Source organism: Paenibacillus cucumis (ex Kampfer et al. 2016) (assembly GCF_019748695.1).
Classification (GTDB): Bacteria; Bacillota; Bacilli; order Paenibacillales; family Paenibacillaceae; genus Paenibacillus; species Paenibacillus polysaccharolyticus.
This window is the reverse complement of record NZ_JACLIC010000049.1, coordinates 1-57,671: the sequence shown is the minus strand read 5'-3', so window position 1 is coordinate 57,671 and position 57,671 is coordinate 1. Positions and strand designations below refer to the sequence as shown.

The following is a 57,671-nucleotide window of genomic DNA, read 5'->3' as shown; positions in this document are numbered from 1 at the left end:
GATACCGTTCTGGGTATGAACCTGGCACATGGCGGTCACTTGACCCATGGTAGCCCGGTTAATGCTTCTGGTTTGCTTTACAACTTCGTTGCGTATGGTGTTCAAGAAGATACATTCCTCATTGATTATGATGAAGTTCGCAAAGCAGCATTCAAACATCGTCCTCGTCTGATCGTAGCAGGTGCAAGTGCATACCCACGTACGATTGATTTTGAGAAGCTGGCTTCCATCGCCAATGATGTTGGCGCGCTGTTCATGGTTGATATGGCACACATCGCAGGACTTGTTGCAGCTGGACTGCATCCTAACCCGGTGCCACATGCACACTTCGTTACAACAACAACACACAAAACATTGCGCGGACCACGTGGCGGTATGATCCTGTGCCGCAAGTCCTGGGCAGCTGCCATTGATAAAGCGGTATTCCCAGGTTCCCAAGGTGGACCTTTGATGCACGTGATCGCTTCAAAAGCTGTAGCGTTCGGTGAAGCATTGCAACCTTCGTTCAAAACGTATGCTCAGAACGTGGTGAAAAACGCACAGGTGCTGGCTGAAACATTGATCGCTGAAGGATTGAACATTGTATCCGGCGGTACAGACAATCACTTGATGCTGATTGATACTCGTAGCGTAAACATCACGGGTAAAGAAGCGGAACATGTGCTTGATTCCATCGGTATTACAGTGAACAAAAACGCGATTCCATTCGATCCAACAAGCCCGTTCATTACAAGCGGTATCCGTATTGGTACACCTGCTGCGACTTCCCGTGGTATGGACGAGAAAGCAATGGTAGCGATCGGTAAGATCATTGCGAAAACTCTTAAAAATCCAAAAGATACAGCGACACTTGATCAGGCACGCGCAGAAGTGACTGCACTGACGGATCAATACCCGCTGTACACTGACCTTAAATACTAATATTACTTATAAATATTGCTCGTGCTGTTTGTATTTGAGATGTTCAGGATGTGAACACGCAGACGGAGCAAACCGAAAGAACCTGAAGAAGCGAAGCGCTCGCCTTTATCACCGGAATTCCACCAACTAATTAATGGATCAGAGAATTCTGGGGATAACAGCGATCGAAAGGTCATTCGGTTTGCGGAGCATCTTTAGTGTTCACAGGTATTGAGAGCATTCAAGTGACATAACAGCACGAGCAAACAGGACTGGATGAATCATTTTCCGGTCCTGTTTTTGTAGGATTTGCTTTTCTGTAATGATTAGGTGCCCTTTGATGGTGTAATTCAGTGTGGGTGATGATATAATATACAGGATTTATCGAGCCTGTGAATGACGGCTAGGTATATTTGGAAATGCTTAACTCATGAAGAACTTACCGGAGGGACAATTTAATGGGAAAATTAGTAATATGTGATCACCCCCTGATTCAACACAAACTGACGTTTATACGCGACATGCGTACGAATACGAAAGATTTTCGTGAATTGGTTGATGAAGTAGCAACATTAATGGCTTACGAGATTACAAGAGATGTTGAGCTGGAATCCATTGATGTACAAACGCCTGTAGCTGCGACACAAGGAAAAGTAATTTCTGGACGTATGCTTGGACTGGTACCGATTCTGCGTGCGGGACTAGGGATGCTGGATGGCGTTGTGAAGTTGTTGCCAGCGGCAAAAGTAGGACATGTTGGTTTGTTCCGTGACCCGGAAACACTGCAACCGGTTGAATACTACACCAAGCTGCCTACAGATGTGACTGAACGTCAACTTATTGTGATTGACCCGATGCTTGCAACAGGCGGATCGGCAATCGCAGCGATTGACGTGCTCAAAAAGCGCGGATGCACTCAGATCAAAATGATGAACCTGGTCGCAGCGCCAGAGGGCGTAAAAGCAGTACAAGATGCACATCCAGATGTAGACATCTATGTAGCTGCGCTTGACGACCGTCTGGATGATCACGGATATATCGTGCCAGGACTTGGCGATGCGGGAGACCGTTTGTACGGAACGAAATAAGCATATTTTCATGCGGATTAGAAAAGGAGCTTTGCTCAAATGTCCAAAAAAATTAAAGTGATGACTATTTTCGGGGTGCGTCCAGAAGCGATCAAGATGGCTCCGCTGATTCTGGAATTGCAAAAACATCCTGAGTCTATTGAGTCGATTGTTTGCGTAACTGCGCAACATCGCCAGATGCTGGATCAGGTTCTTGAAGTTTTCGACATTCATCCCGATTATGATCTGGATGTCATGAAAGATCGTCAGACCCTGAACGAAATCACCATTCGTGTTCTTGGCGGTCTGGAGCCGGTTTTGCGTGAAGCTAAACCTGATATCGTGCTCGTTCACGGTGATACGTTGACTACATTTGTAGCCAGCTATGCAGCCTTCCTGCAACAGATTCAGGTCGGACACGTGGAAGCCGGTCTGCGGACGTGGAATAAGCTGTCACCTTACCCGGAAGAGATGAACCGCCAGTTGACGGGTGTTTTGGCCGATCTGCATTTTGCGCCAACGGACTGGTCTTCTTCCAATCTTGCCAAGGAAAATAAACCGGAGTCTAGTACCTACGTCACAGGCAACACGGTAACAGATGTGTTTCAATATACAGTACGGGAGGATTACAAACACCCGGTACTTGATTGGGCCCAAGGCAAACGCCTGGTGCTGATGACTGCTCATCGCCGCGAATCTCAAGGCGAGCCTCACCGCAACATTTTCCAGGCCGTCAAACGTATTGCTGACGAATTTGAAGATATTGCCATCGTGTACCCGGTGCACCCTAGTCCTGCTGTGAAGGAGCCGGCTCACGCGATTTTGGGGAATCATCCCCGTATTCAGTTAATTGATCCGCTAGACGTAGTGGATTTGCATAACTTTTACCCGCACACTCACTTGATCCTGACTGATTCAGGCGGTTTGCAGGAAGAAGCGCCTTCGTTTGGTGTGCCTGTTCTTGTATTGCGCGATACTACAGAGCGCCCGGAAGGCATCGAAGCAGGTACGCTGGAATTGGTAGGGACAGAAGAGGAACGTGTATATGAACGGACCAAGGCTCTGCTTACGGATGAAGCACTGTATGCAAGCATGAGCCAAGCTGCTAATCCATACGGTGATGGACATGCTTCGGAAAGAATTGTCAATGCGATTTTGCACCATTTTGGCGTAAAAAGTGAGCGTCCGGAATCATTTCACAGAAAGTTCAAAAAATAATTCACATTTTCTGTTGGATTTATAGAGGGGATAGCATACAGTTAAACTGTACGGTTTACGCGGGTTTATGGGCTTTCTTAAGCTGTAGACCCGTCGTTTCTCCCTTTAAAACGCTAAAATCAATCAATTGACAAAGGCTCTCATCATTCAGTAAAATTAACTGGGATTGCAAGGGTGGCGTGGAAAATGGCCGATTCGAACAAACCAAATTCATCCCGTAACCATGATGATAAGGTCTGGAAAGCAATGGGGCTCGTGACAGCTTTTGGGATCGAGATTGCCTTGCTCGCTGTTGCCGGGTATTACGCTGGCTCGTGGTTGGACAGGACCATTGGAGGCAACGGAATATGGATCGCCGTAAGCGTTCTCTTTTTTCTTGCGGCAGGCGGGGTAAGCATTTACTTTATTGCTAAAAAATTCATGGGGGAAAGTGATGAGTGAACTAGCCAGATATCGCAGATGGATGACCGTTTCCGTCATGTACATTCTCATGATTTGTTTTCTGACGGCTGCATTTGCACCTCGTTTGGAAACGATTGCTTTGGGACTGGCCCTGGGTGTTAGCATCAGTTTGATTAATGCATTTTACCTGGGCTACAAGGTGAGGAAGATGTCCGATGATGCGGCAGAAGGTAATCTGAAGCGTGTGAACCTGGGATTTTTGACAAGAGCGGCGCTCGCAGTGCTTGGTATTTACATATCGATGCGCTTTCCGCAGTACTTCAATACATATGCGGTTGCAGGCGGTCTGGCCATTGCGCAATTTTCCCTATTAATTATAGGGATCATCATGTCCCGCAAAGCAGAGTGATTTTGAGTGTGGCAACTTTCAGGTAGAGAAAGGGGTGAGAAAAAAATATGCATGAAGCTCCAGTGATTATGCTTGGTGGATTTCATCTGGACTTGTCCGTACTATTGATGTTGATTGTAACCAGCGCCATTGTCTTCATATTTGCCATCATCGCTACACGGAACCTGTCGGTGGATAATCCGGGAAAGCTGCAAAACTTTATGGAGTGGGCTGTTGAGTTCGTTCGTAATCTGATATCCAGTACGATGGACATGAAGAAAGGCAAACACTTTATTTCTCTCGCACTTACGATGATTTTGTTCATCTTCGTAGGAAATATGCTTGGGCTTCCATTCCAGGCAGTTACCGATGTTAAGGATGTTAATGCAGCTACCGTTTTCGGGAAACCAATCGTTACAGCGGTTGAGGCTTATGAAAAGGCTCACGCGAAGGACCCAGAAGCGCATCCACATATCGAGCTGGCTTGGTTCAAATCACCAACAGCTGACTTGTCCGTAACGATGGGACTAGCTCTTGTAGCCTTCCTCGTAGCACATGGACTTGGACTGTTCAAGAACACTAGAGGTTATCTGAAGCACTATGTGCAACCGTACGCGTTGTTCCTTCCGATTAATATTATCGAGACCGCGTCCAAGTTGCTCACGCACGGCATGCGTTTGTTCGCGAATATTTTTGCGGGTGAGGTGCTGATTGCAACCATCCTCAAACTGACCAGCTTTAAAGTGCTGGGCGCTATTTTCGCAATACCGCTACTTGCAGTGTGGCAAGGTTTCAGTATCTTTATCGGCGGGATTCAAGCTTTCGTTTTCGTCATTCTAATGATGGTGTACATTTCACAGACCATCGAAACGCACGAAGAACATTAAGTTTTAGACCTGCGGGGATCTCTCCATCAGGCTGAACAATAAAATTGATTTATAATTTTAAGGAGGATATACAAATGGGAGCAATGGCATTAATCGCAGCAGCAATTGTTGCAGGATTGGGCGCTTTCGGCGCAGGTATCGGTAACGGTATGGTAATCAGCAAAACAGTGGAAGGGATCGCGCGTCAACCAGAAGCGAAATCCACACTGCAAACAACAATGTTCATCGGGGTAGGTTTGATCGAGGTATTGCCGATCATCGGTGTGGTACTCGCATTCATGTTCTACGGTGCTGCTTAAGACATAACACAGTACGGCGGGGAAGGCTGTAGCCCTCCGCGCCTTCTTTTTAGCTAGGAACTTATCCTGTAAGGGATAACGGTTTAGGATACCTCCAGGAAGGAGTGAACAGATTGAGTTTCTTATGGGAAAATACGCTTCTTGCGATTATCGCATTTTTGGTTTTATACTGGCTGCTTAGCCGTTATGCTTTCGGTCCGTTGTTCTCCATCATGGAAAAGCGTCGTGAACTCGTAATGAGCCAGATGAATGAGGCTGCTCAGACTCGGGAACAGGCGATTGCTTATGTGGAGGAGCAAAAACAGGCTCTGGAACAAGCGCGCAAAGAAGCTCACGACATTATTGAACAATCCAGACAAACGGGTGGCAAGCAGGCTGAATCCATTCTGGCTGATGCCAAAGCTGAAGCAACTCGTCTCAAAGACGATGCTGTACGTGAAATTGAGAGCGAGAAGAACAAAGCGGTTGCCGCTCTTCGCAGCGAACTGGGTACTGCTTCCGTTCAGATTGCTTCCAGATTGATCAAAAAAGAAGTTGAGAACGGTCCAGCACAAGAGGAACTTGTGAACCAATACCTCAATGAGGTAGGGGGCCGACAATGAGCCGCGATACGATTGTTGCCAAGCGTTATGCAAAAGCATTGTTCGAAGTTGCTCTTCAGCAGCAGCAAGTGCTTGAAGTTGAACAGGAACTGCGTGCCGTTGTCAGTGGATTAACCGGAGATCAAGAGATTATCAAATTTATTGTTTCTCCAAACATCTCTGATGAAGCCAAGCGAAATGTGCTTCATGCAAGCCTTGATGGCAAAGTGTCCGAACCTGTCCTTCGCACGGTTTTGCTTCTGATTGAGCGTGGCCGCGTGGAATTGTTGCAAGACCTGTTGGATGATTATGTGAGAATTGAAGGGGATTCCCTTGGAATCGCCGATGCTCGCGTATACTCGACCTATGCATTGAAGGAAGAAGAGAAAGAAGCGGTAGCCCGTGAGTTCGGTGGCCGTGTGAATAAAAAGATCCGTATCGAGAACATTGTTGATCCTGCACTGCTGGGCGGATTGAAAGTCGCCATTGGCGATACGATCTATGACGGCAGCTTGGCTGGCAAGCTCGAACGTCTTGAGCAGTCTTTTAACAGACGAGTACAGTAGATTGGGGTGAGGACACTTGAGTATCAAACCAGAAGAAATCAGTACATTAATTAAGAGTCAGATTGAACAATATAAGACTGATATCGATGTAGTCGAAGTTGGTACAGTTATTGAGGTTGGTGACGGGATCGCCCGTGTATACGGACTCGAGAATGTCATGTCCAACGAGTTGGTTGAGTTCCCAAGCGGTGTAATGGGTCTCGCCATGAACGTAGAAGAAAGCAATGTCGGTGTCGTTATCCTGGGACCTTACTATGATATTCGTGAGGGCGACCAAGTGAAACGGACTGGTCAAATCATGCAGGTGCCTGTAGGCGAAGCATTGATTGGACGTGTCGTGAACCCGCTTGGTATTCCAGTGGATGGCAAAGGACCAATCGCTACAACGGAATTCCGTCCGGTTGAAGGTAAAGCACCAGGCGTAATGGATCGTAAATCCGTTCATGAGCCGATGCAAACAGGAATTAAAGCCATCGATGCAATGGTACCAATCGGTCGCGGACAACGTGAGTTGATCATCGGTGACCGTCAAACAGGAAAAACATCGATTGCCATTGATGCGATCCTGAACCAAAAAGGTAGCGGCATGAAGTGTATCTATGTGGCTATTGGTCAGAAGCAGTCTACGGTTGCACAAGTTGTGGAAACTCTTCGTCGTAAAGGCGCAATGGAGTACACCATTGTTGTAACAGCAGCAGCTTCCGATCCATCACCACTCTTGTACATCGCACCGTACTCCGGTTGTTCGATGGGTGAGTATTTCATGTATAAAGGCGAGCACGTCCTGGTCATCTATGATGACTTGACTAAACAAGCTTCTGCTTATCGTGAGTTGTCCTTGTTGCTCCGTCGTCCACCGGGCCGTGAGGCTTATCCGGGTGACGTCTTCTACCTGCACTCCCGTTTGCTGGAGCGTGCTGCGAAGCTGAACGATGAACTGGGTGGTGGTTCTTTAACCGCACTGCCGTTCATTGAAACACAAGCTTCCGATGTATCTGCTTATATTCCAACGAACGTAATCTCCATCACGGATGGACAGATCTTCTTGGAAGCTGACTTGTTCAATGCTGGACAACGTCCGGCGATCAACGTTGGTATCTCTGTATCCCGTGTCGGTGGTTCTGCTCAGATCAAAGCGATGAAAAAGGTTGCAGGTTCCCTGCGTCTTGACCTCGCTCAATATCGTGAGCTTCAAGCGTTCTCCCAGTTCGGTTCCGATCTGGATAAAGCGACTCAGGCTCGTCTGAATCGTGGTGCACGTATGATGGAAATTCTGAAGCAAGGTGTTAACCAGCCGTTGCCTGTAGAACAACAGGTTGTCAGCTTGTACACTGCAGTTAAAGGATTCCTTGATGAGATTCCAACAGGTGATGTTACTCGTTTTGAGCATGAGTTCCTTGCGTTCATGGAGAGCAACCACCCGGAAATTCTGGGATCGATTCGTGAAACGAAAGAATTGACAGTAGACAATGAAAATGCACTCAAAGGTGCAATCGAGAAGTTCAGAAAGAGCTTCGCAGTCTCTGTCTAAATAGATGATTGTAGCTGCGGAGTTGTCTAACCGATTCCGCATGTCTGCATGCAAAACTTTGACTCAGTCAAAGCAGGAATATGCTTACGAAGTAGTTTTGACTATGTCAAAACTTTAAGGTGGTGAAATCATGGCAAAAGGCATGCGCGAAATTAAGCGGCAAATTAAAAGCGTACAAAGCACAAAGCAGATCACCAAAGCAATGGAGATGGTTGCAGCTGCAAAACTGCGTAAAGCGCAGGAAAAAGCAGAGGCCGCACGTCCTTATTCAGAGAAGTTGAAAGAAGTTGTGGCGAGTATTGCCTCCAGTACCCAAGGTATCCAGCACCCAATGCTGGAAAGCCGTCCGGTCAAAAAGACAGCGTATCTGATCATTACGTCAGATCGGGGTCTTGCAGGTGGATACAATGCGAACGTTCTGCGTCAGGTGAGTCAGACTCTGAAAGAGCGTCACAACTCCCAGGACGAGTACGAATTATTCGTTATTGGTCGTAAAGGGCGTGACTATTTCAGAAGACGCGAAATAGCTATGGCTTCCACAACTACAGATCTGTCGGACTCACCTTCATTCGCAGATATCAAATCCATCGCTCATGAGGCAGTTCATGGATTTGAACTGGCTGATTTTGATGAATTGTACATTTGTTATAACCGCTTTGTAAATGCGTTGACCCAGATTCCGACAATGGAGAAACTTCTCCCTATGGAAACACCTGAGTTAACTCCTGCGGATGGACCGACTGCGAGCTACGAGTATGAACCGTCAGCTGAGGCTGTGCTGGAAGTTTTGCTTCCGCGTTATGCGGAAACATTGATCTACGGTGCACTGTTGAATGGTAAAGCGAGTGAACTGGGTGCGAAGATGACAGCAATGGGTAATGCAACCAAAAATGCATCGAAACTCATTAATGATCTGTCATTGACTTATAACCGTGCCCGTCAAGCAGCGATTACGCAGGAGATTACGGAAATTGTGGCAGGTGCCAACGCAGCACAAGGCTAACCGTTTTTTATTTAATGAAGGCTTGCACTGCAAAAATGAACGAACGGAATTTTATTTTTGCCAAAGTAGCAGGCTTGTAGGAGGGGAACGTTAAGATGAACAAAGGACGCGTTGTGAGCATCATGGGTCCGGTTGTTGACGTCGAGTTTGATCGCGGCGGTCTGCCGGAAATCCTCAATGCCATTACGATCACTACAGTAAACGAGAGCGGTGTGAGTGTAAATCTTACACTCGAAGCTTCGAAACATCTGGGTGACAACCGTGTACGTTGTATCGCGATGTCCTCCACGGACGGTCTCGTACGTGGCATGGAAGCCGTAGATACTGGAGCTCCAATCTCTGTACCTGTCGGTGAAGCGACACTGGGCCGTGTATTTAACGTACTCGGCGAAGCGATTGATACTGGCGGTACAGTTGTATCTGAACATAAAAACCCGATTCACCGCTCTGCTCCTGCATTCGATGAATTGACTACCCAAGCGGAAATGCTTGAAACAGGTATCAAAGTTATCGACTTGCTGGCTCCTTACGCAAAAGGTGGTAAAATCGGTCTGTTTGGTGGTGCCGGTGTAGGTAAAACGGTAACCATTCAGGAATTGATCAACAACATTGCGCAAGAACACGGCGGTATCTCCGTATTTGCCGGTGTTGGTGAGCGTACCCGTGAAGGTAATGACTTGTATCACGAGATGAGTGATTCCGGCGTTATCAACAAAACAGCAATGGTCTTCGGACAAATGAACGAGCCACCAGGCGCACGTCTTCGTGTAGCCCTCACAGGTTTGACCATGGCGGAATATTTCCGTGATGAAGAAGGCCGTGACGTGTTGCTCTTTATCGATAACATCTTCCGTTTCACCCAAGCGGGTTCAGAAGTATCTGCCTTGCTTGGACGTATGCCATCCGCGGTAGGTTACCAGCCTACGCTTGCAACAGAAATGGGTCAATTGCAAGAGCGTATCACTTCAACGAAAAAAGGATCGGTTACATCCATCCAGGCGATCTACGTACCTGCGGATGACTATACTGACCCGGCTCCTGCAACAACGTTTGCTCACTTGGATGCAACAACAAACCTGGAGCGTAAAATCTCCGAGATGGGTATCTACCCAGCCGTAGATCCACTCGCATCCAGCTCCCGGATCTTGTCTCCTGAAGTTGTTGGCGAAGAGCACTATAGTGTCGCACAAGGCGTTAAACGTATCTTGGCACGTTATAACGAACTTCAAGATATCATCGCAATCCTGGGTATGGACGAGCTCAGCGAAGAAGACAGAGCGCTCGTATATCGTGCGCGTAAAATTCAACGTTTCTTGTCCCAGCCTTTCCACGTTGCTGAAGCATTTAACGGTATTCCGGGTAAATACGTTCCGGTTAAAGAAACAGTGCGCAGCTTTAAAGAGATTCTCGAAGGCAAGCATGACGATCTGCCGGAAGCAGCATTCCTCTTCGTGGGTACGATTGAAGAGGCAGTGGAGAAAGCTAAAACACTGGTATAATCTGAGTCCAGGATTGTCCTTATGAAGCGAGCTATCCTTCGGATAGTTTCAGGAGGGATGGAATTGAGCACCTTTTTGTTGGAGATCGTAACGCCTGAGCGTCTCGTCTATTCACAGCAAGTGGATAGCGTCATCGCTCGCGGTATTGAAGGGGAACTGGGGATTCTCCCTGGTCATATCCCGATGGTCACACCTTTACAGATTGCACCGATCACGATCAAAAACGGAAAAGAGAATAAGCAAGTCGCCATCGGCGGCGGCTTTATCGAAGTCCGCAAAGATAAGGTTGTTGTACTCGCAGAGAGTGCCGAATTCCCGGAAAGCATCGATGTGGATCGTGCGCGTGCGGCCAAAGAGCGGGCAGAACGCCGGCTTGCCAGCCAAAGCAACCAGGATCACTTTGATCACCGTCGTGCAGAGATTGCTTTGCAAAAAGCGGTTAACCGGATCAACGTATTCGGCAAATAAAGTAACTTATGGAGCCCGGCGGCATTGTCTGCCGGGTTCTTTTACTCTTTTATGAAGAAATAATGATAGAAATAAAAAAAGTGGAATACGATGATGAATTGCCACTACGCTATTTATGGATTTGAACGTTAGAGAGTTTTCTCTTTATATAGTATGAATAGCTTCAAATAATTAGATTCACATTTCAATGATCAGGTGAATAAGATGTAGGACTTAAGTAGTATGGGCATATCACCCTGATAGAACTAATTTTACGAGATTCAGTAGAATTATTTCCGAGGAAATGACAGAATCGATATCGTTATAACGCTATTTTATGTCGTTTTAGTCACCCATTACTGGCGGATAAAAATTAAAATATTTTTTGAAGTGGAAATCAATGTAGTTGACAAGTAATAGTGAAACAGCCTATATTCCTTAGAGTCAGCAGATGCAGAAAGTAGGGCGCTAGATGTCCATCATCTTGCAGAGTTGAATTGTTGTTGCTTGATCAGGTAGGCATCAGAGATCTTGTCAATTCGAGGGGGACCTGACAGTAGAACAGAGATGTTTTTCTGGTTTTCGCTCATTCCTGTGTACTAACAAGTTATGGGGGTTAGGCATATGATATGCCGATCGCTGCAACAATCAAGGTGGAGGTAAGAAGATATGGGTAATGATCTGGCGAATCAGGTGAACCAGACATTGAGCACAAACAGCCTGATCTCAATTGTCGTTTCTCTTATATGTATAGCGATTACATGGTGGTCATTGCAAAATCTGAAATTGGATTTAGTGATCAGACAGCCAAAAGGTCCTCAGGGGAGACTGTTACATTTGTTGCTGGCCATTATTCTAGGGCATGCCGTTGCTGGCTTTGTTATTGATTATTTGTCCTGGACTCAAATGTTAAGAAATTTGTTTTAATGTTGAGATGGTTGGTTAATCATCTGTTAGGTTCTTCAAGCGGCTCATTGTCGAATAACATCGATTAATTGTGTTAACAATTAGAGTATGAGCTGTCGGCCAAAATATAAGAAAGAAATGTGAACGTTTGACTGACCAAATTTGAATTGTTTATGTAAAAAATGCTTGTATCGAACAATTCAACAATGTTATGATGGAAGTTAGGGAATTCACAATTTTTCACTAATTATGTAGGTTATAAAGGGGATATCCGGTAGTTACCGGCTAAAAACCATCCCAATTGGTCTGTTCTGATGCTAAGATGGCCTTTTTAATGACTTTTCAAGCCATAAAGCAGGATGTACAGTACACATGGTATCATCGATATGAATTATACAAACCAATTCTTTTCTGATCAGACATCTGTGCTTACATGCCAGAATATGTCGAAATTCCACACACAGCAACAGTCCTTTCTATCACAGTGGGGCTTACGTATTCCGGAATGAGGAAAAGGGAATAAAAGCGCGGAGGGAACCATGATGAGCAAATTTATCGTCCGCGGTGGCAAAAGGTTGACCGGAAGTGTCAAAGTTAGCGGCGCTAAAAATTCTGTTCTTCCGATCATCGCTGCCTCTCTCTTAGGGGAAGAAGGACAAAGCGTTATTATTGACGCACCTCCTCTAGACGATGTGATGACGATTAACAAAGTGTTGGAATCGCTAGGAGCGGGAGTTACATACCGGGACGAAGTGATTACCGTAAATGCGGAGAACCTTACTTCCTGTGAAGCCCCGTATGAATGGGTTAGTAAAATGCGGGCGTCTTTTCTGGTCATGGGGCCTTTGCTGACGCGTTTGGGTAAAACAAGAATCTCATTGCCTGGTGGATGTGCCATCGGTACACGACCGATTGATCAGCATCTCAAAGGGTTTGAAGCCATGGGAGCCGAGATTAGCTTGGGCCAAGGTTATATCGAAGCACGTAGCCAAGGACGGTTGCGCGGGGCGAAAATTTATCTGGATGTGGCTTCTGTAGGTGCCACTCAAAATATTATGATGGCTGCAACTTTGGCCGAAGGTGTTACGGTTCTGGAGAATGCGGCGAAAGAACCTGAGATTGTCGATCTGGCTAACTTCCTGAACGGGATGGGTGCAAAGGTTCGCGGAGCCGGTACGGGCGTTATTCGTATCGAAGGCGTTGAGAAACTGTCTGGTGTTAAGCATACGGTAATTCCAGATCGTATTGAAGCAGGAACGTATATGGCTGCCGCAGCAATCTCTGGTGGTGACGTATACGTTGAAGGTGCGATCTCTGATCACTTGGGTTCCGTTATTGCTAAACTTGAAGAAATGGGTGTAACAGTACAGCCTGACGAGAATGGCGTGCGTGTTATTGCAGACCGTCCACTCAAAGCAGTGGATGTCAAAACGTTACCATACCCAGGATTCCCGACAGATATGCAATCCCAAATGATGGCTTTGTTGCTGGCATCCGAAGGAACGAGCGTTGTGACTGAAACGGTTTTTGAGAACCGCTTTATGCATGTTGATGAGTTCCAACTGATGAACGCAGAAATCAAAGTTGAAGGAAGATCCTCCATCATTACAGGCAATGCTAAGCTGAAAGGTGCTAAAGTGACAGCTACAGACCTGCGTGCAGGGGCTGCTCTGATCATTGCTGGCTTGGTCGCTGAAGGCACAACTGAGGTAGGTGGTGTACATCACATCGACCGTGGTTATGTACATTTGGCAGAAAAGTTAAATGGCCTCGGGGCAGATATCTACCGAATTTCGGTGGAAGAGCCTAAGCTGGATGCAGTTAAGGCGCCTAGCGAAAAGGTTGAGGAAGAAGTTCCTATGTTTAAAGTACAACCAACTTGGGTGTAAACCCTCGTTTATATCACATAGCGTTATTTCTGTATAGCTACCCTACTGTGGAGAATACAGGAACAAGATCAAACGTATCGTATCCGTTTGATGAAGCTGAGCCTCCGGGCTTGGCTTTTTTTGTTCTTTTTACAAGTTCAAACGATATATGAGGATGGTCTGTTAAGGACCTGATTCTATTAATACCTGATCCTAACTTTGTATAACATAACATCTAGGCTTATATCTATTTTGACCATATGAAAGAGCGGGTGTTCCATACCCATTGATCGGGATGCACTGTGTAAACCGCGTAGTAGCAATGCTTTCAGGTATCTACTCATACAAAGGAAAAGGTGCTCATTAAATAGCAACGGTTCGCGTTTCTCTTAAATCCGGTTCTATCAGATCGAGTGAACTCATATCTTAAACTATGGATTTGAGAAAAAACCAGCCATGACCTGGTCATCGACAACGGAGGGGTATCACGGATGAAAGAAGCTCGTGTACAACTAAAAGTACCTCTTGCCCCGCGGCCCGGAATGCAGGGATCAGAGGAGAATTTAATTCAGGATGCAGAGAAAGACAGGTTGAATCCTGAGAAGAAGAGAGGTACCCCGTTACAGATAGCGAAGGTGCAAATCGTAATGGGGAGCAAGCAAGAAACGGCACATGCTAAACGTGGGGGATTGTCTACGGAGGAACTGAAACAGGAAGCTACAGAGCATATAAATATCCCGCTTATTGAGTTGGATGCGTTTCGTAAGGTCAAACGTCGTCGTATGCGTGCATTCGGTCACCGTCACCGCTGGGGACGCCACCCAGGGCGTTGGCAGCCCGCAGTAGCGGTATCAGCACTGCTTGTTCTGGCGATATGCATTCCGGTCATCCTGGTGTGGCCGCGAGCAGGAGAACAGGTGAAATCTACGCCTGCTTCTACAGGTGTGAACGCTGGTACCGGTCTACAGTCTCCTAATCCTGTACCCGCTGTGCCTGTAAGCTATCCTGAGCCGAAGGTGCGTGTTTACTTGTCTGCTACCGGGACAACGTTGGAATTACCACTTGAGACATATGTGACGGGAGTAGTTGCTGCTGAGATGCCAGCTGAATTCGAGTTAGAAGCGTTAAAAGCACAAGCGATAGCTGCTCGCACATTTATCGTGAGAAGACTTGCTGCAAATGATACAAGTGGCGTACCTTCAGGTACAGCAGATGTCACGGATACGATTAGTCATCAGGTCTTCATTCCACCCGATCAGGTCAAGGCGGATTGGACAAGGTTAGGTAAAGCGAAGGAATGGGAAAAACTTCAGCAGGCCGTTCGTAAAAGTCGTGACGCAGTTATGACGTATCAGGGTCGTGCGATCACAGCATCCTTTTTCTCAACCAGCAATGGATATACGGAAAATGCAGAGGATGTGTGGGGCAATGTTGTTCCCTATTTGAAAAGTGTAGCTAGCCCCTGGGATAAACAGCTTGCACCAGGTTTTGAAGAAACAATTACGATGAAGCGCAGTGAAATTTTGCAGAAGATGAACCTGGATGCAATTCCGGTGTCAGCAGATAAGAACGGTTCCTGGATCAAAGTGTTATCTACGACCAAGGGGCATCGTATTAAAGAAATGCAGATTGCAGGTGAAACGTTCAGTGGGCCGGAAGTCCGCAAACGTCTCGGACTCAGATCCAGTCAGTTCAACTGGAGAACAACAGGCGATGAAGTGCAGATTACAACGTATGGTTATGGCCATGGAGTGGGTATGAGTCAATGGGGAGCAAATGGTATGGCGCAGGAGGGGCACACGGCTACCGAGATTCTGAAACATTATTATACGGGAATCTCTTTCGGACAGGCATCCAAGATGCTAGCCTCAAAGCAGGGGAAGTGAGTATAGTGAGTGGTTCTCTACCAACCTCCCGTTCCGGAGCTTTTAAGATTTGGCTATATATGAGTAAAGTGAGAGCATACGGAGAGCTCAGGGGACAGAAAAGACCTGTAGAAGTGAAGCGGAAAGCTTTTTGAAAAAAAAGCTGCATCGGAAGCATAAACTTGCCTTTACTACCGGATTTCACCTTTGAAAAAGGAGATAGAAGAAATCTGGTAGTAACCTGCGGTCGAAAGGTTTTCTGGCCCCGAAGCGGTGCACGGATGAACACTGATCTCAAACATATATAGCATTCTTTGAAAGCTGCGTGAAAATTTTTAGAGTCGCGCGTGTATAAAAGAGTTGCACCCGGTAACACTTGTTACTGAGGTGATCAAGATGAATGAAAACAACAAAAAATCAATCCAAGAAGAAACTCCTAAAACAACTCAAGGAGTACCGGCAGCTCAGCCCTCTTCATGGAGAAAAGCAATGTCCAAACGTTGGGTTTTCCCGGCAGTCTACATCGCAGCAGCAGGCATTATACTAACTCTAGTGTGGGTCTATCAGGGAACAGGCGGCAAAGCGCTGAACCCGGACTCTCCTAAAGAATCAGTAGAAACAGGCGCAGCGAGCAACGAGGGAGCCGTTACAGGTGGGGATCAGGAAAGTGTGGAAGTTGTTGCAAAGTCGGAAAATTTTGTTTGGCCAGTAGCATCTCCTTCCGAGATCTCGGTTGTTAAACCATTCTATGACAACGAGGCTTCAAGTGAAGAGCATGAAGCAGCGATGGTGCAGTACAATGACACATTTATTCCGAATACGGGTGTCGATCTGGCACGCGGTGATAACAAATCATTTGAAGTCAAAGCAGCACTCAGCGGTAAAGTTACACGTGTTGAGCAAAATCCGCTTACAGGTCAAGTGGTGGAGATTACTCACAGCGATAACCTGAAAACCGTATACCAAAGCCTTGCGGACGTCAAAGTAAAACAGGACGATGAAGTGAAGCAAGGAGATGCGATTGCATCTGCCGGTGTGAGTGAGCTTGGAAAAAACCTGGGAAATCACCTTCACTTTGAAGTTTATGAAGATGGTCAGCCTGTAAACCCGCAAGGATATCTTCCGGAAAAATAAATGATTTTTACCGCACTAACATGATGGGCAGGGGTGAATAACCTCTGCTTTTTTTATGCTTTTCAGAAAATAATGGGACCTTCGAAGCTTGTCACACCTCTAAACCGCGAATATATAGGCATGCTCCTCATATAATGTACCAAACTATCCACACAGTAGGGAGGCGGGAGCGTGCACGATTACATCAAGGAACGGACCATCAAAATTGGTCGCTGCATTGTTGAGACGAGAAATACGGTCCGTACCATTGCCAAAGAATTCGGCGTGTCAAAGAGTACTGTGCATAAGGATCTGACGGAGCGTCTGCCGGAAATTAACCCTGATCTTGCTGACCAGGTGAAACACATTTTGGAATACCATAAGTCGATCCGTCATTTGCGGGGCGGTGAAGCGACCAAAATCAAGTACAAAAAAACGAGTGGAAAAAAACGTGAGGTGCTGGCTTCCGCCAAATCATAAGCAAGTTCTTTGAGAACTAGGCCAAAAAGCTCACAGCATGGATTGAATCCCTCCCCTGAAGTATGATATGTTAAAAGCTGGTACAGGATCGAATTATGACATCTTATCAGCCCGATTTTTACATATATATGTTGCACTTTGTCGAACGAGCGGTGACGTGATAAGAGACACTTTTTCACAGGATACGCTGACCAAATAATATCACTTTGGGGGCTCTTTTATGTTTAGCAAGGATATCGGTATTGATCTTGGCACGGCAAACGTGCTTATTCACGTGAAAGGAAGCGGAGTTGTTCTCAATGAACCTTCCGTCGTGACCATTGAAAGCGATACGAAGCGGGTCCTTGCTGTCGGGGAAGAGGCGCGTCGTATGGTGGGGCGTACGCCGGGTAACATTGTTGCCATTAGACCGCTGCGCGATGGCGTTATTGCGGACTTCGAAATTACGGAAGCCATGCTTAGACATTTCATTAGTCGTGTAGGGGCAAGAAGCTGGTACAGCCACCCGCGAATTTTGATCTGTGCACCAACGAATATCACTTCTGTAGAGCAGAAGGCCATCCGCGAAGCAGCGGAGCGCAGCGGTGCCAAAGAAGTATTTCTGGAAGAAGAGCCGAAAGCGGCTGCGATCGGGGCAGGTATGGATATTTTCCAACCGAGCGGCAATATGGTCGTGGATATCGGCGGCGGAACGACTGACGTTGCAGTCCTGTCTATGGGCGACGTAGTCACCGCCTCTTCTATTAAAGTTGCGGGGGACAAGTTCGACGAAGCGATTATCAAGTTTATTAAAGCAAAATACAAACTCATGATCGGAGAACGTACAGCCGAAGATATCAAAATCGCAATTGGTACCGTTAACCCTGCGGGTCTTCAAGCTGAGATGGATGTTCGCGGCCGTGATATGGTAACCGGTCTGCCGGTTACAGTTACTGTGTCAGGTAGTGAAGTGCAGGAAGCGCTATGGGATTCCGTGCAATCCATTATCGTTGCAGCCAAGTCGGTACTGGAGCGCACACCACCTGAACTGTCTGCGGACATTATTGACCGTGGTGTCGTTTTGACTGGTGGAGGTGCATTGCTGAACGGACTGGATGAACTGTTGTCCAATGAATTGCATGTTCCGGTATGGGTTGCAGAGGATCCGATGCACTGCGTTGTAAAAGGAACAGGCATTATGCTGAATAATTTGGATCAAGTAGTTAAGAAAAAATTCTAGTTTGCCGATATAAAAAGCAGGTAGGTTCACCGAAAAGGTGAACAGAACGGACAAACAGCTACCTGCGTTGTAGGGACAAGCGTTTAAGGAGAGGGGTTCATTCATGTTAAGAGGTCTGTACACCGCTGCTGCGGGAATGATTACAGAGCAACGCCGCCACGACACTGCTACACAGAATATTGTAAATATGAACACAACGGGATACAAACAGGTGAATAGCGTAAACCGCTCCTTCCCGGAAATGCTCATTACTTTAACGGGCGGGGATGCCAATCTTCCAACAAAGCGGCTGGGCAAACTCAACTCCGGCGTATTCGCTGAGGAAAGCTTATCCATGAATGTTCAAGGCGCTCTTATGGAAACGAAACGTACAAGTGATTTTGCAATCTCATCGAATTTGAGTGTGAATGATCCGCAGACCAATCAACCCATTCGGTTTGATGCTTCCGGCAAGTTTGTACGAGCAGATGGAACGGTCACGTACCAGCCGCAAGCATACTTTACCGTTCGAGATGCACAAGGAAACACGCGTTATACACGTGATGGTCATCTGGATGTTAATGGAACAGGGCAACTTCTCAGCTCTACCGGTTCTCAGGTGCTGGACAGTAATGGGCAACCGGTTGTATTGACAGGTCCTGTGGATCAATTTAAAGTGGATGAGCAAGGCCGCCTTGTTAATGCGGTTACAGGTGTTCCAACAGGCGTTACGCTTGGAATCAGTATTATTGACCAGCCGAATCAGCTTGTTCGTCAAGGTGACGGTAATTTTAGTCTGAATGAAGATAATGGTGCAACGGCTCGGACGATGAATGCTACTGATATTGTGCAGATTCATCAAGGTTATCTGGAAAGGTCGAATGTAGACGCCTCTCAGGCTACCGTTGACATGAATGCGGCATTTCGTGCCTACGAAGCGAACCAGAAGGTCGTTCAGTTCTATGACCGCAGTTTGGAAAAGGCTGTTAACGAAGTTGGTCGTGTCTAACGCCAATTGTAACCATATTACCGCGTAGTGATGGGCGATAAGCCCTTTGCGGAGCAAAGCAGGGGAGGTAAAATCACCGCATGAATAATTCCATGATTAGTGCCAAGGTGTCGATGACTGCGATTCAGCAACGGCTGGATGTCATTTCCGATAATATTGCCAACGTGAATACGGCAGGCTATAAAAGTAAACAGGCAAACTTTGAAGATGTACTGACTCGTATACAGCAACAAGATGACAAGTATAAGCAGGATGGGCGTTCGACACCGATGGGGTATAACCTTGGTTTTGGAGCACGTCTGGTCAACCTCACCAGAGATATGTCCCAAGGTAGCATGCAGGAGACAGGTAACCCGACAGACCTAGCTATTGAGGGCAATGCGATGTTTGCTGTTCAGGCAGATGGTCAGAAAGTATGGACACGTCAAGGTGCATTCCACTTTGTGCCCGATATGCGTCCAAAAGTGAATCCGAACGATCCTGACCTGATGGTGCTTGTCAATGGGGATGGGAATTTAGCTCTGAATCGTCAGGGAGAGCCCGTTACTGCTCCGAAAGACAGCACAGTTGCTTTTGATGAGAAAGGTAATCTGCTCGTGCGTCAGGGCAACGGCAACGCCGTAATTAGGGGACAGCTACAGATGGTGGATATTGAGCGTCCTGAAGGACTTGTGCAATTAGCGGACAACCTCTTTGGTTTGGGTGCTGGGTTAACCGAGAATGACGTATTCGGGGCTAATGCAGCAACACGTGTACCTCAGGCATCGATCCGCACTGGTTTCCTTGAGCAATCCAACGTAGATATGACACAGGAGATGGCGTTGCTCATGCAAGGTCAGCGGACTTATCAACTGGCGGCACGGGCGCTCACGTCTAGTGATTCCATGGCGGGTCTTGCCAATAATATGAGAGCATAAAGGTGAATGGGATGACAGAAACACAGCAGCAGAACAGCAAGCCGGAGCAGAAGGAAGTCAAGAAAAAAAAGAAGAGTTGGTGGCGCATCGCAAGATGGTTTCTGATTCCGATTTTGCTTGTTCTTGCCCTCGCTGGCGGAATGGTCGCTGGGTATGTGGTACTGGGCAAACAGGATATCGGTTCCGTATGGCAATGGAGTACCTGGAAACATGTCTATGATCTGGTATTTGCTCCATAAGATAACGAGTTCAGCGAAAACTCCTGCGCAGGCAGGAGTTTTCTTTTTGGTGTTGAAAACAGTATAATGATGGATGACGTTTAACGTCAGAAGAGGCCTCCCCTGCGAAAGACATTGCTTGTCATCGCGAAGAGAGACCCCTTATCTCAACCTTCACTACTGCAGTCATGAAGGATATTACTAGTGTTAACCCTAAAACAACATTTCATACAACATTAAAAATGAAACTCATTTTATATGAGGATCGACTTGATCATGCTCGTTTAATGTTTTCCGCACTACAGTAAGTGGAGGGAAGAGAATTGTTCAAAAGAAGTAAAGCGCTCGCGTTTGTCACAGAATTTTACCCATTATAATGGGATCAAAAAAATTCAGGGACAATGGCGATCATAGAACAATCTCTTTCCGAAACGACGCTGTTGCGCCGGCATTATTGCATGTTGGAGAGCCTCGTATAAATACCCCGAGAGGAGATTAAATTGTGTTAGATATCAAACAAATTCAATCCATTATCCCACATCGCCCGCCGTTTCTGTTGGTGGACAGAATTTTAGAGATGGAGGATGGCAAACGTGCTGTTGGTTTGAAAAACGTAACGATTAATGAACCGTTCTTCATTGGACATTTCCCTGAGTATCCAGTAATGCCAGGCGTATTGATCACAGAAGCGTTGGCTCAGGTTGGCGCGGCAGCTATGCTGAATTTAGAAGCAAACAAAGGCAAAATCGGTTTCTTGGCGGGACTCGACAATTTCCGGTTCCGTGGCCAAGTTGTGCCTGGGGATACGTTGATTCTGGAAGTGGAAATTACACGTCTTAAAGGCTCGATTGGTAAAGGTCAAGCTACTGCCCGCGTGGATGACAAAATTGTCGCTGAAGGCGAAATCATGTTTGCACTGTCAGACCCAAGCTGATTACATAGGCATGTATATATCATGCAGATAAGTTGTACTAATTCTTTACACTTAAACGGAGAGGACAGAGAAAACCTGAAAAAGCGAAGCGTTCGCCTTTATCACCGGATTTTTGCCTTTTAGAAAAGGGAATACAAAAAATCTGGGGATAACAGCGATTGGAAGGTTGCTCTGTCATTGGAGTGGACGTGTAAATATCTTTAGTCCAACTTATGACTACGCTGAACAGCTACGTGCATAAATAGAATTTTTATATAGACGGAAGGGGCTTATTGGATATGGAACAGTTAAGCGCAGCAGCAGCCGAGACGTTACAACAATGGTTGGAGGATGCTTCTATTGATGAAGCAACGAAACAGGAGCTTCGTGATCTGAAGGATCAACCCAAAGAGCTGGAGGAGCGTTTCTACAGAAATCTGGAGTTTGGTACAGGTGGATTGCGCGGTGTTATTGGTGCCGGTAGCAACCGGATGAACAAATATACAGTCGGTCGTGCTACACAAGGCTTTGCCCGTTATTTGCTGGAGCAGCATGGGGACAAGGAAGGCAAACCTTCGGTTGTCATCGCACATGACTCCCGTTACTTCTCACCTGAATTCTCGCTGGATGCGGCGCTGGTACTGGCGGCTAATGGTATCGTAGCCAAGCTGTATCCATCCCTGCGCTCTACACCACAGTTGTCTTTCAGTGTGCGTCACCTGCAAGCCACAGGTGGTATCGTTGTAACAGCAAGCCATAACCCGCCAGAATACAACGGATACAAAGTGTACAACCATGAAGGCGGACAATTGGTGCCGCATGAAGCAGAGCAAGTCATTCAATACATTCAAGAGGTGCCTTCTCTTGCAGATGTGAAAAAAATGACACGCGAAGAAGCCGAAGCACAAGGTTTGCTGGTTTGGCTTGGTGAAGAAGACGATCAGGCATTCGTAGACACCGTGGCAAGCCGCAGTCTAAGCCGTGAGCTGATTCAATCCGGCATCGGCCGTGATTTCAAAATCGTATATACACCGTTACACGGTACAGGCAATCTTCCGGTTCGCCGCGTACTGGAGCAGATCGGATTCGAACAGTTGTATATTGTCGCTGAACAAGAGCAGCCGGATGCTGAATTTTCCACAGTGAAGTCCCCTAACCCGGAAGAGCGCGAAGCGTTCACACTGGCAATGAAGCTGGGCGAATCCGTAGGCGCAGACATTCTGATCGGTACAGATCCGGATGCAGACCGTATGGGTGCTGTCGTAAAAGACAAGGATGGCAAATATTTCGTCTTGTCCGGTAACCAATCGGGTGCCATTATGGTACACTATCTGCTCAGTCGTCTCCAAGAGACAGGCGCGCTGCCAAGCAACGGTGCAGTAATCAAAACGATTGTAACGAGTGAGATGGGGGCAGTTATCGCTCAGCATTACGGTGCAGAAGTGATGAACACCCTGACAGGCTTTAAATATATAGGTGAAAAAATGAACCAGTTCGAAGCAACCGGAACTCATACTTTCCTCTTCGGATATGAAGAGAGTTATGGCTACCTCTCCGGCAACTATGCCCGTGACAAGGATGCTGTCCTTGCCTCGATGTTGATTGCCGAAGCGGCTGCTTACTACAAGAGCCAAGGCAAGACACTCTACGATGTGTTGCAGGAGCTGTACAACCAGTTCGGATTCTTCCTCGAAAAACTGGAGTCCCGCACGCTGAAAGGCAAAGACGGAGTCGCACAGATTCAGGCGAAAATGACTGACTGGCGTTCTAATCCGCCGAAGGAAGTTGCGGGCATCGCTGTGCAGGATGTGCTGGACTACTCTCTGGGTCTGGACGGTCTGCCGAAGGAAAACGTGCTGAAATTTATTTTGGCAGACGGATCATGGTTCTGCCTGCGTCCTTCCGGTACAGAGCCGAAGATCAAAGTGTACTTCGCTGTGCGCGGTGAGAGCTTGCAAGATGCAGAGAGCCAGATCGAACGTCTGGTTTCGGAAGTTATGTCGCGTGTAGACGCGCAATAAAACAAATGGTACTGTAAGAAAAAGATGCAGAAGGCCTCTCCGCACCGTAAGGTTGGTTGGCGGAGGGGTTTTTCTTTGAAATAAAATGGATCGTGTGCTGGCATATTAGAGAGTGTGTTAACACATGCTGAACGTAAGAATTATAAGAGCAGAACGGGCATTTGGTTCCAACAACTGAGGAGGTACACGTAGTGCGTCAAAAATGGCTTTATTGGAATAACGCTTCCCGGAAGTGGTTGTGGCTCATCGTTATTATTGGTTTGGTGGCGTCCATTCCGGTCATCCGTGACCGGGTCCAGACAGAATCTTCCACGAACAAAGTAGAACTGGTCTTCAACTACCGAGGACTCTTGGATATTTCCGCGTATCAGGCTCACCCGCAAGATTTCATTGATCAACAAATGACACGTCTGAAAGACGCTGGTGTGACAACGATGGCTGTGTTTGAGAGTACACTGGACGAACTCAAAAAAACACGCCGATTGATGGTTTACTCAGGTCAGGATCTTGCGAATATGACCAAAGAAGTGATTCCTTCCAATGCGAACTATACCTATGTATTGTTCACATCTGAAGAGAATGCGCAGACTTATACCCCTATTATTGAACAAACGTTCGCTGAGCGTCAGATCCCGGTTCAACCTTGGGAGTATGAAGGTCGCAGCGGCTTAATATTGCAGACACCGCCGGAGAATGCCAACATGCAGCCGATGCAGCCTGACCCGGTTGCGGTGAAAATGCTGCGTGATAAAGGTTTTCATATTTTACCCCGTATCTCCGACACGGTACCTTACAACCAACAATCGATGGAACGTTTGCTAACCTTCTTCGAAGAGAATGGCGTAACACGTATCCTGTTTGATGGGGATGCAGTGAAAGGGTACAATGATAATGCAGAGATGAAAAGTCTGGATCAGTTTGCCCAGCTCCTGAACAAACATCATATTGGTCTGGCGGCGATTGAAAATCTGAAGAAGCCACAGGCAGGATTCCAGACGCTGGCTTACAAAATTGATTACAACGTGACTCGTCTCTACTCACTAAGCGATTCCGATGCGAATCTGAAAGAAGATACCATTGCCGACCGTTTTGTACTGGCAACCAAGGACCGTAATATTCGCATGATTTATATGAACGCTTCACCGAGCCGGAATACGGCCAAAGCTGAGATCACCGACCCGATCGAAAATCTGATCAAAAGTCTGGGTGAGCCAGGACATGCCGTTGAACGTATGGCCAAACACGGCTTTGAGCTTGGACAAGCTGAAGCATTTACTGTGAAAGATTCGTCTATTCAACGGTATGCGAAGCTGATCGCTCTTATCGGAGCAATCGCTTTGATCACACTGATGGTTTCATATTTTGCACCTGTATTCACCATTGCCGTGTTCCTGCTTGGACTAGTAGGAAGCGCGGGTCTGTTCCTGTTGAAACCTACATTGCTGGAGCAAGGAATCGCCTTGCTGGCTGCCATTTCTGCACCAACGATTGCGATGGTACTAGCGGTTCGTACAGTGAATGCAACACAACTGCGTCAACCGGATGCCCCTGCGGGTCGTCGTTTGGCACAGACCCTTGTTTTATATGTAAGAACATCGATCATTTCGTTCATAGCTGTACCATTTGTGATCGCATTATTGAATAGCATTACGTACAGCCTGGTTATTAACCAGTTCCGTGGAGTCAGTTTGTTGCACTTTGCTCCGATTGGTCTGGTTGCGATCTATATTATATTCTATCGTGGTTCCGGTTCAATCTCTGTGAAACAAGTGAAAGATATGCTTCGTATGCCAATCAACATTTTGATGGTTGTACTGGCGCTTGTTGCTGCTGCTGTTGGATATTATTATTTGAGCCGTACAGGGAACGCTGGTTCCGTTACACCATTTGAGATGTTCCTGCGTACCACGCTGGAAGATACGTTTGGCGTGCGGCCTAGATTCAAAGAATTTGTACTGGGACACCCGCTGTTTATCGTAGGCGTGTTCGCCGCTTTAAAATACCGTAAAGTGATTTTTGCGCTAATCATCGCCACGATGGGTCAATTGTCTATGGTCGATACGTTTGCGCATATTCATACACCAGCTGTACTGTCACTGATTCGTGGGGTGATGGGACTCGGACTTGGCTTGATCTTTGGTATCATTGCTGTGGGTGTGTGGCAAGTCGCGGAAGGATGTTGGAAAAAATGGTCACCACTTCTAAAAAGTTAGTCATCTCAGGATACTATGGATTTAACAACAGCGGAGATGAAGCTGTACTGAAATCCATTCTGACTGCCCTCCAAGAAGAGAGCCAGCGGTCCAATGTTACCATTGAACCGATTGTGCTCTCCATTAATCCGGAGTGGACAACCTCGATGTATGGCGTTCGTGCTGTACATCGCATGAAGCTGAAGGACGTTCGTGAGGCACTGAAGGAAAGTGACGGACTTATCAGTGGCGGCGGAAGTCTGCTGCAGGATGCAACTGGATTGAAGTCCATTCCTTATTATCTGGGTGTGATCAAACTCGCTCAGTGGTTGAAAAAACCTACATTTATCTATGCGCAGGGTATTGGCCCTGTTCACCGTAAAATCTTTAACCCGATGATCAAATCGGTATTTAAATCCTGTACCTATGTATCGGTTCGAGACGAGCAATCCGCAGATTATCTGCGTCGTCTTGGACTAAAGTGGAATCAGATTCATGTCGTGCCTGACCCAGTGATGGGTTTACCTTTGCCGGATACAGCATCACCAGTCCGGGATGAAGCGGACCCTTCCACTGCTGAGGAACAACCAACTCATGCCAAACTACCGGTGATCGGAGTGTCTGTTCGGTTCTGGGAATCGGATCGTAAGGAATTGACGGCTATTGCGGCTGGATTGAAGAAGCTGGCTACGAAAAAGGCTGTCCATCTGCGCTTTATGCCATTTCATCTGCCCGATGATGTGCAGGCATCCCGTTTCATTATGGAAATGATTGATGATGTGACAAGCAAAGGTAGTGAAATTAGTATTACGGACGATCTTACTGATCCTCAACAAATGCTGGAGGAAGTCAGTCGCTGTGATCTGATGATCGGTATGCGTCTGCATAGTTTGATCTACGCAGCTTCACAGTATGTTCCACCTGTTGGTATCTCGTATGATCCCAAAATCGATCAGTTCCTGCTTCGACTGGAAAGTGAGCCTGCAGGCAATACCAGTTCACTGGATGGGGATAAATTTGCAGAAACGGTTGCTGGATTGTTGGAACATCGTTCACAATGGTTGAAGCAACATGAAGATCGTATTACTGCATTGAAGCAGGAGGCCGTAGAGCCTGCCAAGCAAATTATTACCTATTTAGGCCGCAAAGGATGAGATAACAATGAGTCAGACCGGATCTATTCCTACCGTTTCCATCTATGGTATCCCCTTTTCCAAACTAACGATGAAAGAAACGGTACAGGTGCTTGAAGAAGCCGTGTTGTCGAAACAGCCGCATCAGGTTATCACTGCCAATCCAATTATGGTTATGGCTGCGCTAGAAAATCCCGCAATTATGAAGGTGATGAAGGATGCGGAGATGATTGTTCCGGACGGAACCGGCGTGGTATGGGCTGCCGGCTACTGCGGTGATCCTGTAGCAGAACGAGTGCCCGGCTTTGAACTTTTACATGAATTGTTGCGGGTTGGAGAAAACTATCGGTGGGGCGTGTATTTGCTTGGTTCGACTCCTGAAGTGATTCAAGAAACGGCAGTTCGGTTACAACAGCAGTATCCGGCTATTCGTATTGTGGGTTATCGCGACGGTTTCTTCGGTTCGGCTGAGGATGAGCAGGTTGTAGCTGCGATACAGCAAGCTGCACCTGATCTGTTATTTGTCGCTCGCGGTGCGGATACCCAAGAACCCTGGATTCACAAACATAAGCATGCGTTGCAAGTTCCTGTGATGATGGGGGTTGGCGGTAGCTTTGATGTGATCTCTGGCAAGAGCAGACGGGCACCTAAACTGTTCCAAAAGTTAAGACTGGAATGGTTCTATCGTCTGCTTCGTGAACCTAGCCGGGCTGGACGGATGCTTGCGCTCCCGAAATTCGCATTGAAAGTGATGCGTGACAAAGAAAACGTGACAAAAGTCCGATAAAAGCAGGTAATTACGAGATAAATGCTTATTTTTGCTAGAAATTGAGGATAGCTTTTCAGAAATGATCAGCGTATAATTCATTCCGGCACATACGTGTGTCACTCGAATGAAAACATTCTTTGATTGCACTAGGCACTCCCGCTAAAGGAGCTGTTACACTTCATTACTACGATTGCAAAAGAACCTTCGATCGCCCTTATCCCCAAATTTCTATTTATCCTTGTTCAAGGATGAAATTCGGTGATAAAAGCGAACGCTTCGCTTTTACAGGTTTTCCCTTGCACTCTTCGTACCGTGTAACTGTTGCCTCAGAATCAACAATAAATTTTCATCAAAAGTGAAAAACAATGTTTCTTTATATATAGAAAAAGAGAACAGGGGATTTATAATTTTTCTGAAGGTATTATAATTGGGGGTCGAATGTTCAAATGGTAGCGATCTTTATCATTGGATTTCTGGTGTCAATGGGACTTGCTTTAGCTCTTACACCACTTGTTAAAAAGTTCGCAGTCCGCATCGGTGCAATGGATACACCGAATGCACGTAAAGTGCATACACGTATTATGCCGCGTCTTGGCGGATTGGGTATTTTTCTGGCATTTATTATTACGGTTGCTGCGCTGCTTCCGTTTGTCTCCGCTTGGTTTACAACTCGCGATATGAGTTTTGTCAGTGCATTTCTGGTCGGAGGCTCCATCATTGTATTGATTGGTGCGCTGGATGACCGTTTTGAATTGTCTGCCAAAGTGAAACTGCTTGGACAGATCGTGGCTGCGTCCGTCGTTGTATTTGGATTTAACATCCGCGTAGACTTCGTGAACATTCCGTTTCAGGATGCGTATTCTTCACTCGAAACGTGGGTGTCTATTCCGCTGACGATTCTGTGGATCGTTGGTGTAACCAACGCGATTAATCTGATTGACGGACTGGATGGTTTGGCTGCCGGTGTATCAGGGATTGCCATTGGTACCATTGCAGTGATGTCTTTCCTGATGGGTAATACGATGATTGCTCTGATGTGTCTGGTATTGCTCGGTAGCATTATCGGGTTCTTGTTCTTTAACTTCCACCCAGCGAAAATATTCATGGGAGATACCGGTTCACTATTCCTTGGTTTCTCCCTGGCGATGCTTTCGATGCTCGGATTTAAACAGATTGCAGTCGTGTCCTTCATTACACCGCTGATTATTATCGGTGTACCGCTCTCGGATACTTTGTTCGCGATTATTCGCCGTGCGGTGCAACGGAAACCGATCTTCTCACCGGATAAAGGTCACCTGCATCATTGCTTGCGTGAACTTGGATTCAGCCATCGTCAGACCGTACTGATTATCTATGGTATTGCTGCGTTCTTCGGTGTGCTGGCTATTATCCAGTCTTCGGCTGCGATGTTTGAAGCCAACTGGGTAACCTTTGTTGTGATCTGTATCATGATGTTCTTCCTGCAAGTTGGGGCAGAAGTCATTGGACTTGTAAGTAAAACGAGAAAACCAGTGATTAACTTCCTGATGCGTATGCGCGTGAAGCTTAATCCACAGACCCGTTCGAAATCCTAAAAAATTATTTCGTTTCCTGCTATCGTTCAATATTCTAATATTAGACCCTTGCCTTATCCCGATTGGGATAAGGTTTTTTGTTTTTTTTGAGATTTTTACTAAATAATTGGAACCTTTTTGCCGATAAATACTGGTAACTGACTTAAAAAGAGGAGAGATGATACGTAATGCAACAAAAGAAACGGCCGTTGATTTGGATCATGTTGGTCACCATGGTGCTCTCGTTGTTCCCACAAGGTCTATTCGGTGGGTCCGTTGCTTCGGCTGCCAACGCACTGACTACCTACTTTACACCAGATAATACCGCGATTAGTCAAACGGCGGATTTGAACATTGAAGACTCAGCAAATGCTAGATTTTTGACTCGGGATCGAGCTTATCAGACGACTCAGGGGACAATTACAATAACAGGTGCATACGCTTTTGTATCCAAAGATACGATGCGTGTCAAAGTCGAACAGCTTAACTCGGTTAGTGCACCGAGCAACAAAACGAAATGGGAGCCTGATGCTACCCGTTCCAATACCACTGCAGTAACTGCGAGTACGAGCGGTAATAACAACTTTACGGCAAACAACATCACCTTGTTTCCGGGTTTTAACCGGATTACCTTCACAGGAACTCAAGGATCAGTAGAGCGTTCAGATACGTTTTATGTGCTGTATGATCAGGTTCCATTTATCCAGGATTTTAAAATTTTTACGGACCCAAGTACAGGTTCCAATACATCCTATGGTTTGAATGAAGGTGCGCAGACAGTTGTCAATACACAGTTTGTGTCTGTTCAAGGTAAAGTGCAAAATGCAATTAAAGTAACTGTTTCATTGAATGGTGGAGAAGAACTCGATTCGTCTTTGCTTCAAAACGGAACATTTTTCACGCCACAGTTAAAACTGACTGCTGGTTTGAATAATCTGAAATTTAGAATTGCCAACGGTTCGGATTCTATCCTTACCGAACGTGCAGTTTATTACTACGACAAGGATCAGCCATTCTCTACGCTCAACGTTTCATTAACGAGCGGTGGAACTACAGATACGAAATCGCTACTGAACAATATCCCGACATTCTCGAATGCAGCTACCGAAGCCAAGCTTGAAGTTCAGATGGTGCTTCCTTATATCGCAAGCAATAGCTCATTTAAGGATTCAGGATCGTTCACAGTCAATGGAACAACGATGACGTTCAGCAACGCAACGGAAACCATTATTCCCGGTCCGGATGGGTCAACGCCTGAATACCGAATCGTTACATTCACAACCGATAATGCGTATCCGTTACAAACATCAACCACAACACCAGCTGAAATTTTGAAGAATCAAACGGTTAACGCCGTTGTAGGGCATGGAACATTTAGCTCTGGATATCAAGGGAAGTTTACTTATGCTCCAGGTGTTAAAGCTATTACCAATATGTACTATCTTCCAGATTATAGTGGTGGTGCAGTAACCAATAAAGTACCACTGGACAATGCACAGATTGCTACAGCAGATTTTTATATTATGGTGGATTCTAGCCAAGCTATTGCAGGCGAAATGGTAAAAGGTGAATACCTCCCAACCGGAACAACCAAGTTGACGATTGAGGGAGCACCAACGGGAACGAATGCGCCTACCGGTCTTTCAAACAATCAAGCGGTCTACTTGGTAAAAAATGTGGCCAATGGCACGCAGAAAATTCGTTTTTATTATGGAAATCCTGATCCACATTATGATGTTACCGTATCGTATGCTGCCAAAAGCTATATTTACGTAGCCAACTTGTATGATGGACAGAACTATACATTCAATTCAAAAACGACCCAGTCCTTAACGGTCAATGGTGAGTTCGTTGGATTCAGTACACTTGTATCTCCTCCATTCACAAGTCAATTATTTGTGAATGGTGTAGCCAGAACTCCTGCTGGTTTCCCGGGCACTAACGGTAAGTTTTCCTTCCCGTTGACTATTGGGGGGACGGGAGAACTTGTATATGGAGAGAATACCATCACCATTACAGGCACGGATAAAGACGGTGCAGGTAAGACTAAGGTCATTGAGAAAAAAATCAGAATTTACATTTCAGACAGCAATGTGTCCAATATTGATAAATTCATGCCGGTCCCTGTTCCAACGGATGGTCGTGTGGAATTCAGCAAGGCAGATGTTAGTGTATACACCCCTGAAGAGATGGTCAATATCTTCAAAGTAACGCCGGACTTCATTATTCGTGATGGAAAGTATGTAACGAGTAAGGATAGATATGACCTGGTGTTTAAGGGTGGCGGTGCCACTATTGCAAATCTGTACTCTGGTTCCAAGCTGATCTACAGCTATCCGATTCCAGCAACGGATACAGGAGATCCAAACAAGGCAACTCAAGATGGTCATATTGCTGACTTTGCGGGGAATCAGGATGAATTCATGATTCGGATCAGGAACTATATCTTTGATGCACCAGGTAGCCATGTGTACACATTAGAGCTGATCAACAGCACGGGAGCCAGAACGACACAACGGTTGGAGATCTTAAGAGAACCATCTTCTTATCGTATCCTGTCTCCTGTAGCGACAGTAGGACAACAGATTGTCGTTAACAAAAACTATGTACATTTTGATATTGAAGCTGAAGGTGCAACACAAGTATTGATTGGTAAGGAAGCGGCTGTTAAACGTCCGGATATGGATAACCGTTTTGTCCTGGATTATGTAGGATTGTCTCCGGATAAAAACAATGCGATCAAAATCCAGATTACGCGAGAAGGCGGCAAGATTAACGATACGGTTAACGTGTTCTATACAAGCACCGTTGGAGTAGATGCACAGTATATGGCTCCGAAAGTGGCTAACAAATATTCTGCATTTAATAAGAAGCTGGAATTGTCGTTCCCGAAAGGAACCATTCTGCAATCAGCTTCCAAATCAAGCAGTGGTGTAATCAAGTTCTACCCGGACAACAAAATTTTGTTTGGTATTGCTGATCCGAAGGACGGCGTTCTGGAACGGAAAAATGACTACGGCTTTAATATTGGACAAGCAGATCCACGTAGTACGGGAGGGTTATCACCAATTACAGTCCCGACTATTTTAACAGAGATGTTTAACTCCAACCTGACGACAAGCAACTTCGTTCCAGTATCCGATACGTATTGGATTAATGGAGGAATTGGTGAGCTTGGGGATAAAGGGGCAAGCGGATATAAGCCAGGAACGAACGGAGTAACACCATACTCCCTGGAAGGAAGTTTTACACAATTCCCTACAGAACGGATTTTGGTACCTTCTAACCGTGGTACATTGACTCTTGCTTACGATCCATCGATTGTAGATGAAGTAGGTTCAACCATTAGCGTATTCCGCTACTCCGATAAGAGCAATATCGGACAGTGGGAACCCATTGGTGGAGCTGTGGATACCAAGAAACATACCGTTACCGTTTCTTTCGACGAGTTTGGTTATTACAAAGTTATGAAGCAAAGTAAGAGCTACCCGGATATTACGAATCACCCATGGGCAAGAAATATCCTGAATGCTCTGTATTCCAAAGGAATCATGAATAATTTGCGATTCAATGCATTTGGTGCAGATGATCAGACGACGCGTGGGGAGTTTGCTACCCTGCTGGTCAAAGGTTTGGATATTCCATTGAATTATTCGAATACACAGACCTTCTCAGACGTTTCTCCAACAACAAGAAGTGATACGTGGGATTATGCTTCCATTGAGACAGCAGCCAAAGCAGGTATCATAACAGGACTTAGTGATGGATTCTTTGGTGTGGAAGATCCGATTACACGTGAGCAAGCAGCAGTAATGATCGCTAGAGCAATGAGTATGAAACTTGCTGCCAATGATAGTAAGCTTGCAGGAACGTTGTCTAAATCTTTCCAAGACTCTAATCAGATTGAGTACTATGCCCGTCCTTCAGTGCAGGCTATATCCAAGGCAAAAATCATGGAAGGTAGTCCCGTGCAGGGCAATGCCAAATCATTCCTTTTCAATCCAAAAGGTAACCTGACTCGTGCTGAAGCAGGCAAAATTGCTGTGGAATTGTTCAAGAAAGGTACCAAACTTTTCCCTAAAACACTAAGCTAATTTATCAGATATGGAAATGTTTTAGGAAGAACCTGTCCCTTTAACAAGAAGGGGCAGGTTCTTTTTATGGGTAAATATGAGATTGTATAGAACGCATTTATAATAGAAGGAAACAGTTTTTTACCAATAACTATTTTTGTAATTTGCTAGAGATTAAGATACAATAGCGTTAAATACACAATGATCTAGAGGGTGAAGTTAGCTTATGAAACCGATTTATTCTAAGGCCCAACTGGGCTACATGAAGGCAAAGACACAGTTTGAGAAGCAGGCAGTCTTTCTTGAGAAAAAACTAGAAGATACACGTAAGACACAGGAGATTTCTCAGGAAGTGATGGAAGGGCTTGTTCAGACGACCGGCTTCCATGATGCGTATAATAATCTGGTTCTGGCGGAAAACGAACTGATCGAATGGTCTCATACCACAATGAAACATGAGAAGACGTATCGTGAGAACCGTATCGCGATTGATGACATGTATTTGAAACTTAATAGTGATCCTAAAATGCGTGCACAGATTATTGATTTAGCAATGAAAATTCGATAATCTACAAAATTGACACATGAAAGAGGGCCAATGGGCTCTCTTTTTTTATTTTGAATATTGTGGAATTTGTCGCTTCATTGTCAAAAATATGGGGTATAAATAAACGTCCAATGCGTTTCTGACTCCTTCATGTTGCAGGCAAAAAATCACCAAAGTGGCGCTACGACTGGTTTTTAGCACGCTAGAAACCCGCACTGCATCAATAAATAAATAAATTCAAAACTTTTTTTGAAGAATGCGCAACTTTTTGAAATCTACTGCGTTTAAGATGTAGAGTCAAAAACATTGGGGAACTTACCAAGAATGACCTCGTGAAGAATCTTGTCTATTTATTAGAAAAAATTGCTTTACGGCACGAGAGACCCATTGTATAATACGTAAGGTAGGATTAGGAAACTACTCTATTTACGTGTGATTCTATTATTATTCTAGGTAACAAGTTTCTGTGATATGCTCACAGACATCATTTATATTAACTTGCTCAAAACTCTGGAAAGGGGGTGCAACAATATATGAGGAACACGAGCGACCCTATTAAAGAAAATTCAAATGTTATGAACACCCAAGGAGGAGAAAAAAAGGTTATGAAGAAAATTTTATCCGTAGCATTGTCTACAGCAATGGCATTCTCAATGTTTGCTTCTGTAGCATTCGGTGATACAGCAGTTTCCCCGCAACAACAGTTTGACGCATTGAAAGCAAAAGGTATCTTCGAAGGCTTCCCTAACGGTACAGCTGGATTGGATCAAGAGATGACTCGCGGTCAATTCGCAAAAGTTATCACTAAATTGCTCGGTTTGAAAGAAGTAACTGGTCAATTGTCTTACAAAGACAAAAACTACACAGCTAAAAACTGGGCTGTACCTTACATCGAAGCAGTAACTGCTGCGGGTATCATGCAAGGTAAAGACACAACTAAAAAAATCTTTGACTTCAACGGTAAAGTGACAATCGCTGAAATGGCGACGATCCTTACTCGTGCGCTTGACCTGGAAGTTCCAGCTGAAACAAACAACAGTGCTCCAGAATGGGCTAAAAAAGACGTTCAAGCAGCAATCAACGCTGGTCTGGTAGATGCTAACGCTAACTTCACAGCTAACGCTTCCCGCCAATTGCTGGTAGGTGCAGCTTATGCAGTGGATCAAGCTCAAAGCTTGAAAGTTTCTTCTTACGAAGTAAGCGAAGCTGGTAAAGTTGTTACTTTCAAAATCAGCGATGGTGAATCCGTTAAAGTAACTTTGGATAAAGCTCTCGAAGCTAACAAAGAAACTGAAGTGAAATTCACTTACAAAGAAAAGCAATTCACTGAAAAAGTTACTTACAAAACAACTGTAGCTCAAGCTGTAGCTTCTGTAACTGCTACAAACTTGAAAGAAATCACAGTTAAATTTGATGGTACTGTAGATCAAAATTCTGCTGAAAGCAAAAACAACTATGTTGTTAACGGTTTGACTTTCAAAAGCGCTACATTGTCCGATGACAAAACTACTGTAACTTTGTTGGTATCTGAAGGTAACACTTCTTTGACTAACCAAAGATCCACTAGTCTTCAAGTCAACAATGTGAAAAATGCTGACGCTTCTAAAACTATTACACAAAAAGTTGAGTTTACTCCACTTGATGTTGCAGTTCCAGAAGTAAAAGAAGTTAAAGCTTTGGGAACAAAAGCTTTCAAAGTAGTTTTCAGTGAGCCGGTTAAGGCTGAAACTGTAAACGCAACTTCTTTCCGTGTAGATAACAACGTAATTGCAGCTTCTGTAAAATACGTTTATCCTAACACTGCAATTGTAACAACTGATCTGACTACTGGTGATCACACATTGCGTGTGAGCGGCGTACAAGACTACTCTGGTCTTGCTATCGTTCCAGTAGAAAGCAAATTTACAGTAACTGAAGATACAGCTGCTCCTAAAGTAGTTGGTGTTAAATCCAATGACTTGAAAGAAGTAACTGTAGAGTTCGATGAAACAGTGAAAAGCGTTGCAAGTGCATATGCTAACACTTCAGGCAACACTGCTCAATCCATCGAAATCAATGACAACAAAGTTACATTGAAATTCAACAATCCATTGAATGTATCCGAGAACACAGTTTATCTGACTGCAGTTTCTGACTACAGCAATAACTCTGCTTCTGTTGATGCAAAAGTAACTCCAACATTGGATACAGTTCGTCCAGCTGTTGTTGATGCTAAATTCAAAATGGAAAATGGAAACTACATCGCTGAGATTCAATTCAGCAAATCTTTGAAAGTAGATTCCGCACAAAACCCTGAGAACTATGTTCTTAAAGATGCAGACGGTAAAGTAGTTACTGTATCTGGTTTGACTTCTAAAGGTTACCCAGTAATTACACCAAGTTATACTGATAACAACAAAACTGTTAAAGTTAACTTGGGAAGCAGCTTGAAATCTGATGCTACTTACACTCTGACTGTATCTGGTGTTATCGATACTGCTTACATCGGAAATGTATTGTTGCCTTACACTGCAACTTTGAACGCTAACACTGCTCAAAACGGTAGTGTAACACGTGTATGGTCTGATGTGCCTAACGGTGTTCGTTATGTGTATGTTCAATTCAACAAAACTTTGGCTACTACTGGTGACGGTAACGCATTGGATGCAGCTAAATATATGGCAATGAACGTTGATAACAACGGTGTTGCTACGACAACTGCTAAACAACTTGCTAAAGAGAACAATGATATCACATTGATCTCCACAAACACAGTTAGAATTGCTGTTACAAACAATACTGGCATCGATTGGGCACAGCCTGTTAAAGTGTCAGCAAGCTACATCAAAGATTCCGAAGGCAATTACTTCAACACTGGTAACTACACTGTAGGATCTAACGTTGGTACTGCGGATGTTAAAGCAACTACTGATGATGTATATGCTACTAGCCGCAATGAAGTTAAAGTTAAATTTAACACTGCATTGTCGAATGTTAACTTGGGAGACTTTGATTTGAACGGAATTAGCCCTACAAGCTACACTTTGGCTGATTCTAACAAAACTGTAGTTCTGAAGTTTGCTGATAACACAATTGCTAGTGATGTTGATGGTTATACTTTGAAAGCTACTAACCCTAGCACTCAAGATAGCTTCGGCAATAAACTGCAAGCTTTCACAGCACCTGTTAAAGATGGTATTGCTCCAACAGTAACTTTGGGTAATATCGTAAGACCTGCAAACACAAACACAATTACAGTAACTGTAAATGCGTCTGAAGAACTTAAACAAGATGCTAACTACAATGCAGCTTATATCCAAGATCTGTTCAGCATTGATGCTGGTAGCGGTGTAACTACAACAGTAAATGGTGTTTCTATCAGTCAAGATGGCAAAACAATTACTGTAACTGCAACTGTATCTGGTGCTACAGATGGTAAAGTAGCTACTGTTAAATTTGATGGTTCTAAAAATAAAGCAGCAAAAGCTATTACTGACCAAAACGGTAATGCTCTGGATGAGTTCTCATTCGGTAAACAGCTGTAATTCAGAACTTTCTAAACTCAAGAGGCTTGCATCATATTTGATGCAAGTCTCTTTTTATGTTTATCATCACAAACAGTTCAAGGATGAAGATTATTTAATATATAATAGTTACATTTGTAAGTTATGTTATAGGTATGTGAATGGATCTGAAAGGAATATGTCAAGTTACCCATAGGATTGTGAAGAAATAACAACATATAAGTGGCGTATTATAAATCTTAAAGCATAGATAAAATAAAATTAGATATTAGCTGTAATGTTTAATTCTTTTAATCACAACAACATCGTAACTTTCTTCCCTTCCCAAACGTTTATACTATATAGCAACAAGCAACTTATGGGAGGTTTGGAAGTGGATCAAAAGAAAATGGTTGTGAGCTTGCTCGCAAGTGCAATGTTGATCAGTTCAACGGTTGGTACAGTGATGGCTGCCAATACAACAACGAAATCATCTGCCAACAGTAGCGATAGTAAAACAACAACACCGAAAAAACAGGTTGTACATACCTTGGGGAACCTGGCCCCTGTTAAAGTGACTGCACGAAGTACTGTAAGATTAACGGATGTGAATATTCTGGCTCAGGATGATGGGAACGTCGTGACATATACGCTATCGTATCAGAATAATGACAGTAAACCTCTAATGATGATTGATTATTGGAGTAAGGTAAAGACGAGTGGAGGCACAGTGTTCTCCCCTAAACTGATCGCGAAGGATCAGGAAAAGAAATCAATTTCCCCTGGTTCCACGGTAGAACTGACTTATGTCATGAAAGCAGGACGTGAAGTAAAGATCAGTGACCTGAACTTCCTCATCGTGAAATGGGATTTTAGTCAAGCCAACTATGAGCGAACACTGGGCAAGTTTAATGTGCCCGCTTCCTATAGCATTACTACACCCGTGGGTAAACCAAAGACGGTTCGTCTGAGTGACTCTGCTGTGAAGGTTAAAGTTTCTGGCATCAAAGTCTATCCAGGTGAAGATAAGAAACAGTATGTGAAAATTGGTGTGAATTTAAACAATATTAGTTATAAATTATTGGAGAATCCAAATATCAAGTGGATTTTGCGTACACCAGGTGGAGCTAATTACCCGTTAACGCCAGATAAAGACAGTGCTACGGTGAGTATTCAAGCACAGGCGAACAAGTCTCTTGGTCTGATGGCTTCTCTTCCTACATCGGTGAAACTGCAAAAGTCTGAGTTGCTGCTTGTCGAAGAGCAGGGTGAAGAGAAAAGTGTGCTTCCTGTGGCCGCTTTGCAACTGCCTGAGGCAAGTAAAAGCAATGTTGAAGTAACGGCAAATCAGGCGAATATTATTTCGATTGATGGACAGCCTCTCTCGACGTTGCTGAGCTCATCCAGAGTGCGTGTAGAAGATGAGGAATATACGTTGAACATGCAGATGGTACTCAAAAACGAAGGGAAAAAGGCCATCAAGGTACCAACGTATTCCTTCGAAGTACGTACAGCCGATGGAACGATTAATCCCATTGAGACGAAAGCATTGGATAATTTAAAATTAAACCCAGGCGATATCAAAACGATTAAGCTGAGTGGAACATTCCAAGGGGATGGTGACACGAGCAAGATGAAGTTGTATGTGATGAGCCCTAAGGATAAGACCGAGGGCACGGATACGACAACGGCAACTCCAGCGAACGGATTGGTCTTCTCTTATCCTGTTGGGGTCTATATTTTGCCTGAATCACCATCTGGCGGAGATGCTCTGACTACAGAAACAGTCATCAAAAACAATAAAGGTACATTTGGCGTATCAATCGGTTCGTTACAACGTCTGCCGTGGTTGGATAGCGATATTATTGCCGCAAAGGTAACGATTCGCAATGCATCAACCAAAACGGTACAACTTCCTGAACTGGAAGCGATGTTTACAATAGATTCGGCTCAAATCGATGGAGATAAAAAGTTAATTTACACGCAATCCGGCAAACTGTTAGGCGCAGGTATGACAACTGAAGCTTATCTGTTAACTAAAATCCCATCGGATCTGCGGATGTCTCGTCTGGAAATCAGCTTGAATGAAAAGGTGAGTGAAGAAGAAACAAACGAATGGATTACACTTAATACTTCTGGATTCATCCAAGCAGTGTCCTATGTCTCTAACGGTAAAACGTACACATCCGGTTCGGGGGATAAAGAGACGGAAATGGGTGCTCGTAGAACAATTCGTTATCCAGGGGCATCATCCGATATCGTGTATACCGAATTTGAGATGACCAATAAATCACTCCGTCAGAGTGGACTTGGCAAGCTGGTAGCTTACTATAAATCAGCAGATGGTCAGTACTATAGAGCTACAGCGAAACAATCCGAGCGTCTACCGGGACCTGGACAAAAATCGATTGTAACCTTCTGGGCTAAATTGCCGAAATCCGTTACATTCTCTGACTTGAAGCTGGTTGTAGGTGAAGGGGTTGCTGATGGCAAGTTTGTAACTGGTGAAGGGGAAGCGACGGCTTACGTGAACGCTATGGCATTTGAGGTTCCGCCAGTCTCCATTAATGTGCAGACTTCCCTAAGTAATATAGACCTGTATCCGTATAACCTTACTGCCAATAGTGTACGTGCTTATCTGGCAGGCACCACGTCTGTACAGATTGAGATGAACTACACACTCACTCGTAACGAAGAGACAGAGATGGCTGAGAATGAACACAAACTGATTATTACATTCACTGATCAAACAGGGAAGACATATGAAAAAGAACTGACTGTGGGCACAGATATCAAGGTAGGTAAGAACCAAACTATTACATGGAGCATTGAGGATAGCATTTTCGAGAAGCTTCGTGGTGGTTCGTATCGTATTAGCCTAGATGACCAGTTCCAAGGACAGCGCATTCGTCTAGCAGAGCAAAGCTATGGTTACGATGTGACAAAACTTCCAAAGGAAGAACCGATCATTAATTTTGATTCTAAATGATTAGATTTTGAATTAAGGTTATGGAAAAGAAGCAGTATTTAAATTATGTACTGTATAGTAAACCTCGCTTCCCCATGCAGGGGAGCGAGGTTTTACTTGTCCCATCTGACCTTTTTCTCTATAGTTAAAGTTAATAGATTACCAGAGGAGGAACAAATTACAGATGAAACCTTATATGAAAGTCTCTTTGGCTGCACTGGCGATTGGTGTTGGCGTGTGGATCGGGGCGGTATATAACGATACGGCCATTGGTGCGGGTACGAGTCAACCGGGAACCGCAGATGATCCGGTGGTAACGAAGAGTTATGTGGATCAGCAGATTGCAAAAGCGCTGGGTGGCGGAGCTACTACAAGTCCAGGCGCGTCCACTGGCAACAATGGATCGACGGGAACAGGCAACACAGGCGGATCAAGCACTGATCCGGGGTTGCCGCCGCTGGTATCAGGTACAACCGATGCCGTAGAGATTGTAACCGTGAAGCCGGGTCAACAGCTCCTCGGCAAATCTGGCGCGGAGTTCATTGTACGTAGCGGTAAAGCTGTAATCGTCAGTGAGGGTACGAACGGTGTAGCCGATCTGACGGACGGGGTGGACCTGACGAATGGGCAGGCAGCGCCGACCAATCACCTGCTTTCTTTTCCAAGGGACGGACGTGGCATTACGGTTCTGGATGGTAACAAATACAGCCTGACGGTTATGGTACGCGGTGGATATACGTTGAAATAGGTTGTGCAGTTTGGTACGGAATTATTCTCTTTTATTTGCGGCCTATTGCTCAGATTAACCAGTTCTAACAATCATTAATACGGCTAGCCGGGCAAGTTCCTGCTCACTCTATACTTGTAGACAACCAACAAACGGAGGTGCAGTAACAATGGCTAGAAGTAATAAGAAGGTCATACCGGAAAGTCGTCAAATGCTCGATCAGATGAAGTACGAAATTGCTGCCGAGTTTGGTTTGAATGTTGGATATGGTGGTCGTAGCAGTTTAGCTGGTGCAGATACCGAGTTCGGTGGAGAGCTTGGCGCGATAAGTGATCATTCATATGGGCAATATAAAGGCTGGGGACATCTCACATCTCGGGAGAATGGATCGGTCGGTGGAGAGATTACGAAACGTTTGATTCGTCAGGCAGAACAGCACCTCTAGAACTCATACGTAACTGACCCTGAATTGACACCACTTGACAAATACGATAAGATGGCAGTTGAGGTATGCAACCTTTTCCACTAGGGAAAGGTTGATTTTTTGTTAAGGCAATTACCTGAAAAATCCTTGTCTTCGTTATTGCGGATCAGTGTCCTTATTATACTGTAAGCTTCTTCGAGGGTATAGTGAACGAATCGTCGTTATGTTTTGTTCGGGCAATCGCCATACTATAGTTATGGGAGGTTGAAACTTCATGTCTATTAAAGGCCGACATCTATTTACATCAGAGTCTGTAACCGAAGGACATCCGGATAAAATCTGCGATCAGATCTCGGACGCCGTATTGGACGCGTTTCTTGCGAACGATCCAAACGCTCGTGTAGCGTGCGAAGTTTCGGTAGCAACAGGTCTTGTGCTCGTTATTGGTGAGATCAGCTCTGCGTCTGAATATGTGGACATTCCGGCAATCGTACGGAATACAGTAAAAGAGATTGGGTACACTCGTGCCAAGTACGGTTTTGATTATAATACATGTGCGGTACTGACATCACTCAATGAACAGTCCGCTGATATTGCACAAGGTGTTAATGCCGCGCTGGAGCATCGTGATCCAGAGCAAATGGCACGTGAAACAGAGAACATTGGTGCAGGTGACCAAGGTTTGATGTTTGGTTTTGCAACGAACGAAACACCGGAGCTAATGCCGCTACCCATCGCATTGTCTCACCGTATTGCACGCCGCTTGGCGGAAGTGCGCAAGAACGGTATGCTGGATTACCTTCGTCCGGATGGCAAAACACAAGTGACGATCGAATACGACGGTGACAAGCCAGTACGTGTGGATACGATCGTTGTATCTACGCAGCACGCAGAAGAAACGACACTGGAGCAAATCCAGAAAGACATCAAAGAGCAGGTAATCCTGCCTGTTGTTCCAGCAGAGTTGCTGGATGAGCAGACGAAATATTTCATTAACCCGACAGGGCGTTTCGTTATTGGCGGACCACAAGGGGATGCGGGACTGACTGGACGTAAAATCATTGTTGATACATATGGTGGTTATGCACGTCATGGCGGTGGTGCGTTCTCAGGTAAAGATCCGACAAAAGTAGACCGTTCTGCAGCTTATGCCGCTCGTTATGTAGCGAAGAACCTGGTTGCTGCGGGTCTTGCTGACAAAGTGGAAATCCAGCTCGCTTATGCGATTGGTGTAGCTAATCCGGTTTCTATTAACGTAGATACATACGGAACAGGCAAAGTCAGCGAAGAGAAGCTGGTGGAGCTGGTACGTAACAACTTCGACCTTCGTCCTGCTGGCATCATCCGTATGCTGGATCTGCGTCGTCCGATCTACAGACAAACGGCTGCTTACGGTCACTTCGGCCGTACAGATCTCGATGTTCCTTGGGAACAAGTGGACAAAGCAGATCTGTTGAAAACGCAAGCGGGTCTGTAACACGTCAGGCAAACATAAAGCTCTTGGTTCCGTTTAGGAACCAGGGGCTTTTTTGTCATGAGTTCCTGAGAATCTTATTAAATATTAGGCTCTTGTGGCCAAGTCATATCGTAAAATAATCAATACACACTAATCCATAAATTAAATGTAATATATATCCAAATAACTAACAGATATTCCTTCTGTGGCCGACATACATATAGAGGTCTGTAAATCAGACATAAGGACTAAGGATTGAGGGGAAAGGATGGGTGTTTGTGAAGAATTGGACCCGTAAGGGATGGATTACACTATTAATCGTGATGTTAATGACACAGGGTTTGCTAGGCGGCTGGATAGGTGGGAATACAGCTTATGCCGCAGATGACTTGGCTGCGAAGGGAATTAGCGCCACATTACCTTTGTTAAATGCAACACAGGCAGACGGAACACAGCCGCTGAAGATTGAATTTACCAACCCGGTGAGAAAAGTAGCGAATACGCAAGAGTTAATCATTATCCACCGACTTTCGGATAACTCGGTTGTGCGTAGTATCAATGTTGGTGACCCGACTGTAAGTATTACACCTGATAATGTGGCTGTTGATCCAGATCTGGGAAAGGTGGTCACAATTACGCCTAGTCCTGCATTGCCAGCTGGAAGTTTCTATGTCTCTATTGGCAATCGATCTTTTGTATATGCGGATGGCCAAACTTTTTTTGAAGGACTGGATAAGGAGTGGACGTTCCATGTAGCTTCTGTAAATCCGGCTAAACTGCTGAATCGAACACCGCAAACGGCATCTACGGGCGTATCGCCTTCAGCAAATCTCACATTGACCTTTGATCAAGCGATGTCTAGAGGTACTGGAAAGCTACAGATTTATCAAGGGAATGAATTGTTTGAAGAGGTGGATGCGAACTCTTCGCAAATTAGTTTTAACAGTTCACAAACCATTGTGACAATTGACCCTGTTCGAAACTGGGCGAATAATAGCACCGTATACATAGCTATACCCGAAGGTTTTTTCCGTGATGCGCTTGGCAATGACACGGCTGCGATCCAGCGAATCGACTGGGGATTCAGTGTGATCTCCGATCCATCGGCTATCACAGTGGCTTCTTTGTCTCCAGCAAATGGAGCAACAGGCATAGCTCTTACGACGGAACTAAACGTAACCTTCACCAAAGAATTGGATACCAATTATTCCGCTCAAGCCATCCTGAGAAGTTCAAACGGCGGTACGGTGAACGCAACAACGATCATTAACAGCTCCAACAACCGTCAGCTGCGTATCATTCCGCAATCCAGCCTGACGAGTAACACAACGTATACGGTGGATATTCCGGGTAACGTCTTCCGGGATCGGTCCGGCAATCTGTTTACAGGCCTAACGGGGACAACCTCGTGGACGTTCAGAACCTTGTCTGTTGACACGACACCACCGGTGCTCAAAACAGCAAAAATGTACAGCAATACGATTATTCGTTTGACGTATGATGAATGGTTATCTACGTTTGACCTGTTGCCTTCCAGCTTTGCAGTGACGGTCAATGGAGATAATCGCAGTGTAAGTACGGCGTATGTTTCAGGGGATAGCGTGTATGTTGTGCTGGATACAGGTGTCGCTGTAGGACAAGTTGTGAAAGTAGCTTATACCGTCCCGACGACAACTTCACGCAGAGTTCAGGACTTGTCCCTGAATGCAGCGGTCTCCTTCTCGGCACGAGATGTAGAGAATGGACTGGACTCGATCATGTCCAAACCTCGTGAAGGTGTGGCATATACAAACAGCATCGTTCTCTACTATCCGGAGACGGTATATATTAACTCCGGTGATGCGTATAAACAGTTCAGTGTTACTGCCGATGGCAAAACCATTGGCGTAAGAAGCATCTCAACCAACACTAGCTCACAGGTTACGTTGAACCTTAGTTCTTCAATTAGCAATGGTGAGGTGGTACGAGTATCGTATCAGCCAGATGACCAGCCTGTAAAAGATAGCCGCGGGCAGCCGCTTGCAGGTTTCAGCGGTTTCTATGTGCGGAACAGTAATGATTCAAAGCCGCCTGTATTCCAGAAGGCTGAAGTTAATGCTAATAAGCTGTGGATGTATTACAATGAGCCGCTAAGCCGGTTAAACAAACCGATGAATAATCAATATTCGGTACTGGCAGACGGCAAAGCGATCTTTGTTAACAATGTGGACATTGATGATGATCTGGTGACACTAACGCTGACAACTCCAGTGACAAGTACGCAAGTGGTGACGTTATCTTATGTACCGGGAACCTCTCGCTTGACGGATATGGCTAACAATCAGGCCGCTTTGCTGGATCTTGTACCTGTGACACAGACCTTCGGAAACGGTACAATTCTGTCCGGTATTCTGCAGGGAGATACGGTCCAGATTAACTTCCGAAACACATTAAAATCAGAAGCTGTACTGACTCCCTCGCAATTTAAAGTACAGTCTGGCAATGAAATCATTCCGGTTAGCTCCGCCTCGGTTAATGGGTCTGTTGTGACGGTTAAAATGTCCAAAGCTGCTCAGACCGGACAGGTTGCTACAGTGACGTACACCCCAGGTGGCGTTCAGCTTAGAGATGCTTTGAATACAGAAGTGGCTGCGTTCGGACCATTGACGTTGCAAGAGAAGGCAGCGACTACGACGCCAACAGATAATACATCGTTAGGACTCCCGGCGTGGCTGACGGAACGTAATGCAAATAACTCCGGTTTTGCTCAAAGTATGTTAATTCTAAGTACAGATGCAGCAACAGCTAAGATGGCAGCATCTCGTTATAACCGAACAATACAGCAGTACACACTGGACGAAAATAAACTTGAACAGGCGTTCAATTATGCCTCGAACAGCTTTAAGTTGAATCAACCGATCATATTCGAAGTCCCAACGACGAGTGAAGCAGCCTATGTGGGTATTCCATTCCACAAGCTATCCCAACTGGCAGGCAAATATCGTGCAGGTACGATCGGTGTCAAATATAAAGACAATGTATGGATGGTCCCTCTTGCAGACCTGAAGTTTGTAACAATGGGACAAAGTGCGGGAATCACAACGGCTCCAGGGACAGCGACCCTGTACGTACAGATGGAGCCTGTGCCAAGACTTTCAGCAGGTGCCATGGACTTCATGTTATCAAGATCCAACGCACAGAGTCTGGGAGAAGCAACAGAAACCTATGTTACGCTCTTTAATGGAAACACGGGGAAGAGTGTAGAGCAAAATATTAAAAGTGAATATTTAACGAAGGTGCCTGGAAACACATCTACACTGTTAACAACCTTGACAGCGATTGACCCCAACTCACAATCGTTATCGTATATACCAACGGCTTATCGAACCTCTTCGACAGGGATCGTAGCACGTGGTTTGTTGGATGGAAACCGCGTGATTGCGCCGATCACCCATCTGGTCAGCTTCCCTAAAGCGTCGGACTGGTCTAGGGAAGCGTTAACGGAACTCGCTTCCAAATGGATTATCACTTCAGATAATCTGGACAAGTATAATACCAAAACGAATATCACTCGTGCCGAGTTTGCTGAACTTGTTGCAAGAGGTTTGGGACTCAAACCGGATGCATCTGCAACATCATTTACAGACCTTGGCAGAAAACCTGAGACCAATGGATATATTGGTGCTGCAGTGAAGGCAAAGATTATTCAAGGGGTAGGCAATGGGAAGTTCCAGCCAAACAGCCCGGTCACGCGTGAACAAATGGCGATTATGCTCGTCAAAGCAATGGATTTCGTAGGCCAGCCTCCGGCACTTCAGGAAAAGGCCGAGGATACGCTCAAGGTATTTAAGGATAAAGCCGAGATCAAAGGTTCCAAGGATTCTGTAGCAAAAGCCGTGCAAACAGGCATCATCCAAGGGCACCTCGATGAGACTTTCAGACCTACGGGTAAGGCAACGAGAGAACAAGCAGCAGTGATGTTAAAACGGATGTTGGATCGGATTGGTTATCTGTAGATATATTGAACTGGATACAAACCCATTCAATATGGAGGTTTAAATAGTAATATGCAGGATGATTCCCAGGTATGGAGGTTTACTCTATACCTGGGTCTTTTTTTACCAGAAAAGCCCTTAATATTCATGATTAACGTAACTTTTTCTACAAAAAACAGTCTATTAATAGAAGGGTATGCTAGGGATCACGCTGTGAGACTGTCACTAGGCAGGATCTGTGTGATATCTAAGATTGATATACAAGATGGGAGAGACGTTTCGAACATGCTGGGGAAACATGGGAAACAGCTGGAAGGCGTTAAGTACAATAAGGCAAAGAAATGGGCAATTGTAACACTGGCAGGTGTGATCTGGATTGCGCCTGTGATGAGTGCAGGTGGACAGATGTGGTCAGGAACTTCGTGGCAATCCGTAGCCGCGGCGGCATCGACGAATACGAGCAAGCTGGGCGAAGAGATTTTGACTTCGGGTGCGAAGCTCATGAAATACAGATATACGACAACACGTTCAGGTTCGAAGGTAAGTGTGCTTGCCGATGTGATCCAGGTAGACTTGCAAAATCCATACTTGAAACTGGATGTAATGACAGGCAAGGGAAATAAATTAAACAGTAAACAAAGCACTGGCGGTATGGCGAAGGAAAACGGCGCGGTCGCTGCGGTGAACGGAGATTATTTTAACGTATCCGGAGAAATGTCACCGATCGGCGGTCAAGTTTCTGACGGTGTATTGGTGTCTACGCCTTCGGAACTGAAGGGCATGTATGCTCTCACGGTAACCAAAGATGGCAAGCCGATGATTGATGAATATTCATTTGACGGCACAGTAAAGGCGCAGGATGGTTCAACATTCGCTCTGCGTGGGATAAATAAGGAGGACTATACGGTTGAAACGGGAGCGGGTACATACAGCCATGTGAACTCCATGTATATTTATACACCTGCATGGACGTCGACCAAACGTCCGAATGATCCTTCCACAACGCCGACGGAGGTACTCGTTCAGAATGGTGTCATCACGCAAATTTCGGATAAAAAGGCATTAAATATGACCGTACCGCCGGACGGGTATATCCTCCGTGCACATGGTACAGCGGCAACATGGGTCATGAGTCACTTGTCTGTTGGACAAACAGTTGGAGCAGATTACAAGTTGGTTGCCAAAACGACAGGACAGTCTGTTGACCCGAATAATCTGGACATGATGATTGGCGGTCATACAATTCTGGTAAACGGAGGTCAGGCTGCTTCCTTCTCGCGGAATATTGCTTCTTCTGGCATAGGTGGTGTTCGTGCCAGAACCGCGGTAGGATATTCTCAGGATGGGCGGTATGTGTATATTATTGCAGCCGAGAAAAACGGCAACAGCAGCGGCATGTCCTTGACCGAATTACAGTCATTTATGACCAGTATCGGGGTATGGAAAGGCATGAATCTGGATGGCGGCGGATCAACGACAATGGTTACACGTCCACTGGGTGAACAATCCGCAAGTCTCACATTTAACACCGAGTACGGCACCGAGCAACGTCAAGTTGTGAATACACTTGGAGTGTTCTCTACGGCACCTGAAGGCAAGTTGAAAGGTTTTGCGGTAAGTGGCAGTCAGACGTTGCTTGCTGGTCAGGAAGGTAAATATTCCGCGAAAGGGTATGACACGTACTACAACCCAATCGCGACAGGTAATATTCCGTTGACTTGGAAATCCAGCAATAACGGTATTGTCAGCGTGAGCAACGGAACGATTAAAGGTGTGAAGCCAGGTACAGCAACGTTGACGGCAACAAGTAGCGGAGCGTCTTCTTCCATCAAAGTAACGGTTCTTGGTGGCAACGAACTGGCATCTTTGACTGCCGGATCTGGTCTGGGATCACTTCAAGCGGGAACAACCGTCTCGATTCCAGTGACAGCTACAACGAAGAGTGGGCAAAGCGTGACGGTACCAGCCGATTCCCTGACATGGGAATTTATTGGATTTAAAGGTAAAGTGGCTGGAGATCAGTTAACCGTATCTTCGGTGAATGACGGAGCACAGGTTGGTTATGCGATTGGCCGTTACGATGGCTACAGCACGGTTATTGTACTCTCTGCGGCAGCAAGTGAAACGATCTGGGAGAATTTCGAAAATGTGAACTATCCGATTAATTTCACCACCAATGCAGCAGGTGTAACCGGATCAGCCGCAGTTGTATCAGGAACGGGTGAAAAAGCTAGCTCGAAGGTGTTACAACTCAGCTACGATATGACGGGTGGAACCGGTAAAATGTATGCTTATGCACAACTGAACGGTTCAACAGGCAGAGACGTATCAGCAGCCGCAACGTCCATGTCGATGGATGTGATGGGTGACAAGAGTCTGAACTGGCTACGTGCAGAATTTACGGATGCTAAAGGCAAAACGGTATATGCCGATCTGGCTAAAGCCATCGACTGGAATGGATGGAAGAAGGTTAATGTTGACCTGAATGGACTGAACATCGCTTATCCGGCGATACTGAAACGTGTGTATGTCGTGAATGTAGAAGAGGGACAGGATGAGCGCGCGATGACGGGAACGGTTGCGTTCGACAATATTGCGTTCACCATGCCTTCTAAATCCAGCGAAGTTGGATTGCCTGCGGGTACAGCTTCACTGGTACTTGGACAGAAGTCTATGACAGTAAACGGGACAACAAAGACTATTGATGCAACACCGGTGCTTAAGAATGGAACTACGTATGTACCGATCAAACATGTACTGGATGCCTTTGGAGGACAGGCGAAGTGGGACAGCAAAAATCAGCGGATTACAGTAATCCGCGGCAGCAAACTGATCGATCTGGTGGTAGGTCAGAAAGAATTTGTTCTCAATGGCAAAAGACAGAGTGCAACAGTTGCACCTTACGTAAGTGGGGGTAGGACTTTAGTCCCTCTCAGACTCGTTTCCGAGCAACTTGGGCTGACTGTAAAATGGGAACAGAACACGAAGACCGTTACCATCTCATCGTGATATGGTATGATATATACCGGAAACGATAGAAATGGAGTCGAACAAACGTGGATTTACAAGCCGATGCCATAGACCGCGTCATAAAAAACGCCATACAAGTCATGGAAAACAGCAAATATCAAATGTTTGAAATCATGGACTCCACTCGCGATGAGCTGAAGACGCTCAATGAAGAGTTGAAGTCGGTGCTGAAGGAAACGGCGGAAACGATCGAGAAAGTAGATCAATTGGAGCTGAATTACCGCCGTTCCCGGATCCGGCTTACAGAGGTGAGCCGCGACTTTGTCCGTTATTCGGAGCATGATATCAAACAGGCGTATGAAAAAGCGACACAGCTACAGCTGGATCTGATGATTTATCGTGAGAAGGAAATGTATCTAAAGGCCCGTCGGGATGATCTGCAGAAGCGTGCCAAAAATGTGGAGGCTTCTGTAGAACGTGCCGAGACGATTGGTTCGCAGATGGGCGTTGTGCTAGAATACTTGTCAGGAGAGCTGGGTCAGGTGACCCGGATTATCGAGTCTGCCAAGAATCGACAAATGATTGGTTTGAAAATAATTTTGGCCCAGGAGGAAGAGCGGAAACGTATTGCCCGCGAGATTCATGACGGGCCTGCGCAGATGCTTGCCAATCTAGTGCTTAGGACGGAAATTGTAGAAAGAATGCTCATGAAGCAGGATTTTAAGATGGTTCAGGCCGAAATAGTAGATTTGAAAGGCCAGGTTCGTTCAAGTCTTGAAGAAATGAGAAAAGTTATATTCAATCTGCGTCCTATGGCACTGGATGATCTGGGATTGATTCCAACGCTTCGAAAGTATGTGCAGGATTTTGAAGTAAAAACAAAAATCCGGTCGCTTTTTGAAACAAGAGGCAAGGAACATCGTCTCTCATCTGCAATGGAGGCTGCAATCTACCGTCTCGTGCAGGAAGGTCTGTCTAATGCTGCCAAGCATGCTTATCCCACATATGTTGTCGTAGAAATTACATACCAGGCTCAGCTCGTCAAAATTGTCGTTCAGGACAATGGGCTTGGGTTCAAACCGGAGCTTCTTGCCAAGAAAAGCAAGGATCACAACCACTTCGGTCTGATCGGGATGAGAGAACGGGTTGAACTGTTAGAAGGAAGAATAGAGATTGAATCCGCAGAGAACCAGGGAACCAAAATAGTCATTCATATCCCGACAAACGTGGATAAGGGAAAGGAGTAGCAGGATGGAAAACCGTGATACTGGAAAAACATCAATTAAAGTTCTCTTGGCTGATGATCATCAGCTGTTCCGAGAGGGCTTGAAACGCATTTTAAATATGGAGGACGACATTGAGGTCATCGGGGAATGTGGCGATGGCATTCAAGTGCTTGAATTCTGTAATCAGGATAAACCCGATATCGTTCTGATGGACATTAACATGCCTGTAGAGAACGGCGTCGAAGCTACGGAGAAACTGCGCGAGCTGTTCCCGGATGTAAAAGTTATTATTCTGTCCATTCATGATGATGAAAGTTATGTATTCGAAACACTCCGTAAGGGAGCCAACGGATATTTGCTGAAGGATATGGAAGCAGAGTCGCTGATCAACGCGATTCGTTCCGTTCATGAAGGTCATGCATTTATTCATCCTAAAGTAACGGGCAAGCTGATTATGCAACTTCGTCGTATGACGTATCTTAACGAAACAGGTGCGATGAGCGAAGGCGCTTCGAAGGAAGCAGGCGTTAAATTTGTTGCTGGAGACAATAACCCGCTGACACGTCGTGAAGCTGAGGTATTGCGTTTAATGGCTGAGGGTAAGAGCAACAAGATGATTGGTGAATTTTTGTTCATCAGTGAAAAAACAGTGAAAAACCATGTCAGCAGCATTCTGCAGAAGATGGAAGTGGACGACCGTACACAGGCCGTTATTAACTCCATCAAATATGGCTGGGTTACACTCTAATTCTAAGAATTGTTATACAGGTATCTACTCGCGCCCTATCCAGTATGGATTGGTTTGCGGGTTGATGGACTTTATCACTGTACATGAACACAGTGTAAGGGTGTCCTGAACATTGGTTCAGGCGGGCACCGACTGGTTGTTTGGCTGTAACCCTTCGGAATACGCTGCATATACTGCGGTATACAGGGATGTTCGCCATGGGTGAACATGACCTTCCGAGGAGGTGCAGTTGCCATGGTTGCTCATCTGACTATGATTCTGCTCATATACTTCCTGGCGGCAATGGCCGTTCATCTTATGCACCAGCGCCATACTTCCCGCCCGGAGTCCGAAGGCTTCGAGCAGATTTTGCTCATTCCTTCCAATCAGGTAGGACGGATTGAAGGCATTATTCGATCACTTTGTCTGGAATTATTATATCGCGGCAAGAGCTTTACATTAACGGTGGTCGCCGAGCAACAAGAGGCAGAGACGATAACCATTATTGAGAAGATGATGCAAAGGCAAGGCATGGAGCTGTCTTATCTGCCTGCTGTGCCAGCAGAACTTGAACATACCGGGCAGAGGCATGGTGACTATCGCCTCATTGATCTGCGTAGGTCCAATGATGAAGCTGGGTGCAGATAATCCTCACATTTTACACGTTTGCAGACGTTGATATGCCGATTCGATATGAGAAAGATTACAGCTTGTTGCTGTAATCTTTTTTTTGTAATTGTAGCCAAGTCTGCCTTTAAATTGAATATGGGTTTTATTGCAATCTATGGTTAAAGACTGGATTTATCACTTCAAATGATGCTGAAGAAGCATTTTGAAGTCAGAAGTCTTAACTTAGAAGTATAGACTGATAAAATTGGAAAAAGTTGCGCATATACAAAGGGAAAATTCCAAACTTTTAAATGAGTTAATACGTTACGTTAAGGTTGTCTTGACGGACAGAATGCAAAACCATATACTTGATTTATATGGAAATTGAGGAAGAACAGAGTCGAATTAAGTAGCTGAAGGAACGGGATACGATGAGGTTGAAATTCGAAATGCTTTAGAAGATGGTCATCGTATGAATAATTATAATCACTGTGATATGCAGAATGGACATGAAGCACATGCTCCGGCGAAGCCGTCGGTCAGCATGTGCTTTTTTTTGTTTTTCGGATACGAACAGGGGAGGGAAGACGCGATGCAGGTTGGGGTTTACGTGTACCGGGCGGAGGAAGAGTGGGATATGGTCATGTCTCTCGACATTCAGGTGGATGTCATGTGGTGGCTTGAGGGCATGAGTGGACGGCATGTGCAACAATGGCTGGTGTTAAGCATGCATCTTCCGTTAAGTCAGGCATCGTGGCTGGTAAATCAATTCGTACCCGAGCGTAGCATGGATATGTGGCGTATGGAGGCGTGGCAAAGCTACTTCAATACAAAGCTGGACTTGTATGAGCATCTCTCGGGTGAAATAGAAGCAAGGAGAGCGTTGACCGAACAGGCGGAAGTGAGAAGATGGAAGAATGGAAGTAGATTGGACAGAGGGGAGAACGATAAAAGGGGAAAAGGAATTGGTAGGGATGGAGGGAAAGGGACTGCAGCTATGCGTGCAGTTAGGGTTGGCGGGATGCCGAAGCCATATCCCGCCGAGTATTGGGCTCAGCTGGAGCAGTGCGCAGCTCTGCTGGCTGAGCGGATGAACGGCCGCCAATTACTGGCGGCCGAGGCCGAGGCGCTGCTGGCGGCGGAGCCCGCCATGCCGCCAGGGGGCTGGCGCGCGGCTGCGCAGCTCGCGCGCTTGCATGGGCGGCTGCAGCTCACAGCCGCCCTCGAAGGGCCTGCCACGCGCCGCAGGTTCGCGTGGCTCGGCCGCGCGCGAAGCGCACCCCGCTGCCACCGCTGTGGCAGCGAAGCCAGGCAGCGCGTGCCCTGCGCTGCCTGCGGCCTGGCGGCGTGCGCCTACTGCGAGGCATGCCTCGCGCTAGGGCGCAGCCGTGCTTGTGCGCTGCTGCTACGCAGTGCAGCGCAAGGGGCCGTGCCCGCACGCGGCGAAGCATCGCGTGGCACGGCCCTGGCCCCCACCGGCGGCGGACTCGCCCGGTGGGGGCTAAGCGCAGCGCAGAGCGCGGCAGCTGCCGCGGCGCTCGCGTTTTTGGCCCGGCCGCCCGCAGGGGATGGGCCGGGGCGGTTCTTGCTCTGGGCCGTGACCGGGGCCGGCAAGACGGAAATGATATTCCCACTAATCCAGCACACCCTGGATCATGGGGGACGAGCGTTGGTCGCTACACCGCGCAGGGATGTTGTGCTGGAGCTGGCTCCGCGCCTTGCCAAAGCATTCCCGGACATCTCGCTCGCAACGCTCTATGGCGGAAGTTCGGAGCGCTGGAAAGACGCGCAGCTTACTCTGGCCACCACACACCAGCTTATGCGTTTTTACCAAGGTTTTGATCTGGTGATCATCGACGAACTTGATGCATTTCCTTATCATAACGATCCCATGCTGGCCCATGCCGCTACATCTTGCTGTAAACCGGAGGGGCATTTTATTTATTTGTCCGCTACGCCGCCAACCCGTTTGCAACGCGAGGTCGCTTTGGGCAAACTTGCTCATGCCAAAGTGCCTGTCCGCTTCCATCGACATCCGCTACCTGTACCGAAGCTGGTTAACATGCCTACTGTGGCACAATGCATCAAACGCAAACAACTTCCAGCTACCATTGTGAGCAGCATTCGTACCTCCTTACAACGTGATGCTCAGGTATTTGTTTTTGTAACGCGTATCGCCCAGATTGAGTCCTTTGTGCACCTGATGCGTCGGACTTTTCCTGCGATATCAATTGAAGGCACTTCATCGCAGGATGCGGAGCGGGCCGCCAAAGTCATTGCATTTCGTGAACGCTCCATCCGTCTGCTTGTGACAACCACCATCTTGGAGCGAGGCGTGACGATTTCGCGTAGCGATGTATTTATTCTGGATGCAGACAACGGACTTTTCGACGAGGCTTCGCTCGTACAGATGGCAGGCCGGGCAGGGCGCTCCTTGGATGATCCGGCAGGCCGTGTCGTATTTGCTGCATCCCGCCGTACTCGTTCCCAAGTGAAAGCTGTATCCCAGATTCGCAAAATGAACGCGATTGCCCGTCGCAAAGGTTACCTCCGTACGCCAGCTCCAAGATCATAGTCATCATTACATCAACATACACAACTGAACTTGAATAGGCTCACTACAGACTAATCGTTTATGTGAACCATTATTTACACCAGTATCCACCTTCAAACAAAACTATTCCATCGCTACACAAGCACTAGTGGTCTTCACACATACTAACCGAACGTGTATTACATACTTTATGCTCGCTACGTCGTCTCGTTATATCGTTAAGAAAGGAGAAGCACCTCATGTTCAGTTATATTTCTCATATCTTCGAGCATGTTCAGCGTTTAACCGGACAACTCCATAAGCTGCTTGGCCCGCCGGGTTCACCATGTTTGACCTGTGGAACCCGTGCGGTGTTGTCCTCACGTTATCCCGGGATCTGCCCGCGTTGTGTACAGCAGATTCCATGGATTCGATCGATCCGTTGCCAGCGCTGTGGACGTGGTGTAGGATGCCCTGACTGTGTGCGCCCGCATATGCAACATCGCTCTTTCTTCTGCAATCGTAGCGCCGTCCAGTATAACGATCTAATGAAAGATTGGATAAGCATGTACAAATTTCGAGGCTATGAGCGCTATGCCCCGCTACTAACTGCTATGTTAACTCAAGCTTTTCAAGCGATGAGTGAAGAACTGACTCTTATATATGAAAAAGAAACCGGGAAGCCGCTATGGCGACCGGATGCGGTCACGTATGTGCCCGTGAGCGACGAGCGTCTGGCCGAACGCGGCTTTAATCAGGCGGAGCGTCTGGCAACAGGGCTTGCCATCACCGCTGGTTTGCCCTGTGTTGATCTGTTGCAACGCCAGATCAACACAGGGAAACAAAGCTTCAAGTCTCGCGCCGAGCGATTCGAGACGATGAAACATGCCTTTTCTATCAAGCTTGATGAATTTGATTTCAGCCTGCTCAAGAATTACAGCAAGCCGTTTAAATTACTTTTAATTGATGACATCTACACGACCGGAAGTACGTTAGACGCTTGTGGGCATGTCATTTTACATGCCGCAAGTAAAGCCGGCGTAACGGTGGAGATTTATACACTTACATTAGCCAGATCGTAGCCTGTCTTGATGAGGAGGAGGATGTGTTACAGGAACGTTTGCTCTTATATTAATGACTAAATGTTTGTGAATCTGTTTTTTGTGAATTCGAGATTTGATAGTCCAGTTGTTTGATGATATATCGATTGAAAGCGTTACAAGAAAATTTTTACATGTTAAAAAGAGGAATCAATGTTATCTCGTAGAATAGATAGTTCTGTCATTCACCACAAGTGATCCTAGGAGTGGGGCAAACATATCTTTTGAAGGGGAGAACAACATTGGTTGCAGGGAGAAGAAAAAACGGCTTTTATTTATGGACTGTCCGTGTACTGGTATTCATGCTGGTATTCGGTCAGTTTGGCGTGTACGGGGGGAACCGGGCACATGCCGCAACGAGTAGCAGGGTTGTTTCCAGCAGTTACGACTACCATTATGTCCTTACAGAGCAAGATGGGAATCTTCGTGTCAATCAAAAAGCAATTGATCTCAGATGGGCAAGAGATTATAGCTTGAATTCGTCGGGATATTCATTTTCTCGAAGACAGTCTGTTTCGGGAACAGTTCCGAAAATGACGAATGTAGCATTTGGTACATACACATCTACTTATGCTGGGAAAGTAGAAAAGGCGATCATGATCGATTTTTCAGAAATCTGGCACTACTACACGGTGATGGAATATAGACAATCCGGTACAAGCGTGGGGCAGTGGGATATATCTCATGTGGATGTCTTTGGATATGAAACGCCACGATATGTACAAAACTTCGAAGCGACTCAGCTTAGTCTGGTTGTTAATGCGGATACAGGTGTTGTTGTCGATTTTGTCTCCAACCTTAACCCGTATTACACCCGAAAAGCAGAATCTTTTAGTTTTGTGAAGGAATCAGCTACCAATCCTCCAATCACATCCACCCCGGAAATTCCGGTGAACTTAAGTGCCGCGGCTACTGATGTTGCGGCCAATCTTGCATGGGGTGCTGCCAAACAGGCTGTCCAATATGAGATTGAGGAGAATGGGACCATTAAAGGCCCATTTTATGGTGTTGGTTATGCGAGCACTCAGTTATCCCCAAACACTTTATATACCTATAGGGTACGCGGGGTGAACAAACTTGGAACAGGTGAATGGAGTGAACCTTATACCCTGACCACACTGCTGAAGAAACCTGTTCTGACAGTAGTAGCAGAAGAAAGCAAGAATACAGTTCAATGGAACGCAGTTGAATACGCGGATCGTTACCAGTTGCAAATCGACGGCGGAACACCGATTGAGCTTGGTAATGTTACTTCTTATGAGCATGGAGCGCTTGAAGCCAACTCTACGCATACGTATACGCTCAAAGCTTATTCGGCTGCAAATGAGAGCGATTGGAGCGTAACTGTAAAACAGTTGACCGTACCTGATCGTGCAGATGGATTCAAGATAACGGATGCTACGTTAAACAAACTGTCATTATCTTGGAGTGCAGTAAAAGGGGCTACAGGTTATGACGTGGAGATTGACGGTACAATCGTTGCTGTCACTGGCACCACATACAATAAAACAGGTCTGACACCGAATACCGAATATACATTTAGAATCAGACCTAAAAATGCAGGAGGGCCAGGAAGCTGGAGTCAGGCTATCACAGGAACGACTCAGATGAGCACACCGGTTATTCAAACGAATGCAACACAAGAGGAAATTATCCTCGTATGGCCAGCAATTGAGGGAGCTACTTCCTATGAAGTTGAGGTAGATGGAGTGGTTATCGGAGGCATAACGGAACCCATCTACACGCATACAGCACTTAAAGCGGGAACAGTACACAAATACCGTGTGCGTGCTATTAATAGCAACAATACAAGTGCTTGGACTGCAGTAAAATCACAAACTACACTGCCTGACTCTGTCAGTGGTCTGGCGATTAACACTGTGACCAATGCAGCCATTGCGTTAAAATGGAA

The 57,671-nt window shown here is 45.9% G+C and carries 43 protein-coding genes (1 of these 43 running past the window's edge); all 43 read left to right on the top strand.

The genetic code is table 11. From position 1 onward, the window contains the following. Window positions 1-921: the 3' portion of a serine hydroxymethyltransferase gene (glyA, locus tag H7T88_RS26455; RefSeq protein WP_167375780.1), read on the top strand. The gene continues 327 nt to the left of window position 1, outside the view; only the last 921 of its 1,248 coding nucleotides appear in the window; its start codon lies beyond the left edge, outside the window; its stop codon occupies window positions 919-921. 437 nt (window positions 922-1,358) lie between these two features. Then, window positions 1,359-1,988: a uracil phosphoribosyltransferase gene (gene upp / locus H7T88_RS26450; protein ID WP_090922856.1), complete on the top strand. Its 630-nt coding sequence runs from the start codon at window positions 1,359-1,361 to the stop codon at window positions 1,986-1,988. Window positions 1,989-2,027: 39 nt separating this feature from the next. Continuing rightward, on the top strand, window positions 2,028-3,185 hold the full coding sequence (wecB, locus tag H7T88_RS26445) for a non-hydrolyzing UDP-N-acetylglucosamine 2-epimerase (RefSeq protein ID WP_221791292.1): 1,158 nt from the start codon (window positions 2,028-2,030) through the stop codon (window positions 3,183-3,185). A 186-nt stretch (window positions 3,186-3,371) separates the two neighbouring features. Next, entirely contained in the window at window positions 3,372-3,626 is a 255-nt protein-coding gene (locus H7T88_RS26440) for an AtpZ/AtpI family protein (protein ID WP_090922860.1), read from the top strand. Next, the gene (locus H7T88_RS26435; protein ID WP_090922862.1) at window positions 3,619-3,996 is read left to right on the top strand and encodes an ATP synthase subunit I; all 378 of its coding nucleotides are present in this window, start codon (window positions 3,619-3,621) and stop codon (window positions 3,994-3,996) included. Before H7T88_RS26440 ends, H7T88_RS26435 begins: the two co-directional genes overlap by 8 nt. A 47-nt stretch (window positions 3,997-4,043) precedes the next feature. Then, the gene (atpB, locus tag H7T88_RS26430) at window positions 4,044-4,862 is read left to right on the top strand and encodes a F0F1 ATP synthase subunit A (protein ID WP_090922864.1); all 819 of its coding nucleotides are present in this window, start codon (window positions 4,044-4,046) and stop codon (window positions 4,860-4,862) included. A 74-nt stretch (window positions 4,863-4,936) separates the two neighbouring features. Continuing rightward, on the top strand, window positions 4,937-5,161 hold the full coding sequence (gene atpE, locus H7T88_RS26425; RefSeq protein ID WP_090922866.1) for a F0F1 ATP synthase subunit C: 225 nt from the start codon (window positions 4,937-4,939) through the stop codon (window positions 5,159-5,161). Between the two features lie 113 nt (window positions 5,162-5,274). Beyond that, complete coding sequence (gene atpF / locus H7T88_RS26420) at window positions 5,275-5,763, top strand: F0F1 ATP synthase subunit B (protein ID WP_090922868.1); 489 nt, start codon at window positions 5,275-5,277, stop codon at window positions 5,761-5,763. Beyond that, on the top strand, window positions 5,760-6,308 hold the full coding sequence (locus tag H7T88_RS26415) for a F0F1 ATP synthase subunit delta (protein WP_090922870.1): 549 nt from the start codon (window positions 5,760-5,762) through the stop codon (window positions 6,306-6,308). Before atpF ends, H7T88_RS26415 begins: the two co-directional genes overlap by 4 nt. A gap of 16 nt (window positions 6,309-6,324) precedes the next feature. Next, complete coding sequence (gene atpA / locus H7T88_RS26410) at window positions 6,325-7,839, top strand: F0F1 ATP synthase subunit alpha (RefSeq protein ID WP_221791290.1); 1,515 nt, start codon at window positions 6,325-6,327, stop codon at window positions 7,837-7,839. 130 nt (window positions 7,840-7,969) lie between these two features. Continuing rightward, on the top strand, window positions 7,970-8,842 hold the full coding sequence (gene atpG, locus H7T88_RS26405; RefSeq protein WP_090922874.1) for an ATP synthase F1 subunit gamma: 873 nt from the start codon (window positions 7,970-7,972) through the stop codon (window positions 8,840-8,842). Between the two features lie 95 nt (window positions 8,843-8,937). After that, window positions 8,938-10,341, top strand: coding sequence for a F0F1 ATP synthase subunit beta (atpD, locus tag H7T88_RS26400; RefSeq protein ID WP_090922876.1), 1,404 nt, complete (start codon window positions 8,938-8,940; stop codon window positions 10,339-10,341). A 63-nt stretch (window positions 10,342-10,404) separates the two neighbouring features. Then, a complete protein-coding gene (locus tag H7T88_RS26395; RefSeq protein ID WP_090922878.1) occupies window positions 10,405-10,809 on the top strand; it encodes a F0F1 ATP synthase subunit epsilon in 405 nt (134 codons plus the stop codon). Between the two features lie 648 nt (window positions 10,810-11,457). Continuing rightward, entirely contained in the window at window positions 11,458-11,715 is a 258-nt protein-coding gene (locus H7T88_RS26390) for a DUF1146 family protein (RefSeq protein WP_090922880.1), read from the top strand. A gap of 521 nt (window positions 11,716-12,236) precedes the next feature. Further along, window positions 12,237-13,583 carry a UDP-N-acetylglucosamine 1-carboxyvinyltransferase gene (gene murA, locus H7T88_RS26385; protein WP_090922882.1) on the top strand — a complete coding sequence of 449 codons (1,347 nt, stop codon included), beginning with the start codon at window positions 12,237-12,239 and terminating at the stop codon, window positions 13,581-13,583. 470 nt (window positions 13,584-14,053) lie between these two features. After that, the gene (spoIID, locus tag H7T88_RS26380; protein ID WP_221791288.1) at window positions 14,054-15,448 is read left to right on the top strand and encodes a stage II sporulation protein D; all 1,395 of its coding nucleotides are present in this window, start codon (window positions 14,054-14,056) and stop codon (window positions 15,446-15,448) included. Between the two features lie 375 nt (window positions 15,449-15,823). Beyond that, the gene (gene spoIIQ / locus H7T88_RS26375; RefSeq protein ID WP_090922885.1) at window positions 15,824-16,561 is read left to right on the top strand and encodes a stage II sporulation protein SpoIIQ; all 738 of its coding nucleotides are present in this window, start codon (window positions 15,824-15,826) and stop codon (window positions 16,559-16,561) included. Between the two features lie 171 nt (window positions 16,562-16,732). Then, the gene (gene spoIIID, locus H7T88_RS26370; RefSeq protein ID WP_024632710.1) at window positions 16,733-17,020 is read left to right on the top strand and encodes a sporulation transcriptional regulator SpoIIID; all 288 of its coding nucleotides are present in this window, start codon (window positions 16,733-16,735) and stop codon (window positions 17,018-17,020) included. A 220-nt stretch (window positions 17,021-17,240) separates the two neighbouring features. Continuing rightward, window positions 17,241-18,239: a cell shape-determining protein Mbl gene (gene mbl, locus H7T88_RS26365; RefSeq protein ID WP_090922887.1), complete on the top strand. Its 999-nt coding sequence runs from the start codon at window positions 17,241-17,243 to the stop codon at window positions 18,237-18,239. A gap of 103 nt (window positions 18,240-18,342) precedes the next feature. Next, entirely contained in the window at window positions 18,343-19,227 is an 885-nt protein-coding gene (locus H7T88_RS26360) for a flagellar hook-basal body protein (protein WP_221791286.1), read from the top strand. 80 nt (window positions 19,228-19,307) lie between these two features. Beyond that, entirely contained in the window at window positions 19,308-20,144 is an 837-nt protein-coding gene (locus H7T88_RS26355; protein WP_221791284.1) for a flagellar hook-basal body protein, read from the top strand. An 11-nt stretch (window positions 20,145-20,155) separates the two neighbouring features. Further along, window positions 20,156-20,383, top strand: a complete 228-nt coding sequence (locus H7T88_RS26350; RefSeq protein ID WP_221791282.1) for a DNA-directed RNA polymerase subunit beta — start codon at window positions 20,156-20,158, stop codon at window positions 20,381-20,383. Window positions 20,384-20,864: 481 nt separating this feature from the next. Then, window positions 20,865-21,296: a 3-hydroxyacyl-ACP dehydratase FabZ gene (gene fabZ, locus H7T88_RS26345; RefSeq protein WP_090922893.1), complete on the top strand. Its 432-nt coding sequence runs from the start codon at window positions 20,865-20,867 to the stop codon at window positions 21,294-21,296. A gap of 278 nt (window positions 21,297-21,574) precedes the next feature. After that, entirely contained in the window at window positions 21,575-23,296 is a 1,722-nt protein-coding gene (locus H7T88_RS26340; RefSeq protein ID WP_221791280.1) for a phospho-sugar mutase, read from the top strand. A gap of 191 nt (window positions 23,297-23,487) precedes the next feature. Further along, a complete protein-coding gene (locus tag H7T88_RS26335; protein ID WP_221791278.1) occupies window positions 23,488-25,509 on the top strand; it encodes a DUF5693 family protein in 2,022 nt (673 codons plus the stop codon). Then, window positions 25,485-26,642, top strand: coding sequence for a polysaccharide pyruvyl transferase CsaB (gene csaB, locus H7T88_RS26330; RefSeq protein ID WP_221791275.1), 1,158 nt, complete (start codon window positions 25,485-25,487; stop codon window positions 26,640-26,642). The genes H7T88_RS26335 and csaB overlap by 25 nt, the downstream gene beginning before the upstream one ends. Before the next feature lie 7 nt (window positions 26,643-26,649). Further along, window positions 26,650-27,408, top strand: a complete 759-nt coding sequence (locus tag H7T88_RS26325; protein WP_221791273.1) for a WecB/TagA/CpsF family glycosyltransferase — start codon at window positions 26,650-26,652, stop codon at window positions 27,406-27,408. A gap of 428 nt (window positions 27,409-27,836) precedes the next feature. Beyond that, complete coding sequence (locus H7T88_RS26320; protein WP_090922903.1) at window positions 27,837-28,964, top strand: glycosyltransferase family 4 protein; 1,128 nt, start codon at window positions 27,837-27,839, stop codon at window positions 28,962-28,964. Between the two features lie 167 nt (window positions 28,965-29,131). Next, window positions 29,132-33,037: an S-layer homology domain-containing protein gene (locus H7T88_RS26315; RefSeq protein ID WP_221791271.1), complete on the top strand. Its 3,906-nt coding sequence runs from the start codon at window positions 29,132-29,134 to the stop codon at window positions 33,035-33,037. 205 nt (window positions 33,038-33,242) lie between these two features. After that, entirely contained in the window at window positions 33,243-33,584 is a 342-nt protein-coding gene (locus tag H7T88_RS26310) for a hypothetical protein (protein ID WP_090922908.1), read from the top strand. Window positions 33,585-34,096: 512 nt separating this feature from the next. After that, window positions 34,097-37,087 carry an S-layer homology domain-containing protein gene (locus H7T88_RS26305; RefSeq protein ID WP_221791269.1) on the top strand — a complete coding sequence of 997 codons (2,991 nt, stop codon included), beginning with the start codon at window positions 34,097-34,099 and terminating at the stop codon, window positions 37,085-37,087. Between the two features lie 352 nt (window positions 37,088-37,439). Beyond that, a complete protein-coding gene (locus H7T88_RS26300; RefSeq protein WP_154984745.1) occupies window positions 37,440-40,034 on the top strand; it encodes a hypothetical protein in 2,595 nt (864 codons plus the stop codon). Window positions 40,035-40,197: 163 nt separating this feature from the next. Further along, a complete protein-coding gene (locus H7T88_RS26295; protein WP_154984744.1) occupies window positions 40,198-40,761 on the top strand; it encodes a hypothetical protein in 564 nt (187 codons plus the stop codon). A 148-nt stretch (window positions 40,762-40,909) separates the two neighbouring features. Beyond that, the gene (locus H7T88_RS26290) at window positions 40,910-41,185 is read left to right on the top strand and encodes an alpha/beta-type small acid-soluble spore protein (protein ID WP_221791267.1); all 276 of its coding nucleotides are present in this window, start codon (window positions 40,910-40,912) and stop codon (window positions 41,183-41,185) included. Window positions 41,186-41,438: 253 nt separating this feature from the next. Continuing rightward, window positions 41,439-42,641: a methionine adenosyltransferase gene (metK, locus tag H7T88_RS26285; protein WP_221791266.1), complete on the top strand. Its 1,203-nt coding sequence runs from the start codon at window positions 41,439-41,441 to the stop codon at window positions 42,639-42,641. 257 nt (window positions 42,642-42,898) lie between these two features. Then, window positions 42,899-46,615: a SwmB domain-containing protein gene (locus H7T88_RS26280; RefSeq protein ID WP_221791264.1), complete on the top strand. Its 3,717-nt coding sequence runs from the start codon at window positions 42,899-42,901 to the stop codon at window positions 46,613-46,615. A gap of 264 nt (window positions 46,616-46,879) precedes the next feature. Next, window positions 46,880-49,603, top strand: coding sequence for a stalk domain-containing protein (locus H7T88_RS26275; protein ID WP_221791262.1), 2,724 nt, complete (start codon window positions 46,880-46,882; stop codon window positions 49,601-49,603). Window positions 49,604-49,650: 47 nt separating this feature from the next. Then, a complete protein-coding gene (locus H7T88_RS26270) occupies window positions 49,651-50,811 on the top strand; it encodes a sensor histidine kinase (RefSeq protein WP_090922925.1) in 1,161 nt (386 codons plus the stop codon). Between the two features lie 4 nt (window positions 50,812-50,815). Further along, entirely contained in the window at window positions 50,816-51,538 is a 723-nt protein-coding gene (locus H7T88_RS26265; protein ID WP_063567747.1) for a response regulator transcription factor, read from the top strand. Between the two features lie 234 nt (window positions 51,539-51,772). After that, window positions 51,773-52,165: a hypothetical protein gene (locus H7T88_RS26260; RefSeq protein WP_221791261.1), complete on the top strand. Its 393-nt coding sequence runs from the start codon at window positions 51,773-51,775 to the stop codon at window positions 52,163-52,165. Window positions 52,166-52,598: 433 nt separating this feature from the next. Then, entirely contained in the window at window positions 52,599-54,701 is a 2,103-nt protein-coding gene (locus H7T88_RS26255; RefSeq protein ID WP_423246159.1) for a helicase-related protein, read from the top strand. A 524-nt stretch (window positions 54,702-55,225) separates the two neighbouring features. Further along, window positions 55,226-55,741 (top strand): ComF family protein, encoded by a 516-nt coding sequence (locus tag H7T88_RS26250; RefSeq protein ID WP_221791259.1) that lies wholly within the window; start codon window positions 55,226-55,228, stop codon window positions 55,739-55,741. Between the two features lie 260 nt (window positions 55,742-56,001). After that, window positions 56,002-57,671, top strand: a 1,670-nt coding sequence (locus H7T88_RS26245) for a fibronectin type III domain-containing protein (protein WP_221791257.1), incomplete at its 3' end; no start/stop codon positions are given.

Excerpts from the sequence above, each read along its gene's own strand:
- H7T88_RS26255 (WP_423246159.1), top strand. The coding sequence starts at position 52,599 with ATGAATAATTATAATCACTGTGATATGCAGAATGGACATGAAGCACAT.
- H7T88_RS26265 (WP_063567747.1), top strand. The coding sequence starts at position 50,816 with ATGGAAAACCGTGATACTGGAAAAACATCAATTAAAGTTCTCTTGGCT.
- H7T88_RS26315 (WP_221791271.1), top strand. The coding sequence starts at position 29,132 with ATGCAACAAAAGAAACGGCCGTTGATTTGGATCATGTTGGTCACCATG.
- atpG (WP_090922874.1), top strand. The coding sequence starts at position 7,970 with ATGGCAAAAGGCATGCGCGAAATTAAGCGGCAAATTAAAAGCGTACAA.
- H7T88_RS26275 (WP_221791262.1), top strand. The coding sequence starts at position 46,880 with ATGCTGGGGAAACATGGGAAACAGCTGGAAGGCGTTAAGTACAATAAG.
- H7T88_RS26440 (WP_090922860.1), top strand. The coding sequence starts at position 3,372 with ATGGCCGATTCGAACAAACCAAATTCATCCCGTAACCATGATGATAAG.
- csaB (WP_221791275.1), top strand. The coding sequence starts at position 25,485 with ATGGTCACCACTTCTAAAAAGTTAGTCATCTCAGGATACTATGGATTT.
- H7T88_RS26325 (WP_221791273.1), top strand. The coding sequence starts at position 26,650 with ATGAGTCAGACCGGATCTATTCCTACCGTTTCCATCTATGGTATCCCC.
- H7T88_RS26360 (WP_221791286.1), top strand. The coding sequence starts at position 18,343 with ATGTTAAGAGGTCTGTACACCGCTGCTGCGGGAATGATTACAGAGCAA.
- murA (WP_090922882.1), top strand. The coding sequence starts at position 12,237 with ATGAGCAAATTTATCGTCCGCGGTGGCAAAAGGTTGACCGGAAGTGTC.
- H7T88_RS26390 (WP_090922880.1), top strand. The coding sequence starts at position 11,458 with ATGGGTAATGATCTGGCGAATCAGGTGAACCAGACATTGAGCACAAAC.
- metK (WP_221791266.1), top strand. The coding sequence starts at position 41,439 with ATGTCTATTAAAGGCCGACATCTATTTACATCAGAGTCTGTAACCGAA.
- atpD (WP_090922876.1), top strand. The coding sequence starts at position 8,938 with ATGAACAAAGGACGCGTTGTGAGCATCATGGGTCCGGTTGTTGACGTC.
- spoIID (WP_221791288.1), top strand. The coding sequence starts at position 14,054 with ATGAAAGAAGCTCGTGTACAACTAAAAGTACCTCTTGCCCCGCGGCCC.
- H7T88_RS26355 (WP_221791284.1), top strand. The coding sequence starts at position 19,308 with ATGAATAATTCCATGATTAGTGCCAAGGTGTCGATGACTGCGATTCAG.
- H7T88_RS26435 (WP_090922862.1), top strand. The coding sequence starts at position 3,619 with ATGAGTGAACTAGCCAGATATCGCAGATGGATGACCGTTTCCGTCATG.
- wecB (WP_221791292.1), top strand. The coding sequence starts at position 2,028 with ATGTCCAAAAAAATTAAAGTGATGACTATTTTCGGGGTGCGTCCAGAA.
- H7T88_RS26310 (WP_090922908.1), top strand. The coding sequence starts at position 33,243 with ATGAAACCGATTTATTCTAAGGCCCAACTGGGCTACATGAAGGCAAAG.
- H7T88_RS26305 (WP_221791269.1), top strand. The coding sequence starts at position 34,097 with ATGAGGAACACGAGCGACCCTATTAAAGAAAATTCAAATGTTATGAAC.
- H7T88_RS26415 (WP_090922870.1), top strand. The coding sequence starts at position 5,760 with ATGAGCCGCGATACGATTGTTGCCAAGCGTTATGCAAAAGCATTGTTC.
- H7T88_RS26295 (WP_154984744.1), top strand. The coding sequence starts at position 40,198 with ATGAAACCTTATATGAAAGTCTCTTTGGCTGCACTGGCGATTGGTGTT.
- H7T88_RS26340 (WP_221791280.1), top strand. The coding sequence starts at position 21,575 with ATGGAACAGTTAAGCGCAGCAGCAGCCGAGACGTTACAACAATGGTTG.
- H7T88_RS26260 (WP_221791261.1), top strand. The coding sequence starts at position 51,773 with ATGGTTGCTCATCTGACTATGATTCTGCTCATATACTTCCTGGCGGCA.
- H7T88_RS26320 (WP_090922903.1), top strand. The coding sequence starts at position 27,837 with ATGGTAGCGATCTTTATCATTGGATTTCTGGTGTCAATGGGACTTGCT.
- upp (WP_090922856.1), top strand. The coding sequence starts at position 1,359 with ATGGGAAAATTAGTAATATGTGATCACCCCCTGATTCAACACAAACTG.
- mbl (WP_090922887.1), top strand. The coding sequence starts at position 17,241 with ATGTTTAGCAAGGATATCGGTATTGATCTTGGCACGGCAAACGTGCTT.
- spoIIQ (WP_090922885.1), top strand. The coding sequence starts at position 15,824 with ATGAATGAAAACAACAAAAAATCAATCCAAGAAGAAACTCCTAAAACA.
- atpB (WP_090922864.1), top strand. The coding sequence starts at position 4,044 with ATGCATGAAGCTCCAGTGATTATGCTTGGTGGATTTCATCTGGACTTG.
- H7T88_RS26250 (WP_221791259.1), top strand. The coding sequence starts at position 55,226 with ATGTACAAATTTCGAGGCTATGAGCGCTATGCCCCGCTACTAACTGCT.
- atpE (WP_090922866.1), top strand. The coding sequence starts at position 4,937 with ATGGGAGCAATGGCATTAATCGCAGCAGCAATTGTTGCAGGATTGGGC.
- H7T88_RS26290 (WP_221791267.1), top strand. The coding sequence starts at position 40,910 with ATGGCTAGAAGTAATAAGAAGGTCATACCGGAAAGTCGTCAAATGCTC.
- H7T88_RS26350 (WP_221791282.1), top strand. The coding sequence starts at position 20,156 with ATGACAGAAACACAGCAGCAGAACAGCAAGCCGGAGCAGAAGGAAGTC.